We start from the raw sequence: 40,768 nt of genomic DNA on the forward strand, positions 1-40,768 counted from the left end.
GGTGGTGCCCTCGCACCGGCAGATGACGGTGTCGGGCCGGGTCCAGGTGAGCACACCGGGCCGGATCGGGTGCGCGGCCGCGAGGCGGGTCACGAATTGCCCGGCCGTGCGGTGCCGCGCCAGCAGCGCACGGTCCGCGGTGCCGCCCGCTGCGGCCAGGCCCGCGACGGTCCCCTCGACAGCGGCGACCTGGGAGCCGCCGATGCCGGTGATTTCCCCTGCGGCCCAGACGCATTCAGCGCTGGTCTGTTGCTTGTCGTCGACGTATACGAAGCCGTTCTCGGTCAGTCGCGCCCCTGCCGCGACCGCGAGCTCGTGCTGCGGGGTGAATCCGTGCGAGACCGCGACCGCGTCCACCGCAATGGTGCGGTGGCTACCCGGGATCGGCGTCCAATTCGCGTCGAGCCGGGCCACGGTGGCCTCTTCCGCTCGGCCGTCGCCCGCCACCGCGACGACCGCCTGCGCGGTGCGCAACGGAATCCGATGCCGCACACCGCATGCCACGTACTCGAACAGTTCCAGGGTCTTGCCCGCACTGTGCCGCAGCTGCCAAGGACGGGTGGCCCAGTGTCGCAGGATCGTGCGGGCCGGGTTGGCTTCCAACACTGCCCGCACCTCAGCCCCGTTCTCGGCCAGCGACTGTGCGACCGGAAGCAGGAACGGGCCGGTGCCGGACACCAATACGGACCGGCCGACCAGGAGGCGCTGTGTCTTCGCGAGCGTCTGTGCGGCACCGGCGGTGTAGACACCGGGCAGGTCCCAGCCGGGGAACGGGCACGCCCGGTCGTAGGCGCCGGTGGCGAGCACCAGCGCGTCGCCGCGGACTACCCGGTGCACCCGCCGGTCGCCCTCGGCGCCGATCAGCAATCGTACTGCGGGACAACCGCCTTCGGGGTGGCGCTCGATCTGATAGACGGCGGCCGTAGGAAGGTACTCGCAGCGCGGATGCTCGATCAGCAGGCGTGCGCGGCGTGCGGCCGCCGCGTATCCGTGCCCGATGTCGAGCGGTTGCCGGATACCGTATGCGGCCGGGATGCGCCGGTTGTACTGGCCACCCAAGGCCTCGTTCGAGTCGATCAGGGTTACCGTCGCGCCGTGCCGCAGCGCGGATTCGGCGGCCGCGGTGCCTGCCGGACCACCGCCGATCACCACCACATGTCTGGTCACTGAGCGTTTCCTGTCAGTCGGGACTGGGTGGTGACGACGTCGCCGTCCCGGGCGGGCCGCCGGCACAGCCGAACATCGGGAACATCGTTGACGGTGGCGACGCAGTCGAAACACACACCGATTCCGCAGAACACACCGCGTGGGCCGCCGGTGGGCGCGGTGCGCCAGTGCGTGCGGCCGTCGGCCAGCAGCACCGTGGCGAGGGTCTGACCGTGCACGCCCGGCACCGGGGTGCCGTCGACGGTGACCGTCAGCGGTCGATCGGCGCGGCCGACGGGATCGGCCTCCGGTCGAATCAGATGTGGGCTCATCGGGATACCTGCTCCGGTGTGGTGATGACGGCGGGCCGGTCGACGGCGAAGGCCGCGAGGTCGATCTCGCCGGGATGGCCCGCCAGCGCGGCGGAAATGAGTTGGGCGGTACCGACCGACAGGCCGATGCCCGCGCCCTCGTGCCCGGTCGCGTGCCACAGGCCGGGAAGTCGCGGATCAGGGCCGATGACCGGGAGGTGGTCGTCCACGTAGGGACGGAAACCGCCGTACGCCCGCATGATCGCGACGTCGGCCAGGATCGGATACAGCCGCAACGCCTTTCGCGCGATGGCGGCCAGGCTGTCGGGGCGCAGCCGGTCGTCGAAACCGCACTGGCGGCGCGACGAGCCGAGCAGCAGCGGGCCACCCCTGGTCGACTCGACAACGGCCGACGATTGCAGGGCCGCGTCCGAACTGCCCACGGCGCCTACATAATCCGCGTCGTAGACCTTGTGGAACACCGTCGGCGGCATGGGCGCGGTGATGAGCACGTCGCCTCGGCGCGGCTTGATCGCGATCGGCGCGCCGAGCAGCTCGGACACCACGCCGGACCACGGGCCTGCCGCGTTGATCACGATGTCCGCGTGGCGTGGACCACGGGTGGTCGCTACGCCGATCAGTCGGCCGTCGCGGCAAAGCGCGGCGGTGACCTCGCAACGGGTCTCGACGATCGCGCCTCCCGCGATCGCCGCGCCGAGCAGTGCGGTCGCGGCACCCGCCGGTTGTACCTGCGCGTCCTCGGGGTAGTACACGGCCGCGCACACGTCGCGGGTGAGTGCGGGCTCGGCCGCGGCCAGCTGAGCCGCGTCCAGGTGCTCGCACTGCACCCCAGCACTGCGCTGGCTTCGGGCGAACACGGTCAGCGCCGTGGCACCCGCGTCGGTGGTGGCAACGACGATGCCGCCCTTGGGTTCCCATTCGACGGCCGCCGCGTCGCGCGGTAGCCGCTCGGCGATCCGCGCGAGCACGGTGGGCCACAGTCGCCGGGACAGTTGGGCGAGCGCCAGTTCGGGACCCGGTCCCTTGTCCGAGACGAGCACATTGCCTTCGCCGTGCGCGGTGGTGCCCGAGGCGACCCCGCCCCGCTCGCAGACGCGGACCGAGGCACCGGCGAGGGTGAGCTGGTCCGCGAGTGCGCACCCGATCATGCCGCCGCCGATGATCAGGACGTCTGTTCCCCGTGGGGGAGTGGCGCGGGGCGGGGCTGCCGTCATTGTGCGCGTGCTCCGTTCACCGAGCGCGGCACGGAAAGCGGGTTGTCCGTGCGCAATTCGAGTGGCAGCAGATCCTCGGGCACCGACTGGTAGGTCACCGGCCGGAGGAAACGGGAGATCGCCGCGGTACCCACCGAGGTCGCCGTGGGTGCCGTCGTCGCCGGGTAGGGCCCGCCGTGCTGCTGCGCGTAGGTCACCGAGAGTCCGGTGGGCCAGCTGTTCCACAGCACCCGCCCGGCCGCCCCGACGGCGGCGGCGGTGAGCGCGCGGGTGGTGTCGTCGACCTGGTCGCCGAAGATGGAGACGGTCAGCTGGCCGTCCATCGAGCGAGCCAGTTCGAGCAGTTCGGCGGTGTTCCGGTAGCTGACGAGAAGTGTTGCCGGGCCGAACATCTCGTGCATCAGCGCATCGCGATCGGCGAGCACCGTGCGTGCGGTGGTGGCGAGCAGCAGTGCCTCGCCCGGCCCGCCGCCGGCGAGCAGTTCCACGTTCGGGTGCGCGCGTACCTGCGCGACGGCGCGCGTGAAACCCGCGGCGATGTCCTCGTTGAGCATGTCTCCGGTCGGTACCGGGTTGCTCCGGATCAGCGCGGCCAGCTCGCTGAAAACCGGTGCCTCCTCGGGGATGGCGACCAGTCCGGGCTTGGTGCAGAGCTGACCGGCGCTGGCGCTCACCGCGGTGAGCAGTCCCGCCGCGATCTCCGTCGCCCGCGTCCGCGCGGCCGCCTCGGTGACGAAGACCGGGTTGATGGAACCGAGTTCTCCGTAGAACGGGATCGGCACCGGACGGCGGGAAGCCAGGTCGTACAGCGCCCGTCCGCCCGCGGTGGAGCCGGTGAACGCCGCGGCGGCGATCGCCGGATGGGTCAGCGCCTGCACTCCGGCGTCCCGACCGAAGACGAGTCCGAATGTGCCACTCGGAGCGCCATATTCGGCAAGCGTTGCATCGACCAGGCGGCCCACCGTGCGGGACAATGCGGGATGCCCTGGACTGGCTTTGACGATCACCGGGCACCCCGCCGCGAGCGCCGACGCGGTATCGCCGCCCGCGACGGAGAAGGCGAACGGGAAGTTGCTCGCCGCGAAGTTGACCACCGGGCCCAGTGCGATATTCATCCGCCGCAGGTCCGGTCGCGGCGCACCCATCGGCCATTCGGCGTCCGCGGTGTCGATGCGCACGTCGAGGAAGTCGCCGTCGAGCACCAGCTGCGCGAACAGGCGCAGCTGGAAACTGGTGCGCCGCAGCTCACCGGCCAGCCTAGGTTCGGACAGGTGCGTCTCCCGCATCGCCAAGGGGATCAGCTCGGCGGCCTGCGCGTCGAGCCGGTCGGCGACGCCGCGCAACACCCCGGCCCGGTCGGTCAGCGTCATGGCCGCCCAGGGTCCCGCCGCCGCTGCCGCCGCGGTGGCAAGGGCATCGACCTCGTCGGCGGTGGTGTCGCGAACGGATTCGACCGCGCTTTCGGTCATCGCTAGCTCCTCGTCTTTCGTCTGCACCCGATGATCTACCGACTGCTTACCGGTAGCCCTTGGCGAGCACGTCACGGGTGTCCTCGGTGAGCTTGGCGATCAGCTCGGGCGCCAGCGGAACCCGCGGCGGGCGGCACTTGCCGCCTTGCCGTCCGGCCAGGTCCATCGACAGCTTGATCGCGTGCACGAACTGCGGCTTCGAGTCCCAGCGCAGCAGCTTGTGCAGCTCGCGGTACAGCGGAAGCGCCTTGTCCAGATCCCGGCTGACCGAGGCGTTGTACAGCTCGACCGTGGCCCGGGGGATGGCGTTCGGGTAGCCCGCGACCCAGCCGACCGCGCCGGCGATGCCGAGCTCGAGCAGTACGTCGTCCGAGCCGACGAGCACATCGAGTTCGGGTGCGAGTTCCTTGATCTCGTAGAAGCGCCGCACGTCGCCGGTGAACTCCTTGACCGCGACGATCAGGCCCTCGCCGTGCAGTTCGGCCAGGATGTCGGGGGTCAGGTCGATGCGCGTGTCGAACGGGTTGTTGTACGCCACGATCGGCAGGCCGACCGCGGCCACTGTGCGGTAGTGATCCAGCACCGAGTCGCGCCCGCCGCGATAGGTGTTGGGCGGCAACAACATCACGGCGTGTGCCCCGGCTTCGGCGGCCTGCTCGGCCCACTTGCGGGCTTGCAGCGCCCCGTAGGCGGCGATGCCCGGCATCACCGTGAAGCCGTCCGGTGCGGCCGCGACGGCCGTGGTCACCACCCTGGCCCGCTCCTCGTCGTCGAGGGTCTGGTACTCGCCGAGCGACCCGTTCGGGCTCACCCCGTGGCAGCCGTTGGCGGCCAGCCACTGCACGTGCTGCGCGTAGGCGTCGTAGTCGACCGAGTAATCCTCAGCGAACGGCAGGGTCGTCGCGACCAGGATCCCGTGCCAGGGCTTGGTCCCGGCTGAGGTGATCGGTTCGGACATGGGAAGCCTCCATCTGCGCGAATGTCCGGCCCGGGAAACCAGACCGAATGTCATGTGACGTGTGACATTGCACAAGGTAACGGAGTGACGGTGATCACGCAAGAGGTGGGGAGTGACTGGGGACACGGGGGTGGATATGGGTGGAAGTTCTTGTAGCCCAGCTCCTTCCGTCCACTGGTGAGACGACCGACGGTGCGGCTGATCGATTCGCGATCAGCCGCACCGTGTCAGAGCTGGGTGTTTGTTCGAGTGCTCGATTACTTCGGCACGGGGGTGACGGCGATCGGCGGGATGGCGTCCACACAGGAGGTCGGGCCCGGGGTGCCGGTGCGGACGAAGCGGTTGACGATGCCTGCGATGCAGCCGGTGGGCTCCAGGTCGGGCACGTGACCGGTGTTGGGGACCGACAGGAAGGTCGCCTGCGGGAACCCGGCCGCTACGCGCCGGCCGTTCGCGTCGGGGGTGATGGCGTCGAGGTCGCCGGACAGCACCAGCACCGGAACATTCGGCAGCGCTTCGCGTGCGTGCACCGGTTGCGGGCGGGTGAACGCGGGCCACCGGATGCAGGCGTCGCCACCGTCACGTTGTCCGGCGCTGAAGCCCGCGGCGCTGAAGGCGCCGACGCCGTCGGGGCCCGCCGCGGCGAGACCCTCGCGGTATTGCCGCTCGCGCTCGGGCAGGGCCGACTCGCGTGACCAGAGGTTGGGGTAGTCGTTGCAGGCGACGGTGATGTAGAGATCGATGCTCTCTGCGGTCGGCTCGGCGGCGGCACGTTCGGCCCACTGCCGCAGCGCGGTGTCGTCGCCGCTCGCCGCCGTGTGCAGCGCGGCGGGCAGCATGCCGAGCAGGGTCGGTTGCTGCGGATCGGCACCGACGCCGGTGGTCGCTACCTCGAAGGCGAGGGTGGCGAGCTTGCTTTCGCTGAGCTGCAAGGGATTCGGGCCGGTGATCGACAGGGGAGCGCTGGCCAGTCGTTGTGCCACCGTGCGCAGGTCGGCGACGGCGGTCGCGCCGTCACAGGCTCGGCTTCGGTCGCAGATGCGTTGTAGCGCAAGCGATACCGCTTCCGCGTTGGGTCGCGACAGCAGGTCGAAGTAGGGCGGGTAGGCGCCGGACAGCACGATGGATTGCACATGATCGGGATGGCGTTCGGCATAGACCGGCATCAGGTAGGTGCCGTAGGAAATGCCGTACAGCACCAGCTTCGGGATCCCGAGCCGGGCGCGCACGGCGTCGAAGTCATCGGCCGTCGCCGCCGAGGTGTATCCCGCCGCACGTGCGCCGAGCTGTTCGCCGCACGTCGCCACCGTCTGCTGCTGGTATTCGCGGGTGCCGAGCTCGTATCCGGCTTCGTCGGCGCCGCAGTCCACCGGGCTGGACAGACCGGTGCCGCGCGGGTCGATGAGCAGCAGGTCGTGATCGTCGAGCAGCTGCGCGGCCAGTTGGGTGGCCTGCGCGGCGTGCGAGATCAGCGGTACTCCGGGGCCGCCCGGATTCGGCGTGACGGTGCCTGCGGCGGGCACGTCCAGGTTGCTACGCCGGATCAACGCGTAACTCACTGCGACAGTGCCCATTTCGGGCCGATCGGTGACCAGCGGCCGTGACTCCACGCCGCACTGGACCTGATGCCCGGGCACCGTCGGGCACCAGTCGGGACCGGGCGGCGGTGCGCTGTCGCTGCCGCATCCGGTGACCAGCGTCGCGGCGGCCAGCACGGCCAGCAAGCCCGCGAGCGACCGCATTCCCTTGCGCATCATCGAAATTCCCTTCGTTGGAGCATCTCCCGTATTCAGCGGAGTCGAGAGGAATCCTGCGTGGCAGACGTCAACGCTCAGCGAGGCCCGCGACAAAATCACGTAAGAATCCACCCGACCGAACGGTGCGGGAATTCTGGTCACTCGGCGGAGGGTGATGGCGGTCACGAAGGGGGGTGCTGGATCCGTTGGATTCGCTACTTACCAGCAACAATGTCAGCGTGACCAGATCGAGCTCGCCAGTGCCTGCCGCGTCCGTGCTCGTCGTCGAGGACGACCCGCATGTGCGCAGCACGCTGGACCAGTTGCTTCGCTTCGAGGGATACCGCGTCCATCTGGCCGCAGACGGGCAGCAAGCGCTGGAGATGCTCGAGCAGATACAGCCGGATCTGGCTGTGGTCGATGTGGTGATGCCGCGGTTGGACGGGTTGTCGCTGTGCAGGCTGCTGCGCCGCCGCGGTGACCGGCTGCCGATCCTGGTGCTCACCGCGCGGCATCAGGTCGGTGATCGGGTGGCCGGGCTGGACGCGGGCGCGGACGACTACCTGGCCAAACCGTTCGCGACCGATGAACTGCTGGCCAGGCTGCGGGCGCTGCTGCGCCGCAGCACCCTGGACGAGGACGCCACAGTGCTTTCGGTCGCCGATCTGACGTTGCATCCGGCGACGCGCGAAGTTTTTCGCGGGCAGCGGCCGATCGAGCTGACCAAGACCGAGTTCGACGTGCTGGAGCTGCTGCTGCGCAACGCGCGAATCGTGTTGTCCCGCAGCCGGATCTACGAGCACATCTGGGGTTTCGACTTCGACACCGAGTCCCGCTCGCTCGATGTGTACATCGGCTATTTGCGGCGCAAGACCGAGCAGAACGGCGAACCGCGGTTGATCCACACCGTCCGCAATGTCGGCTACGCCGTGCGGCCCGCTTGATGTTGCGCGCCAGGATCACCCTCGTCGTCATCGTGGCCGTGGTGGCCGCGATCGTCGTCACTCTCGCAACGTCCTACCGCGGGGTCTCCGAGCTGGTCGCCGAGCAGATCGACCGCAGCCTCAACGACCGCGCCGACGCCGTGCTCGCGGTGTTGCCCGCCGTGTTGCCCGAGCGGTCCGACACCATCGAGCAACTGCTGTCGGCCGACGGCGCCGCACACCCGCTGATACCGGGGCACGTGTCGCTGCCGGTCGCCGAGGCCGACCGCGCGGTCGCCAGAACCGGCAGCGGCACCGCCGAGTACAACATCGAGTTGGACGGGCTGCCCTACGGCATCCTCACCAAGCCGCGCCCCGGCGGCGGCGCGGTGATGGTGGCGCAGCGGTACCAGGAACCAGAGCGCATCGATAACGAATTCCTTTGGCGCACCGGCGGTATCACCGCCATCGCGGTGGCGCTGTCGGCGCTGCTGAGCTGGCTGGCCATCGGCCGCATCCTGCGGCCGGTCCGGCGGCTGCTCGCCGCGACCGAGCAGATCAGCTCCACCCAGGACCTGTCGGTGCCGCTGCCACCCACCGGCCGAGACGAAATCGGCAGGCTCACCGGCTCTTTCGACGCCATGCTGGGCGCGCTACGCCGCTCCCGGGCCCAGCAGCAGCGGCTGGTCCAGGACGCCAGCCACGAGCTGCGGACCCCGCTGACCTCGATTCGCGGCAGCGCCGAATTGCTGCAACGGGCTCGGGGCCGACTCGACCACGACGACGAGACCCAGGTGCTCGATACCTTGGTCAAGGAGTCCGCGGCGCTCGACGCATTGGTCGCCGAGCTGGTCGAACTCGCCACCGACCAGCACACCGCCGAAGACGCCACCGAGGTGGACCTGCCCACGCTGGCCGAGGACTGCGCGCAACGTTTCCGGCATCGCAGCGGGCGCGCCATCACTGTCACCGCGGACGATCCCGCCCCCGTGCTGGCGCGGCCGCGGGCACTGGCGCGGTGTGTGGACAACCTGCTCAGCAACGCGATCAAGTTCAGCCCGCCGGACACCCCGGTCGAGGTGCACATCCAGCACACCGAGTTGACGGTGCGCGACCACGGACCGGGCATCGCCGCCGACGACACCACCGCGATCTTCGATCGGTTCTATCGCGCCGCGAACACCCAGGGCACACCGGGTTCCGGGCTCGGCCTCGCCATCGTCGGAGATATCGTCGCCGCGCATCACGGCACCGTTTTCGCCGAGCCCGGTCCCGGTGCGCGCATCGGTTTCCGGCTCCCGCCGATCCAGCCGCCCAGCGCGCACCGCCGCCGTCGGAGCTGAGGTCAGTCTTTGCGGCCGATGCCGCCGTAGATCACCAGCCGGGTGGCGGGCAGGCGGTCGTCGAGCCATTCCTGCACCGGCGCCACACCCGGTTCGATCAGCTCGAACCCGTCGAAGAACCGCGCAGTCTGCTCCCGAGATCGGTAGACGACCTGGGAGGGCGTGGCGTTGGTGTCCTCCTGCGACTGGCCGATGAAGTCCGGATGGGTCTCGTTGGAGCCGTGGGTGATCGCGAGATAGCTGCCCGGCGCCATCACCTCACGGAACGCGGCGACGATCCCGGCCGGGTTCTCGTCGTCCATCACGTAATGCAGCACGCCGATGATCAACACGGCGACCGGTTGGTCGAAGTCGATCCCGGCTTCGAGCTGCAGCCGATCGATGATCGTCGCCGGTCTGCGGATGTCGGCCTGCAACGCCGTCACGCCGGGCGCCTGGCCCAGCAGCGCGTCGCAATGCGCGTGCACGACCGGGTCGTTGTCGACGTAGGCCACCCGAATCGAGGAATCGATCTTGCCGGCCACCTCGTGCACGCTGGGGGAGGTCGGAATGCCCGCGCCGAGGTCGATGAACTGGCGGACACCGGATTCGGCGGCCAGCTCGACGGCCTTCACCAAGAACTGCCGGATGTACCGGGCCAGTGTTCTGGTGTCGGGGGCGATGGCGAGCATGCGTTGCGCGACCTCGCGGTCGATGTCGTAGTTGTCCTTGCCGCCGAGTAGGTAGTCATAGATCCGGGCCGAGCTCGGCACCTTCGGGTTGAGTCCTGGTGCTCGGTCTATGTCAGACAAGGTTTCCTCCCGATCCTCGACCATAATCGTAGCGATCATCACTGGATGGTGCGTCTGGACGTGGTTCGACCGGCGTCGATGCGGGCCGGGTAGCGCGCTCGCGAATTACTCACTCGCCGTTAGTGTATTGGCTCGTGCCATCAGGTCGTCGGCCACCGCCCGTGGTCGGCGGCCGAGACCGCAGGCGGTAGCCACACCGTCGACCGGCCGGCCGAGTGCCTGCTCGATGAGCTGCAATGTCTGCCGCTGCTGCGCCTCGGTCGGCAGGTCGTGCACCAGGCCGGCATAGAAGGCGGTGCCCTCGCGCAGCGTCAGCTTGCCTAGGGGCGCATAGAATTTCGGCTCGGCGGACGGTGGTTTGTCGCCCGCCGCGAACGGTCCGTGGATGTACTCCAGGGTCCGGTCCGCGGGCCAATGCCGGACGACCGAGTTGGCCAGATCGACCAGCGGCCGGGCGGTGCGCAGGGTGGCCCTGGCCTTGTTGTTCAGGCTGCCGAGACACAGGTGTACGCCGATGCGGGTGCCCGGCGGTGCCGCCGCCGCCAGTTCGGCGATGCCTTTGCCCAGGCCGAGCGCACCGTCGACCAGTCGGTGCAGTGGCTGGGTCTTGGCCATCAGCACCAGCTCCGCGGTGGCTTCGAGCTGGATGACGACGTCGTCACCGGCCAGTGCGCGGATCGCGACGATGTCGCGCACCGTCGCGTCGGTGAAGGCCTTTTTGTTCTGCAGCAGACCCGAAACGCCCATCGCGATGAACGCCATGGTGAAATCGGTCGGCATACCGATCTGTAGCGCGAGGCCGGGCAAATCCCTTGCCGCGCGCAGCGATGCGAATATCGGTACCGCTTCCTCGGCCTCGCGGCGATATCCGAGATCCATCATGTCGCCGGTGAGCTTCTTGCCGCCTGCGGCGCGATAAATAGTGCGGTTCCGGCTGGTGTTCCACTGGCCGAGTTTCTTCGACTCCAAAGCGCCTTGCGTGACCAGATCTTCGATGATCGGGCGGATGTAGAACTCGTAGCGTCGTGTCTCGCCGGTGGGCAGTGTCCGTAGTCGCGATCCTGTGCTGTCGAGCATTGCTCTCATCGCTTCATCAGTGCTCTCAGCCGGAAAACTTCCTACGAAGTGCACCGCTCGCGTACCCATGGGGCGGATACTAGACCGACGGTTTGCTGTGCGCGCTCCACGATACGAGTCGTTGCCCTTCCGTTACGACCTACGCTGGGACGGCCGCGCAGGCGGTCCGCATTACCACATGGTCGCTGCGAAACCTGCTGCCGGGGGCCAGCATTCGCCGAGTCATGGTGGACACGTCGTCGGCGCACGCTGCGGAGACGGTTCGGTGGCGCGGTTTACCAAGTGGGGCAATGTATCTCCGTCGGTGTGGCCGACAGTGGGGGATCTCCCCCTGATTTCGGTGATAGGTATTGCGCATGGATCAGTTCGCGGGTTAGCCTCCGGGTTGATGACTCAACAATGGGTGCCACAATGGTTACCCTCGTGTATCTCCGAGGGGAGAGCGTCGCGTGCGGGCTTCGATCTGGTTATTTGTCGTATCAACAATCCTGTGTCTCACGCCGGGCATCGCCCGTGCTGATCACCCTGCGTTATCCGAAAACTGCACCGCGATTTCCTTTCCGGTGCCACCCACCGGAAATCTAGCCGCCGACTTGTGTATGCCGGCCACGCCGACGGACATCATCATGGTGTTGATGCCGGGCTCCAATTACAACCATACTTACTGGGATTTCCCTTACGCCCCTGCGACTTATAACTTCCGGCGCGCGATGAATGCCGCCGGGTACGCGACGCTGGTGGTCGATCGTTTCGGCAACGGAAACAGCACTCGGCCGCCGAGCGCGTCGCTGACCGCGACCGGTTCGGTGCAGGCCTTGCACCAGCTCGTCGGCGCGGTCCGGCAGGGGCTGCCCGGTGTGCAGCCGTTCCGGAAGGTCATCACCGGCGGGCATTCGCTCAGCTCCGGTGTCGCGGTCATCGAGGCCAGCACCTACCACGACGTCGACGGTGTGCTGCTGACCGGGTTTTCGCACAGTCTGAACATGGCCGGGACGCTCAGCGTGGTCGGCACCTACTATCCGGCGGCGCAGGATCCGCGCTTTGCCGGGCAGGGCTACGACCCGGGCTACCTGACCACGCGGCCCGGCACGCGTGCCTTCGATTTCTACGGCGAGGGTAATTACGATCCCGCGGTGCTCGCGACCGACGAGGCGACCAAAGAAGTGTTCTCACTGACGGAGTATCCCGACGGACTGACCTCCACCCTGCCGCCGACAACGAACTTCATCGACGTACCGGTGCTGGTCGTCAACGGAAGTGCGGATCGGTTGTGCCTGAACACATGTGCCGACAACGCCGCTCTGGCCGCCGGTGAGGCACCGTATTTCAGCCCCGCCGCGAAGTTGCGTACCTACGTGCTGCCCGGTAGCGGGCATTCGGTGAATCTGGCCCGCAATACCGCCGAATATCAAGCTGCAGTCAAGGATTGGATGTCTTCGATGTTCAAGTGACGGGCTGGTCGGCCACGAACCGTGCGTGCGGGTTCGTGGCCGGCGAACCGCCCAGCGCCCCTCACGCGCTGGGCTCGGCGCCCGATCCGTTGCCCGGCTCGATGCGCGGGTCGGCGAAAATTTGGATATCGGGTCCATAGGTATTCACCCGAGCCGCCGCCGCATCGGTCACCCGCAGGGCGTACAGCCCGGCCTCGGGATCCACCGGGACCAGACCGAAGGCGATATCGACGTCGTCGACGGTGAGCTTCAGCTCGCGCAGCGCGGCGGTCAGGGTCGCCTCCCGGGGGAGCCGAATCGTGAGCAACGGCATGCCCCTACGTTACGCGCGGGACGTGGTTCGTTTCAGTTCCGCGAGGATCGCGGCCGCGTCGACGACGCCGTAGCCATAGTCGTAGTTGTAACCCCCGGCCTGCGCGGCCGCGGTCCGCTGCACCAGGGCCCGCAGCTGGGCGGGCGGCAACTCGGTCGACGACCATTCGGTGCGGATGGCCGCGACCAGACCCGCCGCGACCGGGCACGCCGCGGAGGTGCCGGTGTCCGGGTCGGTCGCGCCGAAGGCCGTCGACCCGAGGAAGTGGGTATAGGCGCAGACGTCCGGCTTGCGTGCGGTCAACCGGCCCGGCCCCTGGGACGAGTAGCCCACCCGCTGGCCTGCGGTGTCGACACCGCCGATGGACAGGACACTCGGATGCGAGTTGGCCCCGCCGATCGGCTTGTCCTTGTACGCGCAGCGGCCGTCCGGGCAGTCCCGCCCGCAGTTGCCCGCGGCGAAAAGGATGTCGGCGCCCGCGGTTTCGAGCGAGCCGACGATCACGTTGAACGGGTGGGATGGATTGTCGGAGTAGTTACCCGGCTGCCCGACCGGAAAATCCCAGCTGGGGGAGAACGAACCCCAACTGTTGCTGATCACCAGGGCGCGCGATGCGGCAGGCTGGTCGGTGAGCACCGTGCGCAGGTGGGCGTAGGCGGCCAGCGCGTCCGACAGCAGCCCCTCCATCACCGTGCCGCCCGGTCGCCTGCTGCGCAGCACCGGAATGTCGATCAGCGCGGCCTTCGGTGCGCCGATCAGCGCGTCGAATGCGCACATCGTGCCGTGGTCGACGGGGAACTCGCCCGCAGTTCCGCTGACTCCCGGCGGGTTCCAGCTGCGCGCCTTGTCGATCGTCACCGGCCCGCCGCGCACCTGCTTGACCCGTGCGGCATTGATGCCGGTGTCGACGATGGCCAGCGCCACCGACTTACCGTCCAAGCCCGCGGCCGTCAGATCGCCGTGATGCAGCAGAGTTTCGACATCGTGCCAGTTGCCGACGGCGGGCGTGTCACCACAGGTGAGATTGGTCTGAATGGCGGGATCGGCGAATACTCCGGTGACGCCACGCGAGGCAGACAATTGCGACAAACTTTCCGCGAGGGCGTCGTCGTCGATCACCCCGCGCACCACCACCGACGCATTGTCCGGTTGCAGTGCATAACTCAACTGATCGGATTCGGTCACGGCGGCAACACTTTTCGGTATCGCAACGGGCGCGAAGGAATCATCGAGCTCGATGCCGCGCAGATGCCCGGCAATGTCGGCGGAGGCGACCGGAACCGCGCGATCGGCCACTGCGGTAATCAGATCGACGGAAGGGCGAAGCTGAATAAGTACGCGCATGCCCGACATAATGCCGCCCTCCGGCCCGAAGTTCGCGTCGGCCACGCCACATACGGCCGAACTCGACACGTCTGTCCGGGCCGCCACGGCGAGAACCGCAAGCTGCCAGCAATTTCTCCGAACAGGGTGTCATATATCACAATACGCCGACCGCTGCGCCCGGCGGCGCCCCTGATCCGAACCCTAGGGGGCGCGGGTGAGTGGTGCCGAAGCGAACGTCTCGCATCGTTTCCGCTAGTCATAGCCAGAAAGGCTGTGGTGCAAACATATTGACGTCTTGGCGGCTGGGAAACCCTCTGCTAGTGCGTCTTTCGACGCTGGGGCACTGTCACGCCACCTTGACGATCGCTAGTCTCGAAGGGGTCGCCCGCCGCCGCTGGATCCTATCGGCCGGAGCGGCAACCAAGTTCGACCAGTGCATCTCGATATTTGATGGGACGGTTTGATGAAATCACGAACACTCTCGGGCTTATCGGTAATCGCCGCTATCTCGGGTATCACGGCAACGATGGTCGGTGCCCCCGCCGCCTTCGCCGCGCCGCCCGCGTCGTCGGACAAACTGTGCACCATGTCCTACCCGGTCCCGGCGGGCGACTTCACCACTCCGGCATCCAGCGATGTATTCGCGATCTCCAGTAACGGCACGCTCGATCTGAAGCTCCAGACGAATGCGGGAACGGATAACGCCTACGAACAGAAATTCTCCGTGGTCTGGGCGAATATCGACACCGGCAAGAGTGGCGTGGCGGATACCTCCGCCGTGGTGAAAGGCCCGGAGAACGTCCTGTCCATCCCCGCGGTCGAGACGAAACCCGGCCGACTTGCGTTGACCCTCAGCGTGTTCAACCACGGCGAGGGCCAGAACTACACCAACGGCGAATGCAGCGTCGAGTTCCAGGCGCAGTAACCGAACGGCCCGGCCGATAGTCGGCCGGGCCACTCCGGGGTGAGGCTTCAGTCGGCCTTGATCTCGCTGCGGTCGCCGCTCCACAGCGTGTGGTACTTGCCCGGCAGGTCGATCCGCTCGTAGGTGTGCGCGCCGAAGTAATCACGCTGGGCCTGGGTGAGGGCGGCCGGGAGGCGCTCGGCGCGCAGGCCGTCGTAGTACGCGAGCGACGAGGCGAAGGCGGGCACCGGGATGCCGAGCTGGACGGCGGCCGAGACCACGCGGCGCCAGCTGTCGATCGCGTTCTCGATGGCCGCCTGGAAGAACGGGTCCAGGATCAGGCTCGGCAACTGCGCGTTGGTGTCGTAGGCATCCTTGATGCGGTTCAGGAAGCGGGCGCGGATGATGCAGCCGCCGCGCCAGATGGTGGCGAGGTCGCCGGGGCGCAGGTTCCAGTCGTATTCGGTGCTCGCCGCGGCGATCTGATCGAAGCCCTGGGCGTAGGCGACCACCTTGGACGCGTACAGCGCGCGCTCGATGTCCTTGGTGAACTGCTCGACGTCGGTGGGCTTGTCGGCGAGCCGGCCCGAAGCGAGCCCGACGGCGGCGCGGCGCTGGCCGGTCGCCCCGGACAGGGCGCGGGCGAACACCGCTTCGGCGATACCGGTCACCGGGACGCCGAGATCCAGGGCGGCCTTGACGGTCCAGCGGCCGGTGCCCTTCTGCTCGGCCGCGTCGAGGATGACGTCCACGAGCGGCTTGCCGGTCTTCGCATCGACCTGCTCGAGCACCTCGGCGGTGATCTCGACGAGGTAGCTCTCCAGCTCGCCCTGGTTCCAGCCGGTGAACACGTCGGCGATCTGCTTGGCGTCGAAGCCCAGCGCGTCGCGCAACAGGTGGTAGGCCTCGCCGATGAGCTGCATGTCGGCGTACTCGATGCCGTTGTGCACCATCTTCACGAAGTGACCCGAGCCGTCCGGCCCGATGTGCGTGCAGCACGGGGTGCCGTCGACCTGCGCGGCGATCGACTCCAGCAGCGGGCCGAGCACCTCGTAGGACTCCTTCGGCCCGCCCGGCATGATGGCCGGACCGTTCAGCGCGCCTTCCTCGCCGCCGGAGATGCCGGCGCCGACGAAGTGCAGGCCGCGCTCGCGCAGCGACTTCTCCCGGCGGATGGTGTCGGTGAACAGGGCGTTGCCGCCGTCGATGATGATGTCGCCCTCGTCCATGGCGGCGGCGAGTTCCTCGATCACCGCGTCGGTCGGATCGCCGGCCTTGACCATGATGAGCACCCGGCGCGGCTGCTGCAGCGCGCCGACGAACTCCTCGATCGTCTCGGTGCGGACGAAATCGCCCTCGTCGCCGTGCGCCGCGAGCAGCGCGTCGGTCTTGGCGATGCTGCGATTGTGCAGTGCGACGGTGTGTCCGTGCCGGGCGAAGTTGCGCGCGATATTGCTTCCCATCACCGCGAGGCCGGTGACCCCGATGTGGGCGCGTGCGTTCGATCCCGCCGAAGACGTCATGCTGAAGGGCCTTTCACTCGGCGCGGACCCGGCCGCGCTCCACTGACTTCTCGACTTGTGAGCGTGCTGCTGATCGCCCTGGCAAGCGGTGCGCACCGGAGCCGCAGGTAGCCGGTCCGGTGGTTCCGCTTGTGTCGCAAGAGAACCTGCCGTCCAACCTACATGGGTGCCCCGGCGGGCTCGTCGGGTCGGCCCCGGTTCGAGTGCCTCGGCGTTCGTGCAGGTCACGGTCGCAGCGCGGCGTGCAAGGGGCCTTGGCATAGGATCACCGGGTGCCCCTACGTCGCTGGATAGTCGCGTTGACGGTGTTCACCACGGTCGCCATGACCGCGGGCTGTGGCGACGGGGGAAAATCCGCCGCGGACCCGGTCGAGGTCGGCGTGCTGGTCATCACGATGTTCGATCCGGAGACCGAACCATGGTTGCAACGGGAGTCGTTGCCGATCACCGTCGACGTGCCGACCGCGTATAAACCGGTGCACTGCAACGCCGACGGACTGTGCGTCGCCGAGACCGGGCAGGGCAAGTCCAATGCCGCGGCCACCATGATGGCCCTGCTGGACAGCCCGAAACTCGACTTCACGAAGGCCCACTTCCTCACCGTCGGTACCGCGGGTGCGCCGCCGGACCAGGTCACCCTCGGCTCGGCGACCTGGGCCCGCTGGGTGGTCGACTTCGACCTGGGCAACCACCTCGTGCCCGCCGAGGCGCCGAGCCTGCCGCACGGCTACCGCCCCGTGGAGAGCTACAACACCGCCGCCTACCGGCTGAACGACAAGCTGGTCGACACCGCCTTCGGCCTGACCGAGCACGCCACGCTGGCCGACAGCCCCGAGGCCGCCGCCGAACGCGCGCTGTTCGGCCAGCCCGACCGCAAGCCGTCGGTGACCAAGTGCGACACCATGACCGGCGACGACTGGTTCTCCGGCAAGGAACTCTCCGACACCGCCCGGCACATCATGGGTGTGCGCACCAACGGCCAGGGCAGCTACTGCACCACGCAGATGGAGGACAACGCGACGGCCGCCGTCCTGGACCGGCACGGCTACCTCGACCGTTACCTGACCCTGCGCACCGTCAGCAACTTCGACCAGCCCTACCCCGGCCAAACCGTGCTCGATCACCTCGAACAGCAGTCCGCGGGCTTTCGCCTCTCGCTGGACAACGGCTACACCCTCGGCCGCACCGTGGTGGATTACCTCCTGAAGAACCCATACCAGCCCGCCCGCTGAGGCATCGCTGCCCGAGGGGCGCAGACCACCTTCCTTATTCGTCTCGGTCGTAATCGGCGATGCCGCGCTTCCAATACCCGGCGATCAGGTAGTCCTTCGCAGCGATGCCGAGGTCGTTGCGCACCCAGCGGCGCAGGGGCTTCAACACGCCCGACTCAGCGGCCAGCCACGCGTAAACCCGTTCTCCGGCAGGCACTTCGATACTGCGGACGGCCTTTTCGAAGGCGTCGCCGGTGCCGGGTTCGGCGTCGCCGCGATGCACCCAGCGCACGTCGACAGCGGCGGGCGCATCGAGGGGAATCTCCTCCTCGGATCCGCGCACCTCGATGACCGCCCACCCGGATGCCGTGCGCGGCAACCATTCCAGCCAGCGAGCGATGGCGGGCAGGGCGGTGATGTCACCGGCGAACAGATACTTGTCGTAGGTCTTCGGCACAACTTCACCGCCGGGCGGGCCCGCGATGTGAATCCTGGTGCCCGGCTGCACCTGCAACGCCCACTCCGAGGCGAGACCGCCGGGGTGAATGGCGAAGTCGATATCGAGTTCGCGGTCCTCGGCGCTGAAGCGGCGGACCGTGTATTCGCGCGATACCGGTCGTGGCGAGCCCCATTGCAGGGAGAGCCCGTCTCTGCGGGGCAGCAGCAGCACACCCTGCTCGTCCGGAAAGATCAGGCGCACATGCTCATCCGGCACGTAGCTGTGGAATCCGGCGAGATCCTCGCCGCCGAAGGTGATGCGCAGCAGGCCGGCGCCGACCTTTTCGGTGCGGATCACCTCCACATCGCACAATCCGATCGGGTATCCGACTTTGGCCCCGTGCTCACTCGACAGCACCTCGACGATGCGTTCGGCGTAGGCGGCACGATCCATCATGGCTTCTCCTTTCTCAACAGCGGCGCGGCGGCCAGCGACACCAACGCGACCAGTACCAATACGGATAGCCCGTAGGCCACGAGAGCGGTTCCAGGCGTGAAGAATTGGCCGACGACCCCGGCCACCATGGAGCCGATGGCGGCACCGGTGACGGACTGCACCATGAGCAGGCCCGAGATGCGGCCGCGCAGCTCCTCGGGAGCGTCCCGCTGCAGAATCGCGTAGCGCAGCACCATGTTCAACGCACGGGCCATGCCGAATCCGGCCAGGCCGAGGAATACCAGCGCGGCGTGCGGCGCGAGCCCGGCGACGATGACTCCGATCGGCATGAGCGCCAACGAGATCAGCAGGGCGAGGCCCGGACGGCGATTGCGGCCGATCCACCCGCTGGTGAGCGAGCCGAGTACCGCGCCGGCGCCGGGTGCGGCATAGAGCAGGCCGAGAGCGGTCTCCCCCACACCGAGTTCGTCCTCGGCCAAGGCGGGCAGCAATACCAGCGGACCGCTCACCATCATGGCGATGGTGCCGGTCAGCAGGGCCGCACGAATGACCTTGTGCCGGGCCGCGAACGCGATGCCGACGGCCAGCTCACGCAGCGGATGCGCGATCTCTCGCACGGGCGGCGGCTGTGGCCCGATGGACCGGATGAGTCCGACGGTGGCCGCAGTCGCGCCCGCACAGAGGAAGAACGGCAGCGCCACACCGGTTTTCGCGATCAGCAAGCCGGCGATGGCTGGGGCGATCATGGTGCCCAGGTCGGTGGTGAGCGAGGTCAGCGCACCGGCGGCCGCCACCTTGTCCCGTCCCACCAGCATGGGGACGAGCGCCATGAGCGCCGATCCGCTGACCCCGCCGGCCAGGCCGTCGACCACGCCCGCGGCGTAGACGACGACCAGCGACGGATGCGGCAGCAGCGCGTTCACACCGAGCACGAGAAACCCGAGACCGGCCGCGCTGCGCGACCATTGGATGACGTCGCGCCGGTCGAACCGGTCCGCGATCACCCCGCCCGCCAGACTCCCGGCGAACAGGGCGATCGCGGTGACCGTGGTGACGCCGGCGACCTGCAGGGTCGATCCGGTGGCCTGGTAGACCTGCACGGGCAGGGCCACCATGAGCAGTCCGATACCGAGCACCGAGATCAACCGGGCCGCGAAAGCGTTGCGGAATTCCCGGCTGGCGCGCAGGGGCGAGGTATCGATCAGCAGGCCGCCGAGGAGTGTCACTTGAAGCGCTCCGCCAACAGGTCGAGGGTGGCCATGGCGCTGCGGTAATCCGGACGCTGGCTGGTGGTCGGCAGTTCGTAGACCTGGCCTGCCCGGAACGCAGGCAGTTGGGCCAGCATCGGGTCTTCCTTCAGCTGGGCGATGTTGCGGCCGCCGTCGAGCGTGACCACGAACAGCACCGGTGCGTCGACGACGGTGCTCAGCAGTTCGGGGCTGAAGCTCACCCAGTCGCCGGCCGCGGGCCGGGGCGGGTTGCCTGCCTTCGCCTCGACCTGGTCGTCCATGGTGATGCCGACCGAGGACAGCAGTGCGGCCAGCGGGGTGTTGGGGGCGACCAGGGTGGGCTTGTTGTCCTTGCGGGACTGCATCACCGCGGTCGCGCCCTGCGGCACCTTGATACCGGCCTTCACCTTCGCGACCTTGTCGTTGTACGAGGTGATCAGGCTGTCCACCTTCGCGGACTGGTTCACGATGTCGGCCACCGACTTCAACTGGTCCTGCCAGTTGGTGATGTTGGACGGCACCAGCGCGGTCGGGGCGATAGTGGTGAGCTTGTCGTAGTCGTTGATCGACTGCTGGCCCGGGTAGCCCGGGCCGCCACCGATGATCAGGTCCGGCTGCTGGGCGGCGATGAACTCCAGGTTCATGGCGTCGCCGGACGGCACCGCCTCGGTGCCCTGTTGCTTGGCGTCCGCGGCCCAGGCCGGGGGGAACTCACCGGGCTTCAGCGTGACGCCCAGGGCGCGCGGATCCGCCGCCTTCACCTTCGCGCCGAGATCGTAGAGGTATCCGGCGAGCGCGCCGTTCACGACTACGATCCGCTGCGGATCGGCGGGCACGGTGACGACGCCCTTCGCGGTTTCCACCTGGCGGGTGCCGGACTTGCTCGACTCGTCGGAGGTCGAGTTTCCGCAGCCTGCCAGCACCGCGACCAGCGCGAGGATGAGTAGAGCTGCGGCGGCACGAACGCGTGCCGTCATTCGGTGAAGTGACATGGATGGGTGTTCTTTCTGTCTTGTCGGGGGAGAGGTCATGCGCGAATCGCCGGATCCACGTCGAGCAGCGCCGCGACCTCGGTCCAACCCTTCGGGGACACGATGTCGAAGTGCGAGTAGGGGAGTCGCCGTACCACCAGCCGGGCGCCGGCGGCCCGCCACCCGGCCAGCTGGGCCTCGGCGCGTCCGGGTTCGGTGCCGGTGTCGGCGGAATACAGGGCCATCGGGCCGCTGTAGCGCGGCGATTCGGACTCGGTGACCATGCGCAGCAGCGCCGTCGCGGCCGAGCGGATGGCCACCGCGAGCTCCGGCTGGTCCTCGGGAATCTCGGGCAGCAGCCGGTCCAGCTCGGCGGGGTCGGCGAGGCTGCGAACGGCCCGGTCCGTGAGATCGGACAGCGGATGCGAATCGACCAGGCCCACATAGGCGAGCTCGTCGCCCTCGGCCGCCATGGCCGCGGCCAGTGCATGCACGATATTGCCGCCCAGTGAGTAGCCGAGCAGGCGGTACGGGCCCCGCGGCTGGATGCGGCGGATGGTGGCCAGGTAGTGCCTCGCCAGATCGTCGAGCGTGCGGGCGTGGAAATCGTTGTCGCTCATCAGCGGTAGCTGCAGACCCACGATCGGCCGGTCGGCGCGCAGCAGCCGGGCCAGCGGACCGAACTGCCATGCGGTGCCGCCCACCGGGTGGACGCAGAACAGCGGTGCGGCCGAGCCGCCGGTGCGCAGTTCCAGCACGTGATCGAGGCGCCGGCCCAGCATCGCGAGTCCATCGACCGACGGCGACGCGCCCGATGCGGCGGTGCCGAGGCGCGCCGCGAGCGCGCGCGGGGTGGGTGCGGCGAACACATCGTCGAGCACCGCCGCGATACCCGCACGACCGAGCCGTCCGATCAATCGCACGGCCGAGAGCGAATGGCCGCCCGCGGCGAAGAAGTCGTCGTCCGCGGCGATCTCGGGGACCGACAGCACGGCGGCCATGGCCGCGCGGACGACGTCGAGTCGACCCGCGTCGCGGACGACGTCGAGTTGCCTCGCGTCGCGGACGACGGTCGTCGTTGCCACCTGCTCGGGTGCGGCGGAGTCCGGCGCCGGGAGCGCTTTGCGGTCGATCTTCTCGCTGGCGGTGCGGGGAATATGGTCCAGCACCAGGAAGGCGGCCGGAATCATGTACGCGGGCAAGGCCGTACGCAGCTGTTCGCGCACCGCCTCGGTGTCGAGTTCGACCCCGGACCGAGCGATGAGATAGGCGACCAGGCGCTGATCGCCCGGGGTGTCCTCGCGCAGCAGCACGACGGCCTGGGCCACCCCCGCGCAGGTGAGCAGTGCCGATTCGATATCGCCGAGTTCGATCCGCTGGCCGCGCAGTTTCACCTGGCTGTCGCCGCGGCCGACGTACTCGAGTTCCCCGGCGGGGGTCCACTTCACCAGGTCGCCGGTGCGGTACATCCGGTTGCCGCGGCCGTACGGGTCGGCGATGAATGCGCCCGCCGTCAGGTCCGGGCGGGCGAGGTAGCCGCGGGCCAATTGCACACCGGTGAGATACAACTCGCCGACCGTTCCGGCCGGGACCGGGCGTAGCCGCTCGTCCAGGACGCGCACGCCGGCTCCGCTCGCGGGGCGGCCGATGGGGACGGACAGGGTGTCGGCGTCGGTGGTCTCGTGGTAGGTGATGCACACGGCGGCCTCGGTGGGGCCGTAGAGGTTGTTGACGTGGGCGCCGGTGCGGGCGCGGACGCGGTGGGCGGTGGCGGGCGGGAGGGCTTCGCCGCCGGTGATGACGCAGCGCAGATCGTTGCCGGTGAGGTCGGTCTCCTCGGCCAGGACGGTGAGCATGGAGGTCGTCATCTGGACGGTGGTCACGTGCTCGTCGCGCATCAGCTGCGCCTGGTAGTACGGGTCCTTGTGGCCATCGGGCCGGGTCAGGACGATGCGAGCGCCGACAAGCAGGGGAAGGAACAGTTCCAGCAGGGAGGCGTCGAAGATGGGCGGGGTGCGGTAGAGGACGGTGTCGGCCGGGCCGAAATGCTGTTGGCGCTGCAGCCATTCGAAGGTGTTGACGATCGCCTCGTGGGCGACCGTGACGCCCTTCGGGACGCCGGTGGAGCCGGAGGTGAACAGCAGGTAGGCGGAGTTCGCGGGACGCAGCGGGGAAACCCGCTCGGCATCGGCGATCTCGATGTCGGCGAATCCGGTGGTATCCAGCTGGTCGACGGCGACGACCTGGGCTCGGCCGGTAGCGAAACCATCGGCCGAGGTGCTGAGAACCAATGCCGGAGTGGCGGTTTCGAGGATGCTGTCGATCCGTTGCGCCGGCTGTTCCGGATCGATCGGCAGGTAGACGCCGCCGGATCGGATGATCGCGTGGGCGGCGACCACCGCGTCGACGCCGCGATGCATTGCCACCGCGACCACCGTTTCGGGGCCGATAGCCTGCGAAATCAGCCAGCGAGCCAGGCGGTTCACCCGGGCATGGAAGGCGGCGTAGTCGACCGTGCCGCCCTCGGCCGTGACAGCGGAAGCAGTGGGATCGATCGCCGCCGTGCCCCAGGTTGCGAGGGTTTCGCCGTGGGTCTTCCGCGGGCGAACCGTCTCGGTGACCGCCGCGACGGTGGCCTCGGGATCGGCGGTCAGCGCGGTGAGCACCGCGCCGAGTCGGTCCGCGAGCTGAGTGGCGACCGCCTCCGGCACTGCCGCCGGATCATGGTGCAGCAGTAGGTCGAAAGTTTCGTTGGGCCGCGCGGTCACCACGATCGGGTAGTGGGTGAGGCTGTGCACGGCGACATCGGCTACCCGGAGCTGATGGTGTTCCGGTTGTCGCAGACCGGATTTCGGGAAGTTCTCGAAGACGACCAGGCTGTCGAACAAGCGGCCGAGGCCGACGGCCCGCTCGACGGTGGCCAGACCGAGGTAGCCCTGGGTCTGCATCTCGAACGAGGTCCGCTGGAAGTCGGCGAGCTGATCCGGCAACGAGCGCCGCGAATCCAGGTGCAGCCGAACGGGAACCGTATTGCTGAACAACCCGACCGTGGTCTCGACATTCGCCAGCTCCGCGGGACGGCCGGAGACGACCGTGCCGAATACGATGTCGGTGCGGCCGAGCTGGTCGGCCAGCACCATCGACCAGGCGCCTTGCAACAGGGTGTTCATGGTGAGCCCGAAGTGCCTGCTCACCGTCTCCAGGGCGGTGCCGAAGTCGTCGGGCAGCGGCACCCGCAGACCCACGGCGTGCGAGCGCTGTCCGGCGATGCCGACTAGAGACGGTGCGGGCAACCCGATCAGATAGTCGCGCCAGCGTTCCAGCGCCGCCTCGATGTCGCGGGCACCGAGCCAAGCCAGATAGTCACCGTAATAGCCGGGTACCGGCAGTGTTTCGCCGTCGCCGTGGTACAGCGCCAGCGCCTCGCGCAGCATGATCGGCACCGACCAGCCGTCGGCAAGCAAGTGATGCGCCATCAGGATCAGACGCTGCGAGGTGTCGCTCAGGCGAATCAGCAGGACCCGCAGTAGCGGTGGCGCGGAGATATCGAACCGCTCGCCACCGGCCTGCCGCTCCAGCTCGCCCGCTGCCCGGTCGACCTCTTCGGCCGTGAGCGTGCGCAGATCCTCGACACGCCAACCTAATTCGGGCGCACTGGGCAGCACCTGCACCGGTTGGTCGAACTGCTGGTAGCAGAAGGCCGCACCCAGATTCGGATGGCGAGCCAGCATCCGCTCGAAGGCCGTCCGCAGTTGATCCGGCTCGACCGCACCGGCCAGCTCGAAACGCGCTGTCATGGTGTAGATGTCGTCGTCACCATCGCGCAGCGCGTGGAACAGCAACCCTTCCTGCAACGGCGAGAGCGGCAGTACGTCGGCGACCGGACCGTACCGCGCCGTCAACTCATCGATGCTCTGCTGCGGCAGCGCCATCGAGATACCGCGCGCCACCGCAGGGGTAGCGGGGGATTCAATGCCGGGCGCCGCCGCAGCAGCGGTGGCGGCGAGCTCGGCCAGCGGACGCCGCGTCAGCAGGTCCTGCGGCGACAGGATCAACCCCTGCTCGCGCAGCCTGCTGCTCACACTGATGGCGGTGATGCTGTCGCCACCGACACCGAAGAAGTCGTCGTCGACGCTGACCGCGTCATGGCCGAGCGCGGTCGAGACGACCGCGCAGACAGCCGCTTCGGCAGGCGTTTCCGGTGACCGCCCACCCGCATCGGACGGTGGTTCGGGCAGTGCCCGCCGATCCAGCTTCCCGTTGACCGTGTGCGGGAGCGCATCCAGCACGACCAGGCGCGACGGCACCAGATGGTCGGGCACCACGTCAGCAAGCCGCGAGCGCAATTCGACGGAATTCAACCCAGTGGCGCCGGCCGGCACCACGTACCCGATCAAGGTGGGTCGCCCGGCGATCTCACGAATGTCGGCAGCAGCGGCCCGCACCTCGGGTAACGCGTCCAACGCCGCTTCGACCTCGCCCAACTCGACGCGATGCCCGCGAATCTTGACCTGATTGTCGACCCGCCCCAGGTATCGGTAGCCGAGCCCCGGGACCCACCGCGCCCGATCACCGGTGCGATACATCCGTGCCCCCGGCGGACCGTAGGGATCGGCGACGAACCGATCCGCTGTCGCATCGGGACGACCGAGGTAGCCGCGGGCAAGCTGGTGCCCTGCCACGTACAACTCGCCGACTCGTCCATCCGCGACAGCCTGCAATCCGTTGTCGAGCAGGTAGATCCGCGAGCCGGGCAACGGCTGCCCGATATACGGCACCTCGCCGCGCACCGGAGCCGCGATGGCATCGACAGTGGACTCGCTCGGCCCGTACAGGTTGACCGCCGTGATCCCCGCTCGCTGGAGGCTCTGCCACAACTCCGGCGAACATGCGTCCCCGCCGAGCGCCAGCAGCTGCGGCGCGATACGCGCGAGTCCATGCTCCAGCAACCCGGCGACAAAGGCGGGCGTCCCATCGATGACATCGATCCGATCCCGCCTGAAGGCTGCGACCAGCGCGGCCGGATCTCGCCGAATATTACTGTCGTACACCCGAATACAATGTCCGTCGAGGATCCACAGCAACGGATCCAGCGCCGCGTCGAAGGCGAACGACGTCGTATGCGCCACCCGTAGCGCCCGACCCCCGGCCCGCGCCGCTGTTTCGGCGTACATTCCGCCTCGATGTGCGGCCACCAACTGCGCCAGCGCACCGTGGTCCACCAGCACGCCCTTCGGCCGCCCCGTAGACCCTGAGGTGTAGATCAGATAGGCGCCGTGCTTCGAATGCTCTTGCGCTGCAACCTCGTCTACCGACAGAACGTCAAAATGTTCCGCCAGCTCGGCCTGGTACTCAGCGCTGTCGATACCCACCACCCGGACCTGATTCGCCGGGGTGAGGTCCACTGCCAGCGACCCGGTACTCAACACCAATTCCGGTGCCGCGTCATCGATCATGTCGAGCAATCGGGGTGTCGGATGTTCCGGGTCGAGGGGCAGGAAAATGCCGCCTGCCCGCCACACCGCGAACAGGGCCACCACGAACTCCGCCGAGCGCGGGAGGGCTACGCCGACGACCGAATCCGGGCGAATTCCGTTGGCGCGCAGGTAGTGCGCGAGGCGATCGACCCGCTGGGTGAATTCGGTGGCGGTCCACTCCACGCCATCGGCGGCGAGCACGATCGCATCGGGGTGCTCGGTGACCATGCGGCTGAGGGCATTCGGAACCAGCTCGATGGGCGCGGCGTCGGCCGGTACCGAACGTGCGGCCAGCAGTCGGTCGCGCTCGGCGCGGTCGAGCAGCTCGAGGGCGCCGACAGGAGGCTTGTCCACGCCGATGAAGGCGTCGATGACCCGCATCAGGCCGTCGACGCGGCGGCGGACGGAGTCGCCGTCGTTGGTGCGGGCGTCGGATTCGAAGCCCAGCAGGATGGTGTCGTCCGGCAGGGGAGTGACCACCAGGCCGAGGTCTTCGGGCGGGCCGCCCGCCACATTGCGGAGCACGCCCCGGGAGCCGTCGAAGTCGAGGGCGAAGTCGAAGATCTTGAGGTTCATCCCGACTCCGTGCAGGAGTTCACCGGCGCCGTAGCCGTGGAAGTCGCGGGCCAGGTCGTCGCCGCTGTAGCGCTGGTGGGCGCGGACCTCGCGCAGGGCGGCGGCTACTCGCACGGCGAGCTCGCCGAGGCGGTCGTCGGCGCGGACGGGCAGGCGAAGCGGCAGGACATTCACGGCCATGGCCGGAGTGGACAGGGCGGCGCGGCCCACTCGGCCCATGAGCAGCATGGACAGGACCACATCGGAGCTGCCGAGCTCGCGCTGGAGATAGGCGGTGTAGCAAGCGATCAGGACGTCGGCCCAGGTGACGCCGTAGTTGTCGGCGCATTCCTTGAGGAGTGCGAGGGTCCCGGCGGAGAGGATGCCTTCGCCGCGGACCGTGTGCTCGACGGCGCCGCCGACATGGCGGCCGCGACCGTCCAGGTCCGGCCATGGCGTCAGCTGGTCGCGCCAGAACTGGCGGTCTTGTTCGAACTGTTCGCCCGCGCGGTACTCCTGCTCCTCGGCGACGAGGGCGGCAATGGTGCCGAAAGTCTGTTTCGGAGGCTTGGTTCCGCGCCGCATGGAGGTGTAGTGCCCGGCCACGCGGCGGGACAGCAGGGCGGCGCTGTAGCCGTCGACGATCAGGTGGTGGTAGAGCTGCACACACCAGACCTCGGTGTCGCTCAGCCGGATCAGTGTGTAGTTGTACAGCTGGCGATCGACCATGCCGCGGCAGTGCTCAGCGGCGCGGTGGCGTTCGAGGGCGACCGCTTCGTGCGCCAGCGCCAATGGCTGGGCGGCTACGCGCAGGTCGATGGTCGGCCGCAGTTCGGCTGCCGCATCGGTCACGAATTGCCGTGGGCCGTCGCCGGTTTCGCGGAACCGCAGCCGCATGTTCTCGGATTCGGCGACCGTGCGCCGGATAGCCTCGGCCAGCAGATCGACGTCGATGGCCGCCTCGCCGGAGATCTCGAGCACCTCACCGACGAGGTAACGCCCGGATTCCGGATCGAATCGCTGGGCGTTCCAGATGCCCAGTTGCGCTCCGGTGAGCGGCAATCCGGGATGACCCGTGCTCTCGTCCCGTTCCACCACTCCCATGGCAACTCCTTCACCATCTACCTAGTGCGCCCCCCTCCCTCGGTCCACCCGGGCTCGATGAGAGTCCAGCAGGGAGGACTGAGGATAGGTTAACCTAAATTCAGTTTCAACAGAAAAAGGTGACCCTCCCCACCGGATCGGCTACTTCTCGGTGCCGGGTCAGCTCACGCCCGCCGCGTTCTCCGCAAGCGGAATCACGAGTGGCGCACCGGTTTCCGGGTCGTCGATGATCCGGCAGCCGAGCGCGAAGACCTCCTGCACCAACTCGGCGGTCGCGATCTCGCGCGGCGCACCGGCGGCGATCACCCGGCCGTCCCGCATGGCGATGAGGTGATCGGCGTAGCGGAAGGCGTGGTTCAGGTCATGCAGGACGGCGACCACGGTCCGGCCGGAGTTCCGGTTCAGCGAGCGGCACAGATCCAGCAGTTGGATCTGATGCGCGATATCCAGGTAGGTGGTCGGCTCGTCGAGCAGAATGATCGGCGTCTCCTGCGCCAGCACCATGGCGACCCAGACGCGTTGGCGCTGCCCACCGGAGAGCTCGTCCACCGAGCGGGCCGATAGGTCGGTGACGCCGGTGGCCGCCATGGCCGCGGTGACCGCGGCTTCGTCCGCCTGCGACCACTGGCGGAGCAGGGTCTGGTGCGGATATCGGCCGCGCGCAACCAGATCCGCGACTCGGATGCCGTCCGGGGCGGTAGAGGATTGTGGGAGCAGACCGATGCGGCGGGCCACCTCCTTGGCTGGATAGTCGGTGATGGCCTTGCCGTCGAGCAGCACGGCACCGTCTTCCGGGGCGAGCAACCGAGCCAGCGCGCGCAGCATGGTGGATTTTCCGCAGGCATTGGGGCCGATGATCACCGTGAAGGCCCCGTCCGGAATATCCACCGAGAGCTGGTCACTGATGGTCCGGCCGCGATAGCCGAGGCGCACCCGGTCGGCCCGCAATCGGACCCGATCCTGCTGTGCGCTGTGCTTCTCGTTCATCGTCGTTCCCCTAATTCCGTCGCGCCTCGGCGACCAGCACATATGCCAGATACACCCCGCCTACCGAGACGGTGACCACACCGACGGGCAGCGTGGTGGGTGCGAATATCCGCTGCGAGATCCAGTCGCAGGTCACCAGCAGCAGCGCACCCATGGCAGCGGCGGGAGCCAATGCGGTGGAGGCGGTGCGCGCCAGACGGCGGCCCAATTGCGGTGCGGCCAAAGCCAGGAAGGCGATGGGTCCGGCGACGGCCGTGGCGACGGAGCAGAACGCGACGCTCAGCACGATCAGTAGCACGCGGTCGCGTCCGACCCGGATGCCGAACGCCTGCGCCAGATCGTCACCCAATTCCAGGATGTGCAAGCGGGACGCGGTGGCGAGAGCGGCCACGCCGAGGACCGCCAGCAGGATGAGCGTGGGCGCGACCTGCGACGAGGTGGCCCTGCTCAGCGACCCCGCGCCCCAGGCGGCCGCCGACATGGCGGCGGTGAGATCGGCGCGCAGAATGAGCCAGGTATTGACCGAGGCCAGCATGGCGCTGACGCCGATGCCCACGATGATGAGCCGGAATCCGGTGACATTGTGCCGGAAGGCCAGCAGCTGAATGGCAAGGGCGGCAGCCAGTCCGCCGACGAACGCACCCGCCGAGGTTTGGAATCCGCCGCCGCCCAGCGTCAGCATGACGATGAGCGCACCGGTGTAAGCGCCGGTGTTGAAGCCGATCAGATCCGGGCTGCCGAGCGGATTGCGGGTCACCGATTGCAGGATGGCGCCGCTCACTCCGAGCGCCGCGCCCAACGCCAGGGCCAGCACCACGCGCGGAAGTCGCCAGTCCCACACCACGAGTCGGTCGAATCGCTGATCCCCGATGAACAGCGCGCGCAGCACCCGATCCGGTGGAATCGGGTAATCGCCGGTGCCGAGCGACAATACGGCCACGGCCAGTGCGGCGATGACGAGAATCGCGCACACCACCACGGTGCGCACACTCACCCGAACGGCGAGGCGCCGGGTTCGGACCACCAGCACCGAGTGCCCGAAATCGATGGCGGTCATTGTTCGCTCACCCGGGTCCGCCGCGCCAGCCAGATCAGGATGGGTGCACCGAGGAAGGCGGTCACCAATCCCGCCGCCACTTCATCGGGCCGAACGAGTATGCGGCCCAGCATATCCGCGCCAAGCACCAGAATCGGCGCGAGCAGCATGGAGTAGGCGATGACCCAGCGCTGGTCGGGTCCGACGATCCAGCGGGCGATATGCGGCACCGCCAAGCCGACGAAGGTGATCGGCCCCACCGCGGCGGTCGCGGTACCGCACAACAGGGTCAGCGACGTGACGGTGAGCAGCCGGGTCCGCCTGATGTGCACCCCCAGCGCGTGGGCGAGGTCGTCACCGAGGGCGACGGCATTGAGCGAGCGCGCGGCGATCACCGCCGCCACCAGGCCGATGAGAATGAACGGTGTGGCGCCGGTGATGACGTCGTAGCCGCGCCCGGTCAGCGCTCCGGCATCCCAGTTCCGCATATGGTCGAAGGCCTTGGGGTTCAGCAGTATCAACCCCTTGGTGAGTCCGGACAGCACGGCCGTGATGGCGACCCCCGCCAGCGTCAGCCGGACCGGATCCGTCCCCTGCCTGCCCGCGGTGCCCAGCCGGTAGACCACGACCGAGGCCACTGCGGCACCGATGAACCCGAACCACACGTACGACGTGATCTCGGTGACTCCCAGAAAAGCGACCGCTATCGCGATGACGAAGGCCGCCCCGGCATTGATGCCGAGCAGTCCCGGATCGGCCAGCGGATTACGCGTCAGCCCCTGCATGAGGCAGCCGGCCACGCCGAGCGCGAGTCCGGCGAGCAGCCCGAGCAGCGTGCGCGGCACCCGGTACTCGGTGATGACCAGCGCGTCCGCCGACTCGCTTGCGTTCCAGAGCGCATCCCACACCTGCCCGGCCGGAATGGCCTTGGTCCCGATCATGAGACTGAGCAAGCAGGCAGCGATCAGTACGGCAGCCGCCAGCAGCCACCCCGGCCAGCGCCTAGGCCGTACGCGCATACCTTCCATCTGGTAATTTCTCCACGACTTCCGAGCTGTAGCAGGGCCTCCGAGAAGGTTTCGCCGGTCAGGCGCAGGGTCTCCATCGATCAAGCCTTAAAATTTAGGTTTGCCTACCCTAGCGTGTTATCTCGTCCGGCAGTAATCGCCCAGTAGGACGATCGGATGGACCGAGGCGGCGGTAGCTGTCGATGGCGTGGCGCGGATGGGCGGTGTCGCCGAGGGCGGCGCGGCAGCGGACGATGCCTTCCATGGCGCTGGCCTGTTGGATCCGGCTGTCGATATCGCCGGCCACGCGCAGCGCGTGGGTGAACATCGTCAAGGCCTCACCCGGCTCGCCGGCCGCCAACAGCGCCTTCGCGGTGTTGTTCAATGCCTCGACTTCCTGGACGCGGTAGCCGGTCTCGCGCAACAGGACCAGGGCTTGCCGGGAGAGGTCGGTGGCCTGCTCGTGGTTCCCGGTTTCGCGGCACACGGTGCTGAGGTTGACGAGTGCGTCGGCTTCCCCGATGCGGTTGCCGGTCTCCCGGAACAAGATCAGGGCTTGCCGGGATAGGTCGGTGGCTTGCCGGTAATCCCCGGTGTCGCGGCGCACCTTGCCGAGGCAGCTGAGGGCTCTGGCTTCGCCGAGGCGGTAGCCGGCCTCCCGAAACAGAGTTGCGGCGCGCAGCAGCAAGTCGGCGGCCTGCCCGTAGTCCCCGGTGTACCGGCGCACGGTGCCGAGGAAGCCCAGGGCGCTGGCTTCGCCGAGGCGATGACCGATCTCCCGGTACCGGGACAGAACTTGTTGGAACAGCTGCGCGGCTTGCTCGTAGTCGCCGGTGTCTCGGCGCACGCCGCCAAGGCTGGCGAGGGTTCTGGCTTCGCCGAGGAGATAACCGATGTCTCGGTACAGGATCAAGGCCTGCCGAAGTAGGTCGGCAGCCTGGTCGTAGTTTCCGGTCTGCCACTGCACCATGCCGAGGTTGCGGAGCGCGTTGGCTTCGCCGAGGGGGTGGCCGGTCTCCCGGTACAGGGTCAGCACTTGCTGGAGTAGGTCGGTGTCTTGGTCGTAGTTCCCGCTCTGCCACTGCACGGTGGCGAGGTTGGTGAGGGCGTTGGCGCGGCCGAGGCGGTCGTCGAGACGGTCCGCGGCCGCGGCGGCGCGCTCGTGCCAGCGAAGGGCCAGTGACCACGGCCCCTCGCGCTCCAGAAATTCGGCCAGCACCTCGGTCAGCCCGACCATCCGCGCTGGGTCGCGGTCGGCGGTGTATTCGAGACAGGCGAGCAGGGTGGTTCGCTCCATCCGCAGCCACGCCAGCGCGTGCGTCTCGTCGCCGAATTCCGGCAAGACGGCACCGGCTGTGCCGGAGGTGCGCTGGTAATCGGTGGGGCGGGGCTTGTGGGTCAGCCATTGGTCCGCCGCTGCGGCGGTGCTCAGGTAGTAGTCCAGCAATCGCTGCACCGGCGCGGTGCCGTCGCTGGACGACGCGGCGAGGGCGCGCGCGTATTCGCGGACCAGGTCGTGCAAGCAGTAGCGGCCGGGTGTGGTCTCCTCGACCAGGTGGTCGGTGTACAGCGCATCGAGTTCGGTGCGTGCCTCGGCAAGCGGTATGTCGTTCAGCGCGGCGACGGCGTAGGCGTCGAAGTCGGTGCCGGGGTGTAGTCCCAGCGTGCGGAACAGTTGCTGCCTGCCGGGTGGCAGGTTTTCGTAGGAAGCGGTGAACGCGGCACGCACCGCGCGTTGACCGGCGTCGAGTTCACCGAGCCGGTCCTGGGCGGCGCGGAACTGTTCGGCCAGTCCGGCGAGCGTCCACACCGGATGGTGAGCGGTTCGGCCGGCCAGTAGCACGATCGCCAGTGGTAAATACCCACAGAGCCGGACGATCTCGGCGACGGCCGCGATGTCCTCGCCCTGTGGGTTGCGTTGCGCCAGCCGGCAGAACAGGTCTTTCGCCGTGTCGGGGTCGAGGGTGTCCAGTGGTAGTGGGAGGGCGCTGTCGAGGGCGACGAGCCGACGGCGGCTGGTGATCAAGGTGAGGCATTCGGGTCCGGTGGGCAGCAGCGGTTCGATTTGGTTGTGGTCGCGGGCGTCGTCGAGGATCAGCAGCACTCGTTTGGCGGCGACGCGGTCGCGCCACAGGTCACGGCGGGCGTCGAGGGTATCGGGGATGTGGCTGGGTGCGATGCCGAGGCCGGTGAGCAGGGTGGCCAGCACCTCGGCGGGATCCGCGGGCTCCTGTCCGGGGGTGTGGGTGTTCAGTTCGACGAAGAACCGGCCGTCGGGAAACGAATCCGACAGCAGGTGCGCCGCATGGGTGACCAACGTGGTTTTCCCGACGCCGGGCATGCCGTCGACAGTGTGGATGGCGACCACCCGGCCCGGTCCTGCCGCATCCAGGATCCGCTGCACCTCGACCTCACGCCCGACGAAGGTGGGGACATCCCGTCGCAGCGAGGTCAGCACCGTGGGACGGACCGGCTGGGTGCTGGCCGCCTTCCACAGATGCCGCCAGGCCGACCGGTTCGACAAGGGTGCGGGGACGGGACCGGACGCTTGCCGGGCCAGCGAAATCAGTGTCACCAGCACCGGATCCAGCGATTCGAAGCGGGAGGGCACGTTGCGCCCGGTCCGCCAATCGCTGATGCGCTGCATCAACGACCGATGGCTCTGTGCCGGTGTGCGGGCGGCCTTCCTGCGTTCCTCGGTCGCCGCCGCGACCCGCGCCAGCGTCGGATTGCCTGCGGCCTCCCAGAGTTCGGCGAACCTGGCCACGAATAGCGCTCGTGGCGAAGTGTCTTCGCCGCTGCCCCCGTTCCGACCGGTCTCGCTCGTCTCACCGCACACAACAACACACGATAGGGGCATGATCCGTCGATTGTGGATCCGAGCTTGCCCACTGTCGCTCCCCGATAGCGCCTGAGCCCGACATAGCGACTGCGGCTCCTGTCGCGATCGGCCTGGGTCAGGTTGCGGTCGCTTGCATGGCGAGCGCTGCGCGTAGGGAGCGGCGGCTGATCTTGCCGACGCCGGTCTCCGGGAAGCTGTCCACCACTTGGAGCAGATCGGGAATCTTCCAAGTGGCCACGCCGCGCTCCCGCACGAACTGGCGGATCTGGCCCAGTGCGGGCGGCGTCGTCGGGTCGGCCGCCAGTACGAACACACAGCTGCGCTCGCCGAGTCGCTCGTCGGGCACCGAGACGACGATGGCGTCGCGAATCAACGGATGATCGAGCAGATGCGCCTCGATCTCCTCGGCCGAGATCTTCTCGCCGCCGCGGTTCACGCGGTCGCCGAGCCTGCCCTTGACCACGAGGTTGCCGTCCGCGCGCAGGTTGACGACGTCGCCGGTGCGGTACCAGCCGTCCTCGGTGAACGACGACGCATTGGCCTCGGGATTACGGTAGTAGCCGCGAATCGTGTACGGCCCCTTGGTGATCAGCAGTCCGTCGGTACCGGGCGGTACCGGGTTCCCCGCTTCGTCGACCACCGCGACCTGATCGTGCTCGGACATCGGGCGGCCCTGGGTCGAGAGCACCACCTCTTCCGGGTCGTCGAGCCGGGTGTAGCAGACCAGGCCCTCGGCCATGCCGAACACCTGCTGCAGGGTGGCGCCGAGGGCGGGTCCGATGCGGCGGGCCAGCTCGTCCGGGCAGCGGGCGCCACCGACGAGCAGCACCCGCAGGCTCGAAATGTCGTACTTGCTACTGGCTTCCGCGCGTTCGACCCAGAGCCGGGCGAGCGGCGGGACCAGGCCGCTGATGGTGACCCCGAACCGTTCGATCGCTTGGAACGCGGTGGTGGGGGAGGGGTCGATGGCCAGCGCCACGGTGCCGCCCGCGTACAGCGCACCCAGAATTCCCGGCGAACTCATCGGGAAGTTGTGCGCCACCGGCAACGCCGCGAGGTAGACGCTGGTGCTGTCGAGCTGGCAGAGCTCCGCGCTGCGGCGCACGCTGTAGAGGTAGTCGTCGTGCGTGCGCGGAATGAGTTTCGGTGTTCCGGTGCTGCCGCCGGACAGCTGCAGGAACGCGATATCGGCGGCGGCCACCGTCGGCAGGTCGCGCGGGGCGGCCCGCAGGTCGTCGAGGGCGCGGATGCCGCCGGGCAGTGCGGTTCCGTCGTTGTCCGGGACAACGATCACGTGCCGCAGGTCCGGGGCGTGGTCACGCAGAATCGCGGCGAGGGTGGCGTGATTGAACCTCTGGTGGTGGTGGCAGGTGACGGCGGCCACCGCGCCGCTGGCCTGCGCGATCGGGACCAGCTCGGACTGCCGGTGCGCGGGCAGGCAGAAGACCGGCAGCGCACCCGCGTAGAAGAGGCCGAAGATCACCTCGACGAATTCGGCGATGTTGGGCAGCTGGACCAACACCCGATCACCAGGCTGGATGCCGAGTTCGAGGAAGCCGGACGCCAGCGATGTGGCGCGCTGCTCGAGCTCGGCGTACGTCCAGCGGTTCCGGTCGTCTACCACGGCGATCGCGTTCGGCGTTGTGCCTGCGCGCGAGCTGAGCATGTCGCCGAAGGTCTCGCCGGTCCAGTACCCCAGCTCGCGGTATTGCGTGGCTTCGGTTGCCGGCCAAGGGGTTAGGTCGGATTGAGACGGCACTATCGAACTCCTTCTAGCCGAAACGTCGATGATTTACTTCTATCAAAAATTAAGGTTAGGCTAAGCATATGTCTAGGGAGAGTAAAGCCGGTAGCGGTGTGATAGTCACCGGCGCCGCCGGTGGCATCGGCCGAGCGGCGGCGGAGATCTTCGCGGCCAGGTCGGCGGCACCGGTGGTGCTGTGGGACCAGGATCCGGCGGTGCACGACACCGCCGGCGAGATCCGCGCGACCCGAGCGGCGAGCATCACGCATGCGGAACAGGTCGATGTGACCGACGCCGACTCTGTCGACCGCGCCTTCGCTGCCGCCATCGATCGTATCGGCCCGATCGACGCCGTCGTACATGCGGCGGGCGTCCTGGAAACCGGTGCGGTGTCGGAATTGACCGGGGCGCAATGGGATCGGTGCCTGGCGGTGAACGCCACCGGGACGATGAACGTCACCCGCCGGGCCGCCGCGGTGCTCGCCGCGAACGGCGGCGGCTCGATCGTGGTCGTCACCTCGAACGCGGCGACGACGCCTCGGGTCGGGATGGCCGCCTACGGTGCGTCCAAGGCGGCGGCGACGGCCTTCGCCATGGCGCTCGGCCTGGAGGTGGCCGCCGCGGGTGTCCGGGTGAACGTGGTGTCACCGGGCTCCACCGACACGCCCATGCTGCGCGGCATGTGGACCGAGGACGCGGCCGAATTGTCCGCAGCTGCCCGCGATCACGTCTTGGCGGGTGACCCGGCGAACTTCCGGCTCGGCATCCCGTTGCGCCGGGTGGCGCAGCCCGAGGACGTCGCCGAGAGCATCTACTTCCTGACATCCCCCGGTGCCCGGCACATCACCATGCACGACCTGCGCGTCGACGGCGGCGCCACCTTCGACGCGTGAGCGTCCCATCATCGAACAGGAGATAGACCGTTGGCCATCCCGCCGATAGCGCCGTACTCGATTCCGGCGCGCGAGGACGTCGAGGCGAATCAGGTGCCGTGGTCGCTGGATCCGTCGAGGTCCGCGCTGCTGATCCACGATATGCAGCGCTACTTCATCGACGCCTACCAGCCCGACCTCGACCCGATCGCGACCGTCACCGCGAACATCGCGCGCCTGCGCGAGCAGTGCAACGCGGCAGGCGTCCCGGTGATCTACACCATGCAGCCCGGCGACCAGCATCCCTCGCGCCGTGGCATTCTCGCGGACTTCTGGGGCAGCGGACTGAGCAACGGCCCGTCCGCCGCGATCATCGACCAACTGGCGCCCGGCCCGGCCGATATCCAGGTCACCAAGTGGCGCTACTCCGCCTTCCAGCGGACCGACCTGCGCGAGTTGCTCAATCACTACAACCGCGATCAGCTCGTCATCACCGGCGTGTACGCCCACATGGGTTGCATGCTCAGCGCCGCGGACGCGTTCATGAACGACATCAAGCCGTTCGTGGTGCTGGACGCGACCGCGGACTTCGGGCGCGACGAGCACGTGATGGCCATGAACTATGTCGCGCGCCGCTGTGGCGCGGTGACCACCACCGACGCGCTGGAATTCGCGCTGCGGCAATCGAATGCGGCCTGATCAGGCGCTGGAAATCTCGAGGAGAAACATGAGCGAGCCGGTTACCTTCGGCCGCCAGGACGTGATCGCCGATGTCGCGGCCGCGTTGGGTGTGGCACCACACGAGGTGCCTGAAGACGCGGATCTGACCGACGCGGGTTTGGATTCGGTGCGGCTGATGTCGCTGGTCGAGAAGTGGCGGTCCGGTGGGGCGGAGCAGGCGGACTTCGCGACCTTGGCGGCCGAGCCGGTGCTGAGCGCCTGGCTCGATGTTCTCGTGCCTGCGGATCAGTCCTGACCGACGAGCCTGCGGTTTCGCTCGTCACGGACTGCCGGCCCGACTGGGCGCGTTTCCCCAGTTGCACCATGACAGGTTCGTCGTGATCGGACCACACGGCCTCGGCTACCCGCAGGGTGGCACGGAACACACCCACGGTCTTTCGTTCTCGCCGCTGGCCGTTGTCGCGGTTCGGACCGGTGAGATCGTCCGCTCCTTCGCGCGGTGCTCGGTAGCGGGCGTCCGCGCCGAATATGCCGTTGAGCGGGCTGGAAGGTAGCCCGACAGCTGCGCCGCAGGCCGTCGGCCTGCGGCGCAATCGGACAACCCGATGTCCGCGGGGGCATCCGGGGCGCCTCCGTGTACTCGGACCCAGAAATGCGGCCAGAAACGTACCTGTTGACAGGTTTAGGTCTGCCTAACCTAAGCTCAACGCATCCCGACCACACCTGAGAAGGAATTAAGAATGTTGATGAGGAACTTTGCCGCGACGGCCTCGCTGCTGATCGCCGCGTTAGGCGTCACGGCCGGCACGGTCAACGCGGCACCGGCGGCGGAAGCCGACGCGCCGATCAATTTCACCGCCGAGACCACCGACACCCAGGCCATCGTCTCCCTGGACGCGGGCTCGCTCGTGGTCGAGGACGGCGCGCTGAAGATCAAGGCCGCCAACGGCAATGTCGTCGCGGGCACCCCGCTGCAGTTCCGGCTCGACGACTTCACCTTCCCGATCGCCGCGGACATCTCCGGCCGCACCGCGAAGCTGACCCCGCAGCTGGACATGGGCAAGGCCGTTTACACCCCGGTCGCCATGCCCTTCGAGGACAAGGCCCCCTGGAAGACCGAGTACGACCGTGAGCAGGCTGCCTGGAGCCGGATGACGGCCACCATCAGCCTCGGCGCCAGCATCGCGACCCTGGTCGGCGGCATCGGTGGCGCGGCCGTCGGCTGTGTCCTCGGCGGCGTCGTCGGCGGTGCCGTGATCGGTGGCACCATCGTCGGCCTGTTCGGTCCGTTCCTTGGTGGTATCGCCGCGGGTTGCCTCGCCGGCGCGGCCGCCATGGGCGCCCTCGGCACGGTCGCGGGCCAGATCTTCATCACCGCTCCGGTGGCGATCGGCGCGGTGATCCAGTACTTCACCACGATCAACCAGCCGTTCAACCCGCCGGCTCCGGCCAAGTAGTTCCGGCTGGCTGCACAGATATAGGTCAGGCCCCGCTTCGGCGGGGCCTGACTTGTTCTACGCGCTGTCGCCGGGACCGGGAGTGCGGCTGGTCGTTACGAAGGCAGGGGGCCGACCGGCACCGGAGTGCGGTGCGACACTTCGGGTTCCGGGCGCCGGATCTCCAGCAGTCCCGCCGCGCCGAACTTCCGGACGAGTTCCGAGTCGCTGATGACCTCGAGGAACTTCTCCACATGCATCGACTTGTCGCGCGCATGCACGGTCAATTCCCGGCGAATCGGGCGGGACAGCCGAATGATGGACAGCAGCCGGGCCGATCCGTGCAGTGCCATCTTCGGCACCAGCGCGACGCCGACCCCGTGTTCCACCAGGCTCAGTGCGGTGGTCACATCGGGGGCGCGGACGGCGAACCGGACGTGTACGCCGGCCCGGCCCGCCTCGCGCGAGACCGTGTCGGTCAAATCGGAGTTCGCGCCGCACCGAATCCACGGCGCCTCGACCAGTTGTTTCCACGAGCCGTCGAAGCTGCTGCGCTGACTGGGATGGCAGACGACGACGAGTTCTTCCTCGCCGAAGCAGTGCACGACCCGCGAGCTGGTCTGCTCCAGCGGTCCCACGGCCACATCGAGCGCGCCCTCTTCGAGCGTCGCGTTCAGCTCGCGCAGGTCGGTGAACGCCCTGACCTCGATGCTGTCGATATTCCGTTCGTGGCGCATCCGGTAGATCAATGGCGGCAGCAGCTTCTGGGCAATCGTCGGCGTCGTGCCGACGGTCATCACGCCGTCGCCGAACGTCTGCCCCATGGCCATGGCCTGCCGGGCGGATTCAACGACATCGGAGGCCTGGGCGAAGAACTCTCTGCCGAACTTGGTGAGCCTCGACCTGCGTGACCGCGGATCGAACACCTTCCGGCCGAGCGAGGTCTCCAGCGCGTCGATCTGTTGCGACATCGCCGAGGGAGTTATTCCGAACCGCCGCGCGGCGGCGGACAGTGAACCCAGCTGCACTGCGTTCACAAAGTAATCGAACTGTCGGAGCGTGATCGTATTGGAAGTAAGCAAGGGGTAATCAGACATCGGCAACCTTTGTATCGAGCCGTCGGCTCATCCGCAGCACCTTCGGTCCATCACTGAAAATTAAGTGGCATTCCGTCACCGAGTCATGGCACGCGCCGGTCGACACGGACCGGCAATCACATCACATTCTTTCGTTAACTGTGCGTTCATCCGCGAATTGTGGCGAAGCCGGAATGGCTGCCATCGAGGTGTTGCGCCGACTTGTGTGCAAGCAGTATCTACTGCGGTGACTGCTACGTCAAACGTTACGCCAAGCTAAACCTCCATGTAACCCAGATCACATTGTTGCTTCAATTGCATGACTCGGCCGCGCCCCGACCTGGGTCGATTGCGGACGAACGTTCCGTCTGCAACTGATGGCGTACGACCTTCCTTCGGGCTCGCAGGATGCGCGTCACGGAACCATTTTGACCACGAATGGCCTTGGTTAGGTGCTGATTCAAGGAAAATCTCAACGGATATTAGCCCGCCTAACAACGCCTGCTGGGGAGCCGTTATCGAGACCCTGCCGCAGCGTTGTGGTGATTCGACAGTAGGCGTCGAACCGGGTCGCCGAGAGCTGTGCTGTGATCCGGTGGTGATCTGTGGAAGCAGTTCCTGTGATATGGCTGTGATCGGGTATCGGTGCGACTGTTAATCGGACCTTGATTCGATGTAAGAATGTCCGTTCTGCTTGTTGGTCACACCCGCCGAGTTCTACGCTCCGAAATGGAAGCCGACAGCCCGCAGTACCGCGTAGATGACCGCAGAGCGGCGGTCGAACGGCTCCCGACCGGCAGTTCGGACCAGGTCGTACCCAGCGGTGGGCTGTCGGCTTCGCCAGCGATCCAGCATTTCGAAGGAAGGCATCTGATGGGGAAGCACAGCGCGCCGCGAAATAATGTCGTTCCCGCGCGACTGGCGGTGCTCTCGACGGCGACACTGATCGGCCTGGCGGTCTCGACCCAGGGCGGCGCCGGGCAGGCCATCGCGGAGGGGACGAACTCCGCCGCGGGCTCGGGTGACGACGTTTGGATCGCGCCGCCGAAGCAGGTGGTGTCCCCGGTGGTGGTGCCAGCGACCTATCAGCAGCAAGCACGGCCGAACGTCGCCGCGCCCGTCCGGGCCGAGCGACCGGC

General features: G+C 68.0%; 31 protein-coding genes. 10 read left to right on the plus strand and 21 right to left on the minus strand.

Translation table 11 applies throughout. The features are described 5' to 3' along the window. From NN4_RS45425 to NN4_RS36525, 6 genes are all read right to left on the minus strand, one after another. Positions 1-1,167, minus strand: a 1,167-nt coding sequence (locus NN4_RS45425; protein WP_186818804.1) for an NAD(P)/FAD-dependent oxidoreductase, incomplete at its 3' end; no start/stop codon positions are given. Continuing rightward, positions 1,164-1,478, minus strand: a complete 315-nt coding sequence (locus NN4_RS45430; protein ID WP_186818805.1) for a (2Fe-2S)-binding protein — start codon at positions 1,476-1,478, stop codon at positions 1,164-1,166. The genes NN4_RS45430 and NN4_RS45425, both read right to left, overlap by 4 nt. Continuing rightward, the gene (locus NN4_RS45435) at positions 1,475-2,692 is read right to left on the minus strand and encodes an NAD(P)/FAD-dependent oxidoreductase (RefSeq protein WP_186818806.1); all 1,218 of its coding nucleotides are present in this window, start codon (positions 2,690-2,692) and stop codon (positions 1,475-1,477) included. The genes NN4_RS45430 and NN4_RS45435 overlap by 4 nt, the downstream gene beginning before the upstream one ends. Continuing rightward, positions 2,689-4,161 carry an aldehyde dehydrogenase (NADP(+)) gene (locus tag NN4_RS36515; RefSeq protein WP_147140745.1) on the minus strand — a complete coding sequence of 491 codons (1,473 nt, stop codon included), beginning with the start codon at positions 4,159-4,161 and terminating at the stop codon, positions 2,689-2,691. Before NN4_RS36515 ends, NN4_RS45435 begins: the two co-directional genes overlap by 4 nt. 46 nt (positions 4,162-4,207) lie before the next feature. Then, positions 4,208-5,119, minus strand: a complete 912-nt coding sequence (locus tag NN4_RS36520; protein ID WP_147140747.1) for a dihydrodipicolinate synthase family protein — start codon at positions 5,117-5,119, stop codon at positions 4,208-4,210. Between the two features lie 257 nt (positions 5,120-5,376). Beyond that, positions 5,377-6,876, minus strand: a complete 1,500-nt coding sequence (locus NN4_RS36525; RefSeq protein WP_246181276.1) for an alpha/beta fold hydrolase — start codon at positions 6,874-6,876, stop codon at positions 5,377-5,379. 239 nt (positions 6,877-7,115) lie between these two features. On the opposite strand from NN4_RS36525, the gene NN4_RS36530 reads away from it, so the two are divergent. Next, on the plus strand, positions 7,116-7,799 hold the full coding sequence (locus NN4_RS36530; RefSeq protein WP_147140791.1) for a response regulator transcription factor: 684 nt from the start codon (positions 7,116-7,118) through the stop codon (positions 7,797-7,799). After that, on the plus strand, positions 7,799-9,121 hold the full coding sequence (locus tag NN4_RS36535; RefSeq protein WP_147140749.1) for a HAMP domain-containing sensor histidine kinase: 1,323 nt from the start codon (positions 7,799-7,801) through the stop codon (positions 9,119-9,121). Before NN4_RS36530 ends, NN4_RS36535 begins: the two co-directional genes overlap by 1 nt. Positions 9,122-9,123: 2 nt before the next feature. Here the strand turns inward: NN4_RS36535 and NN4_RS36540 are convergent, their stop codons facing one another. Further along, positions 9,124-9,951: an SAM-dependent methyltransferase gene (locus tag NN4_RS36540; RefSeq protein ID WP_246181277.1), complete on the minus strand. Its 828-nt coding sequence runs from the start codon at positions 9,949-9,951 to the stop codon at positions 9,124-9,126. Positions 9,952-10,017: 66 nt separating this feature from the next. Beyond that, a complete protein-coding gene (locus NN4_RS36545) occupies positions 10,018-10,989 on the minus strand; it encodes a hypothetical protein (RefSeq protein ID WP_246181278.1) in 972 nt (323 codons plus the stop codon). A 635-nt stretch (positions 10,990-11,624) separates the two neighbouring features. On the opposite strand from NN4_RS36545, the gene NN4_RS36550 reads away from it, so the two are divergent. After that, positions 11,625-12,440: an alpha/beta hydrolase gene (locus NN4_RS36550; RefSeq protein WP_246181279.1), complete on the plus strand. Its 816-nt coding sequence runs from the start codon at positions 11,625-11,627 to the stop codon at positions 12,438-12,440. A 61-nt stretch (positions 12,441-12,501) separates the two neighbouring features. On the opposite strand, the gene NN4_RS36555 is transcribed toward NN4_RS36550, so the two are convergent. Then, positions 12,502-12,753 (minus strand): hypothetical protein, encoded by a 252-nt coding sequence (locus NN4_RS36555; protein ID WP_147140756.1) that lies wholly within the window; start codon positions 12,751-12,753, stop codon positions 12,502-12,504. A gap of 9 nt (positions 12,754-12,762) precedes the next feature. Further along, on the minus strand, positions 12,763-14,184 hold the full coding sequence (locus NN4_RS36560) for a S8 family serine peptidase (protein ID WP_246181280.1): 1,422 nt from the start codon (positions 14,182-14,184) through the stop codon (positions 12,763-12,765). A 358-nt stretch (positions 14,185-14,542) separates the two neighbouring features. Here NN4_RS36560 and NN4_RS36565 point away from each other — a divergent pair, with 358 nt between their 5' ends. Then, the gene (locus NN4_RS36565; RefSeq protein WP_147140758.1) at positions 14,543-15,004 is read left to right on the plus strand and encodes a hypothetical protein; all 462 of its coding nucleotides are present in this window, start codon (positions 14,543-14,545) and stop codon (positions 15,002-15,004) included. 47 nt (positions 15,005-15,051) lie between these two features. Here the strand turns inward: NN4_RS36565 and gnd are convergent, their stop codons facing one another. Then, positions 15,052-16,506: an NADP-dependent phosphogluconate dehydrogenase gene (gnd, locus tag NN4_RS36570; RefSeq protein ID WP_147140761.1), complete on the minus strand. Its 1,455-nt coding sequence runs from the start codon at positions 16,504-16,506 to the stop codon at positions 15,052-15,054. Between the two features lie 272 nt (positions 16,507-16,778). Here gnd and NN4_RS36575 point away from each other — a divergent pair, with 272 nt between their 5' ends. Beyond that, positions 16,779-17,738, plus strand: a complete 960-nt coding sequence (locus NN4_RS36575) for a purine-nucleoside phosphorylase (protein WP_147140762.1) — start codon at positions 16,779-16,781, stop codon at positions 17,736-17,738. A 34-nt stretch (positions 17,739-17,772) separates the two neighbouring features. Here NN4_RS36575 and NN4_RS36580 read toward each other — a convergent pair whose 3' ends face one another. From NN4_RS36580 to NN4_RS36620, 9 genes are all read right to left on the minus strand, one after another. Continuing rightward, positions 17,773-18,612, minus strand: a complete 840-nt coding sequence (locus NN4_RS36580) for a siderophore-interacting protein (RefSeq protein WP_308633347.1) — start codon at positions 18,610-18,612, stop codon at positions 17,773-17,775. Further along, on the minus strand, positions 18,609-19,838 hold the full coding sequence (entS, locus tag NN4_RS36585; RefSeq protein WP_147140764.1) for an enterobactin transporter EntS: 1,230 nt from the start codon (positions 19,836-19,838) through the stop codon (positions 18,609-18,611). Before entS ends, NN4_RS36580 begins: the two co-directional genes overlap by 4 nt. Next, positions 19,835-20,818 carry an ABC transporter substrate-binding protein gene (locus NN4_RS36590; RefSeq protein ID WP_246181281.1) on the minus strand — a complete coding sequence of 328 codons (984 nt, stop codon included), beginning with the start codon at positions 20,816-20,818 and terminating at the stop codon, positions 19,835-19,837. Before NN4_RS36590 ends, entS begins: the two co-directional genes overlap by 4 nt. A 50-nt stretch (positions 20,819-20,868) precedes the next feature. Next, positions 20,869-27,948, minus strand: coding sequence for a non-ribosomal peptide synthetase (locus NN4_RS36595; RefSeq protein WP_147140768.1), 7,080 nt, complete (start codon positions 27,946-27,948; stop codon positions 20,869-20,871). A gap of 159 nt (positions 27,949-28,107) precedes the next feature. Further along, positions 28,108-28,935, minus strand: a complete 828-nt coding sequence (locus tag NN4_RS36600; RefSeq protein ID WP_147140770.1) for an ABC transporter ATP-binding protein — start codon at positions 28,933-28,935, stop codon at positions 28,108-28,110. A gap of 10 nt (positions 28,936-28,945) precedes the next feature. Next, positions 28,946-29,992, minus strand: a complete 1,047-nt coding sequence (locus tag NN4_RS36605; RefSeq protein ID WP_147140772.1) for a FecCD family ABC transporter permease — start codon at positions 29,990-29,992, stop codon at positions 28,946-28,948. After that, the gene (locus NN4_RS36610; RefSeq protein ID WP_246181282.1) at positions 29,989-30,912 is read right to left on the minus strand and encodes an iron chelate uptake ABC transporter family permease subunit; all 924 of its coding nucleotides are present in this window, start codon (positions 30,910-30,912) and stop codon (positions 29,989-29,991) included. Before NN4_RS36610 ends, NN4_RS36605 begins: the two co-directional genes overlap by 4 nt. A 196-nt stretch (positions 30,913-31,108) precedes the next feature. Beyond that, on the minus strand, positions 31,109-33,745 hold the full coding sequence (locus NN4_RS36615) for an ATP-binding protein (protein ID WP_186818807.1): 2,637 nt from the start codon (positions 33,743-33,745) through the stop codon (positions 31,109-31,111). Between the two features lie 190 nt (positions 33,746-33,935). Further along, complete coding sequence (locus NN4_RS36620; protein WP_246181283.1) at positions 33,936-35,486, minus strand: (2,3-dihydroxybenzoyl)adenylate synthase; 1,551 nt, start codon at positions 35,484-35,486, stop codon at positions 33,936-33,938. A 161-nt stretch (positions 35,487-35,647) separates the two neighbouring features. On the opposite strand from NN4_RS36620, the gene NN4_RS36625 reads away from it, so the two are divergent. The 4 genes from NN4_RS36625 to NN4_RS36645 all read left to right on the plus strand — a co-directional run bounded on the left by NN4_RS36625 (position 35,648) and on the right by NN4_RS36645 (position 38,574). After that, positions 35,648-36,457 carry an SDR family oxidoreductase gene (locus NN4_RS36625; protein ID WP_186818808.1) on the plus strand — a complete coding sequence of 270 codons (810 nt, stop codon included), beginning with the start codon at positions 35,648-35,650 and terminating at the stop codon, positions 36,455-36,457. A 30-nt stretch (positions 36,458-36,487) separates the two neighbouring features. Further along, a complete protein-coding gene (locus tag NN4_RS36630) occupies positions 36,488-37,135 on the plus strand; it encodes an isochorismatase family protein (RefSeq protein ID WP_147140780.1) in 648 nt (215 codons plus the stop codon). Between the two features lie 28 nt (positions 37,136-37,163). After that, positions 37,164-37,412 carry a phosphopantetheine-binding protein gene (locus tag NN4_RS36635; protein ID WP_147140782.1) on the plus strand — a complete coding sequence of 83 codons (249 nt, stop codon included), beginning with the start codon at positions 37,164-37,166 and terminating at the stop codon, positions 37,410-37,412. Between the two features lie 445 nt (positions 37,413-37,857). Beyond that, positions 37,858-38,574, plus strand: a complete 717-nt coding sequence (locus tag NN4_RS36645; protein WP_147140784.1) for a DUF8020 domain-containing protein — start codon at positions 37,858-37,860, stop codon at positions 38,572-38,574. A gap of 95 nt (positions 38,575-38,669) precedes the next feature. Here NN4_RS36645 and NN4_RS36650 read toward each other — a convergent pair whose 3' ends face one another. Next, positions 38,670-39,650, minus strand: coding sequence for a LysR family transcriptional regulator (locus NN4_RS36650; protein ID WP_147140786.1), 981 nt, complete (start codon positions 39,648-39,650; stop codon positions 38,670-38,672). An 852-nt stretch (positions 39,651-40,502) separates the two neighbouring features. Here NN4_RS36650 and NN4_RS36655 point away from each other — a divergent pair. Further along, positions 40,503-40,768, plus strand: a 266-nt coding sequence (locus tag NN4_RS36655; protein ID WP_147140788.1) for a hypothetical protein, incomplete at its 3' end; no start/stop codon positions are given.

It is taken from the genome of Nocardia ninae NBRC 108245 (assembly GCF_007990755.1).
Taxonomy (GTDB): domain Bacteria; phylum Actinomycetota; class Actinomycetes; order Mycobacteriales; family Mycobacteriaceae; genus Nocardia; species Nocardia ninae.

What these genes read in the sequence shown, in the direction of transcription:
- NN4_RS45430 (WP_186818805.1), bottom strand. Translation starts at nt 1,478, where the DNA reads ATGAGCCCACATCTGATTCGACCGGAGGCCGATCCCGTCGGCCGCGCC.
- NN4_RS45435 (WP_186818806.1), bottom strand. Translation starts at nt 2,692, where the DNA reads ATGACGGCAGCCCCGCCCCGCGCCACTCCCCCACGGGGAACAGACGTC.
- NN4_RS36515 (WP_147140745.1), bottom strand. Translation starts at nt 4,161, where the DNA reads ATGACCGAAAGCGCGGTCGAATCCGTTCGCGACACCACCGCCGACGAG.
- NN4_RS36520 (WP_147140747.1), bottom strand. Translation starts at nt 5,119, where the DNA reads ATGTCCGAACCGATCACCTCAGCCGGGACCAAGCCCTGGCACGGGATC.
- NN4_RS36525 (WP_246181276.1), bottom strand. Translation starts at nt 6,876, where the DNA reads ATGATGCGCAAGGGAATGCGGTCGCTCGCGGGCTTGCTGGCCGTGCTG.
- NN4_RS36535 (WP_147140749.1), top strand. Translation starts at nt 7,799, where the DNA reads ATGTTGCGCGCCAGGATCACCCTCGTCGTCATCGTGGCCGTGGTGGCC.
- NN4_RS36540 (WP_246181277.1), bottom strand. Translation starts at nt 9,951, where the DNA reads ATGATCGCTACGATTATGGTCGAGGATCGGGAGGAAACCTTGTCTGAC.
- NN4_RS36545 (WP_246181278.1), bottom strand. Translation starts at nt 10,989, where the DNA reads ATGCTCGACAGCACAGGATCGCGACTACGGACACTGCCCACCGGCGAG.
- NN4_RS36550 (WP_246181279.1), top strand. Translation starts at nt 11,625, where the DNA reads ATGCCGGGCTCCAATTACAACCATACTTACTGGGATTTCCCTTACGCC.
- NN4_RS36555 (WP_147140756.1), bottom strand. Translation starts at nt 12,753, where the DNA reads ATGCCGTTGCTCACGATTCGGCTCCCCCGGGAGGCGACCCTGACCGCC.
- NN4_RS36565 (WP_147140758.1), top strand. Translation starts at nt 14,543, where the DNA reads ATGAAATCACGAACACTCTCGGGCTTATCGGTAATCGCCGCTATCTCG.
- gnd (WP_147140761.1), bottom strand. Translation starts at nt 16,506, where the DNA reads ATGACGTCTTCGGCGGGATCGAACGCACGCGCCCACATCGGGGTCACC.
- NN4_RS36580 (WP_308633347.1), bottom strand. Translation starts at nt 18,612, where the DNA reads ATGATGGATCGTGCCGCCTACGCCGAACGCATCGTCGAGGTGCTGTCG.
- NN4_RS36590 (WP_246181281.1), bottom strand. Translation starts at nt 20,818, where the DNA reads ATGACGGCACGCGTTCGTGCCGCCGCAGCTCTACTCATCCTCGCGCTG.
- NN4_RS36595 (WP_147140768.1), bottom strand. Translation starts at nt 27,948, where the DNA reads ATGGGAGTGGTGGAACGGGACGAGAGCACGGGTCATCCCGGATTGCCG.
- NN4_RS36600 (WP_147140770.1), bottom strand. Translation starts at nt 28,935, where the DNA reads ATGAACGAGAAGCACAGCGCACAGCAGGATCGGGTCCGATTGCGGGCC.
- NN4_RS36605 (WP_147140772.1), bottom strand. Translation starts at nt 29,992, where the DNA reads ATGACCGCCATCGATTTCGGGCACTCGGTGCTGGTGGTCCGAACCCGG.
- NN4_RS36610 (WP_246181282.1), bottom strand. Translation starts at nt 30,912, where the DNA reads ATGATCGGGACCAAGGCCATTCCGGCCGGGCAGGTGTGGGATGCGCTC.
- NN4_RS36620 (WP_246181283.1), bottom strand. Translation starts at nt 35,486, where the DNA reads ATGCTCAGCTCGCGCGCAGGCACAACGCCGAACGCGATCGCCGTGGTA.
- NN4_RS36625 (WP_186818808.1), top strand. Translation starts at nt 35,648, where the DNA reads ATGTCTAGGGAGAGTAAAGCCGGTAGCGGTGTGATAGTCACCGGCGCC.
- NN4_RS36635 (WP_147140782.1), top strand. Translation starts at nt 37,164, where the DNA reads ATGAGCGAGCCGGTTACCTTCGGCCGCCAGGACGTGATCGCCGATGTC.
- NN4_RS36645 (WP_147140784.1), top strand. Translation starts at nt 37,858, where the DNA reads ATGTTGATGAGGAACTTTGCCGCGACGGCCTCGCTGCTGATCGCCGCG.
- NN4_RS36650 (WP_147140786.1), bottom strand. Translation starts at nt 39,650, where the DNA reads ATGTCTGATTACCCCTTGCTTACTTCCAATACGATCACGCTCCGACAG.